Annotated in this window: 42 protein-coding genes (2 of these 42 cut by a window edge); 28 read left to right on the forward strand and 14 right to left on the reverse strand. The window is 34.5% G+C overall.

From position 1 onward, the window contains the following. Positions 1 to 985, reverse strand: the 5' portion of a protein-coding gene (locus QYS47_RS02280) for a PhoX family protein (RefSeq protein ID WP_322347575.1). It extends 566 nt beyond the left edge of the window; 985 of the gene's 1551 nt are visible here — the first part of the coding sequence; the start codon lies at positions 983 to 985; its stop codon lies off the left edge, out of view. Positions 986 to 2072: 1087 nt separating this feature from the next. On the opposite strand from QYS47_RS02280, the gene QYS47_RS02285 reads away from it, so the two are divergent. The 6 genes from QYS47_RS02285 to QYS47_RS02310 all read left to right on the forward strand — a co-directional run bounded on the left by QYS47_RS02285 (position 2073) and on the right by QYS47_RS02310 (position 6130). Further along, positions 2073 to 2741 (forward strand): helix-turn-helix domain-containing protein, encoded by a 669-nt coding sequence (locus QYS47_RS02285; protein WP_308357954.1) that lies wholly within the window; start codon positions 2073 to 2075, stop codon positions 2739 to 2741. A 102-nt stretch (positions 2742 to 2843) separates the two neighbouring features. Further along, positions 2844 to 4505 (forward strand): serine hydrolase domain-containing protein, encoded by a 1662-nt coding sequence (locus tag QYS47_RS02290; RefSeq protein ID WP_322347576.1) that lies wholly within the window; start codon positions 2844 to 2846, stop codon positions 4503 to 4505. 169 nt (positions 4506 to 4674) lie between these two features. Then, complete coding sequence (locus QYS47_RS02295; RefSeq protein WP_322347577.1) at positions 4675 to 4872, forward strand: hypothetical protein; 198 nt, start codon at positions 4675 to 4677, stop codon at positions 4870 to 4872. Positions 4873 to 4908: 36 nt separating this feature from the next. Continuing rightward, on the forward strand, positions 4909 to 5079 hold the full coding sequence (locus QYS47_RS02300; RefSeq protein WP_302103053.1) for a hypothetical protein: 171 nt from the start codon (positions 4909 to 4911) through the stop codon (positions 5077 to 5079). 90 nt (positions 5080 to 5169) lie between these two features. Then, positions 5170 to 5295 (forward strand): hypothetical protein, encoded by a 126-nt coding sequence (locus QYS47_RS02305; protein WP_302128189.1) that lies wholly within the window; start codon positions 5170 to 5172, stop codon positions 5293 to 5295. Positions 5296 to 5461: 166 nt separating this feature from the next. Then, positions 5462 to 6130: a tetratricopeptide repeat protein gene (locus QYS47_RS02310; protein ID WP_322347578.1), complete on the forward strand. Its 669-nt coding sequence runs from the start codon at positions 5462 to 5464 to the stop codon at positions 6128 to 6130. Positions 6131 to 6190: 60 nt separating this feature from the next. On the opposite strand, the gene QYS47_RS02315 is transcribed toward QYS47_RS02310, so the two are convergent. From QYS47_RS02315 to QYS47_RS02325, 3 genes are read right to left on the reverse strand one after another with little or no spacing between them, the layout of a single operon-like run. Next, positions 6191 to 6787, reverse strand: coding sequence for a lipoprotein signal peptidase (locus QYS47_RS02315; RefSeq protein ID WP_308357950.1), 597 nt, complete (start codon positions 6785 to 6787; stop codon positions 6191 to 6193). Positions 6788 to 6789: 2 nt separating this feature from the next. Continuing rightward, the gene (gene ileS, locus QYS47_RS02320; RefSeq protein ID WP_322347579.1) at positions 6790 to 10152 is read right to left on the reverse strand and encodes an isoleucine--tRNA ligase; all 3363 of its coding nucleotides are present in this window, start codon (positions 10150 to 10152) and stop codon (positions 6790 to 6792) included. 2 nt (positions 10153 to 10154) lie between these two features. Then, on the reverse strand, positions 10155 to 12515 hold the full coding sequence (locus QYS47_RS02325) for an efflux RND transporter permease subunit (protein WP_322347580.1): 2361 nt from the start codon (positions 12513 to 12515) through the stop codon (positions 10155 to 10157). 234 nt (positions 12516 to 12749) lie between these two features. On the opposite strand from QYS47_RS02325, the gene QYS47_RS02330 reads away from it, so the two are divergent. Then, on the forward strand, positions 12750 to 13877 hold the full coding sequence (locus tag QYS47_RS02330) for an NAD(P)/FAD-dependent oxidoreductase (protein ID WP_322347581.1): 1128 nt from the start codon (positions 12750 to 12752) through the stop codon (positions 13875 to 13877). A gap of 99 nt (positions 13878 to 13976) precedes the next feature. Further along, positions 13977 to 16106, forward strand: coding sequence for a glycoside hydrolase family 97 protein (locus tag QYS47_RS02335; RefSeq protein WP_322347582.1), 2130 nt, complete (start codon positions 13977 to 13979; stop codon positions 16104 to 16106). Between the two features lie 70 nt (positions 16107 to 16176). Here QYS47_RS02335 and QYS47_RS02340 read toward each other — a convergent pair whose 3' ends face one another. Beyond that, positions 16177 to 17568 (reverse strand): choice-of-anchor Q domain-containing protein, encoded by a 1392-nt coding sequence (locus QYS47_RS02340; protein WP_322347583.1) that lies wholly within the window; start codon positions 17566 to 17568, stop codon positions 16177 to 16179. Further along, positions 17537 to 18607 (reverse strand): peptide chain release factor 1, encoded by a 1071-nt coding sequence (gene prfA / locus QYS47_RS02345; protein ID WP_322347584.1) that lies wholly within the window; start codon positions 18605 to 18607, stop codon positions 17537 to 17539. Before prfA ends, QYS47_RS02340 begins: the two co-directional genes overlap by 32 nt. A gap of 261 nt (positions 18608 to 18868) precedes the next feature. Here prfA and QYS47_RS02350 point away from each other — a divergent pair, with 261 nt between their 5' ends. The 3 genes from QYS47_RS02350 (at position 18869) to QYS47_RS02360 (ending at position 22072) form a co-directional block, all read left to right on the forward strand. Further along, complete coding sequence (locus tag QYS47_RS02350; RefSeq protein ID WP_322347585.1) at positions 18869 to 19387, forward strand: YfiR family protein; 519 nt, start codon at positions 18869 to 18871, stop codon at positions 19385 to 19387. 98 nt (positions 19388 to 19485) lie between these two features. Beyond that, positions 19486 to 21396: a GAF domain-containing protein gene (locus QYS47_RS02355; RefSeq protein ID WP_308357942.1), complete on the forward strand. Its 1911-nt coding sequence runs from the start codon at positions 19486 to 19488 to the stop codon at positions 21394 to 21396. Positions 21397 to 21409: 13 nt separating this feature from the next. Then, entirely contained in the window at positions 21410 to 22072 is a 663-nt protein-coding gene (locus QYS47_RS02360) for a Tll0287-like domain-containing protein (protein WP_322347586.1), read from the forward strand. A gap of 9 nt (positions 22073 to 22081) precedes the next feature. Here the strand turns inward: QYS47_RS02360 and QYS47_RS02365 are convergent, their stop codons facing one another. Together QYS47_RS02365 and QYS47_RS02370 are read right to left on the reverse strand one after the other, a co-directional pair. Continuing rightward, positions 22082 to 22501 carry a response regulator gene (locus QYS47_RS02365; protein ID WP_308357940.1) on the reverse strand — a complete coding sequence of 140 codons (420 nt, stop codon included), beginning with the start codon at positions 22499 to 22501 and terminating at the stop codon, positions 22082 to 22084. Positions 22502 to 22532: 31 nt separating this feature from the next. After that, positions 22533 to 23777, reverse strand: a complete 1245-nt coding sequence (locus QYS47_RS02370; protein WP_308357939.1) for a phospholipase — start codon at positions 23775 to 23777, stop codon at positions 22533 to 22535. Positions 23778 to 23863: 86 nt separating this feature from the next. Between QYS47_RS02370 and QYS47_RS02375 the strand changes: the two genes are divergently transcribed. The 5 genes from QYS47_RS02375 (at position 23864) to QYS47_RS02395 (ending at position 29568) form a co-directional block, all read left to right on the forward strand. Then, entirely contained in the window at positions 23864 to 24817 is a 954-nt protein-coding gene (locus tag QYS47_RS02375; protein WP_308357938.1) for a threonine ammonia-lyase, read from the forward strand. 140 nt (positions 24818 to 24957) lie between these two features. Beyond that, on the forward strand, positions 24958 to 25518 hold the full coding sequence (locus QYS47_RS02380; protein WP_322347587.1) for a hypothetical protein: 561 nt from the start codon (positions 24958 to 24960) through the stop codon (positions 25516 to 25518). Between the two features lie 2 nt (positions 25519 to 25520). Beyond that, on the forward strand, positions 25521 to 25964 hold the full coding sequence (locus tag QYS47_RS02385) for a GreA/GreB family elongation factor (RefSeq protein WP_308357936.1): 444 nt from the start codon (positions 25521 to 25523) through the stop codon (positions 25962 to 25964). A 128-nt stretch (positions 25965 to 26092) separates the two neighbouring features. Then, positions 26093 to 27901: a MutS-related protein gene (locus QYS47_RS02390; RefSeq protein ID WP_322347588.1), complete on the forward strand. Its 1809-nt coding sequence runs from the start codon at positions 26093 to 26095 to the stop codon at positions 27899 to 27901. Positions 27902 to 27987: 86 nt separating this feature from the next. Then, the gene (locus QYS47_RS02395; protein ID WP_322347589.1) at positions 27988 to 29568 is read left to right on the forward strand and encodes an amidohydrolase family protein; all 1581 of its coding nucleotides are present in this window, start codon (positions 27988 to 27990) and stop codon (positions 29566 to 29568) included. Positions 29569 to 29683: 115 nt separating this feature from the next. Here QYS47_RS02395 and QYS47_RS02400 read toward each other — a convergent pair whose 3' ends face one another. From QYS47_RS02400 to QYS47_RS02410, 3 genes are all read right to left on the reverse strand, one after another. After that, on the reverse strand, positions 29684 to 30388 hold the full coding sequence (locus QYS47_RS02400) for a hypothetical protein (RefSeq protein WP_308357933.1): 705 nt from the start codon (positions 30386 to 30388) through the stop codon (positions 29684 to 29686). A 181-nt stretch (positions 30389 to 30569) separates the two neighbouring features. Then, on the reverse strand, positions 30570 to 31988 hold the full coding sequence (locus QYS47_RS02405) for a Glu/Leu/Phe/Val family dehydrogenase (protein WP_322347590.1): 1419 nt from the start codon (positions 31986 to 31988) through the stop codon (positions 30570 to 30572). Between the two features lie 34 nt (positions 31989 to 32022). Then, positions 32023 to 32691, reverse strand: coding sequence for a 3-hydroxyacyl-CoA dehydrogenase family protein (locus QYS47_RS02410; RefSeq protein ID WP_322347591.1), 669 nt, complete (start codon positions 32689 to 32691; stop codon positions 32023 to 32025). A gap of 49 nt (positions 32692 to 32740) precedes the next feature. Between QYS47_RS02410 and QYS47_RS02415 the strand changes: the two genes are divergently transcribed. Next, a complete protein-coding gene (locus QYS47_RS02415; RefSeq protein ID WP_322347592.1) occupies positions 32741 to 33121 on the forward strand; it encodes a RidA family protein in 381 nt (126 codons plus the stop codon). Continuing rightward, a complete protein-coding gene (locus QYS47_RS02420) occupies positions 33121 to 33606 on the forward strand; it encodes a hypothetical protein (RefSeq protein WP_322347593.1) in 486 nt (161 codons plus the stop codon). Before QYS47_RS02415 ends, QYS47_RS02420 begins: the two co-directional genes overlap by 1 nt. A gap of 23 nt (positions 33607 to 33629) precedes the next feature. Here QYS47_RS02420 and QYS47_RS02425 read toward each other — a convergent pair whose 3' ends face one another. The 3 genes from QYS47_RS02425 to QYS47_RS02435 all read right to left on the reverse strand — a co-directional run bounded on the left by QYS47_RS02425 (position 33630) and on the right by QYS47_RS02435 (position 35333). Further along, positions 33630 to 34067 carry a TPM domain-containing protein gene (locus tag QYS47_RS02425; protein ID WP_308357925.1) on the reverse strand — a complete coding sequence of 146 codons (438 nt, stop codon included), beginning with the start codon at positions 34065 to 34067 and terminating at the stop codon, positions 33630 to 33632. Between the two features lie 59 nt (positions 34068 to 34126). After that, positions 34127 to 34633 (reverse strand): FKBP-type peptidyl-prolyl cis-trans isomerase, encoded by a 507-nt coding sequence (locus QYS47_RS02430; protein ID WP_308357924.1) that lies wholly within the window; start codon positions 34631 to 34633, stop codon positions 34127 to 34129. A gap of 103 nt (positions 34634 to 34736) precedes the next feature. Then, a complete protein-coding gene (locus QYS47_RS02435) occupies positions 34737 to 35333 on the reverse strand; it encodes a LemA family protein (protein ID WP_322347594.1) in 597 nt (198 codons plus the stop codon). Between the two features lie 152 nt (positions 35334 to 35485). Here QYS47_RS02435 and QYS47_RS02440 point away from each other — a divergent pair, with 152 nt between their 5' ends. From QYS47_RS02440 to QYS47_RS02485, 10 genes are all read left to right on the forward strand, one after another. Further along, positions 35486 to 36616, forward strand: a complete 1131-nt coding sequence (locus QYS47_RS02440) for a serine hydrolase domain-containing protein (protein ID WP_322347595.1) — start codon at positions 35486 to 35488, stop codon at positions 36614 to 36616. A gap of 6 nt (positions 36617 to 36622) precedes the next feature. Next, positions 36623 to 36820: a hypothetical protein gene (locus tag QYS47_RS02445; RefSeq protein WP_302103092.1), complete on the forward strand. Its 198-nt coding sequence runs from the start codon at positions 36623 to 36625 to the stop codon at positions 36818 to 36820. Between the two features lie 224 nt (positions 36821 to 37044). Then, positions 37045 to 40185, forward strand: coding sequence for a hypothetical protein (locus QYS47_RS02450; protein WP_322347596.1), 3141 nt, complete (start codon positions 37045 to 37047; stop codon positions 40183 to 40185). Further along, positions 40182 to 41642 (forward strand): DUF4062 domain-containing protein, encoded by a 1461-nt coding sequence (locus QYS47_RS02455; RefSeq protein ID WP_322347597.1) that lies wholly within the window; start codon positions 40182 to 40184, stop codon positions 41640 to 41642. The genes QYS47_RS02450 and QYS47_RS02455 overlap by 4 nt, the downstream gene beginning before the upstream one ends. Before the next feature lie 2 nt (positions 41643 to 41644). After that, positions 41645 to 44776, forward strand: a complete 3132-nt coding sequence (locus QYS47_RS02460; protein ID WP_322347598.1) for an nSTAND1 domain-containing NTPase — start codon at positions 41645 to 41647, stop codon at positions 44774 to 44776. Further along, positions 44763 to 45785, forward strand: coding sequence for an outer membrane beta-barrel protein (locus tag QYS47_RS02465; protein ID WP_322347599.1), 1023 nt, complete (start codon positions 44763 to 44765; stop codon positions 45783 to 45785). Before QYS47_RS02460 ends, QYS47_RS02465 begins: the two co-directional genes overlap by 14 nt. Next, complete coding sequence (locus QYS47_RS02470) at positions 45782 to 46948, forward strand: immunoglobulin domain-containing family protein (RefSeq protein ID WP_322347600.1); 1167 nt, start codon at positions 45782 to 45784, stop codon at positions 46946 to 46948. The genes QYS47_RS02465 and QYS47_RS02470 overlap by 4 nt, the downstream gene beginning before the upstream one ends. A gap of 24 nt (positions 46949 to 46972) precedes the next feature. Next, on the forward strand, positions 46973 to 56179 hold the full coding sequence (locus QYS47_RS02475; protein ID WP_322347601.1) for a T9SS type A sorting domain-containing protein: 9207 nt from the start codon (positions 46973 to 46975) through the stop codon (positions 56177 to 56179). Between the two features lie 111 nt (positions 56180 to 56290). Next, a complete protein-coding gene (locus QYS47_RS02480) occupies positions 56291 to 57118 on the forward strand; it encodes an ABC transporter permease (RefSeq protein WP_322347602.1) in 828 nt (275 codons plus the stop codon). Positions 57119 to 57284: 166 nt separating this feature from the next. Then, a protein-coding gene (locus QYS47_RS02485; RefSeq protein WP_322347603.1) for a UpxY family transcription antiterminator crosses the window boundary here: on the forward strand, positions 57285 to 57671 show its 5' portion. Its footprint extends 138 nt past the window's final position; only the first 387 of its 525 coding nucleotides appear in the window; its start codon is at positions 57285 to 57287; its stop codon lies beyond the right edge, outside the window.

A 57671-nucleotide genomic window follows, 5' to 3' on the forward strand; every position in this document is an offset into this window, starting at 1 on the left:
CAGATCCTTTTCCATAATCTACATCCTCTACTCTCATAAATTGAAATGCATTTGCAGCTATAGAAGCATCTTCCATCTCATTTTTCGTCATCTCTTTTCCTCCTTCAATTTTAACAAACTCAACATCATAAGTTTCTCCAAATGCAATTTCTCCTTCATTTACCATTCTGCTGGAGTCTTTCATTTTTAATACATAAATGTCTCCATTCTCTAAATCAGCATCTCCATTCTCTGAAAAATATAAGCTTACTTGTCCTTCAGAATCTGAAGAATCATCATCTCCACCAATAATAACTGTTTTACCTGCGTAGGTATTTTTGGGTAAAGGAACTGCATTTTCCCATGAGAATTCTCCTAATGCATCCAAGCCAAAATCAGCAGTCGGGTTAGGAGTCATATAAGGGTCAATTCCTTTAACATCATAATTAAAGCTTTCTGATGCAGATAAGAATAAGTCCTGACTGCCTCCGTGAATTTCAGATTCCCACATGGTACCAGAACATTGTCTGGCTAAATCAGCTACACCTGAATTCAGCATATAATCACCTTGGATCGGTTTGAAGTTTTTATCAAGGAATACCCTTGCTACCGAATAGTGATCTTCACAGTTCACCATAAAAACATATTCGTCTCCATTTTTTAGTAAACCAGCGCCATCAGCAGATCCGCCTAAACGGAATAAATCACCATTTCTATTCTCCAAGGTATCGGAAGAACTCAATAAGGAATATGCTTTAACAAAGTTAAACTGTGGAGATACGGCCACTAGAGGTTCTAAATTTGAACGATTTGTAAAGAATACTGAGTCTCCTACATTGTTAATAATGATAGTAGTGTCAAATGTATTAGTAACTGTAATGGTTGTGTCACGATAAATAACTTCAGTTACTTCTGTAATTTCATCTCCACAGCTTGTAAATGTTGCTATTGAAACAAGCGTTCCGATTAAATAAAGGGGTAAATCTTTTAGTTTCATTTTTTTCATTTTATGGGTTTAATTATGAAATCAAAAGTACTTGAAGCGGAAAAAAGGAAGAATATTATTGTATTAAGCTTCGCTCAACAATTGGTTAACAATAAATTTTGAGTTAATACAAATTGGTAATCTTAAATTTAAATTTTATTTAATTTGAAATTTAGGCTTAATAAAAGAGGTGGCTTAATAGCTAATTATATTGAATGCTTAGGATTTCTGTAATGTTAAAATAATGTTTATTGCTTATGCTTTTTAAGACTATGCTACTAATGGAATTTTGGAAAAAACCTGTTCGTAAAACAAAGCTATTTTATTTTGCTGTATTAGCTGGAACTTAACTTTCGGGAAAGACTTCAAGCCATTCTTCCTTTAATTGAAGGGCCTAAAGAGAAAGAAGTGGTACAAAACAACATCAAAACAAAAAACTAAATTTAAGCCCAGCCCAGTCTACAAAGCTAAATGCTATCATCAAGAAGTTTAGTATGGATTGAATAAAGCTTAACGTCTTTTAATCAAGGTTTGTCTTATATCAAATTCAAATTTCAAAGTTACTTTATGGAATTTGAAATCCTGAAGCCTTATTTAATTTGTAATTAGGCCAAATGACAAAGTGAAAATTTCTATTTTTACCAATAGATTATTAATGCGCTTTAAGTTTATAGCACTATTGATTAGTATAGAATTTATTTCAAGTTTAGGACAGATTATTGTTTTTATGATGCTTCTCTTTGCGGTTTTTTTGTTTACCGTCAAGAGCAAAAATCAATTAGCTAATCGTATCTTTTCTATATTTCTTCTGATCACAGCCTTTGATTTATCCGGCTTATTCCTTGGTGAATTCATAAGGACACATTTTAACTTTGCGATTCTGAAAACTTCCTCTGTTCTATTACAAATGCCACTTTTCTATTTGTATGTGCTAGCTGTTTGTTATTCAGATTTTAAATTAAACAGCAAACATGCTTTGCATGCTCTAATGTTTTTTTTCTTTGTTTATATCTTTAAGATATCTTCCTTTTCTGAGCAGAGCCTTTTCTATTTTAGAATTGTAGGCGAGCTACAATATTTCGCTTATATCATATTAATTTTCTATTCTTTGAGTAAATACAGAACTATCTACTTGGAAAATTACGCTAAAGCCGATCGTTCCGCTTATAAATGGTTATTCCAAATTACACTTTATTTTTGTTTTGCACATCTTTTTGTTTTACTAAAAACAGGAGCTTTAATGAGTGGAATAGGCGAAAGCTATCTGAAATTGCTATACCTCTTCATCTCTAGTTCAGCTCTAATAATTATTTGTTGGTTTGTGTTAAAAGCTTTATACAACCCACATCTTTTTACGGGCATTAAAAGCGAACTAGAACCTTTAAAAGCAAAATTGGATAATAAGGAACTTGTTGCTGAAAGAGATATGGATACGCTTTCTGCTATTGAAAGTCTTGCTTATTTCATGGAAAGAAAAAAACCATATCTCGATTACGAACTCACCCTGGAAAAACTAGCAAATCAATTGAAAATGGAGGAAAAGGATTTATCCATTTTGATTAACCACCATTTGGGGAAACATTTCTTCGATTTTATAAATGAGTATCGGATTGAAGAAGCTAAGAAGATTCTTAGAAATCCAGAAAATAAAAAGCTTACAATACTCGAAGTTCTCTATCAAGTTGGCTTCAATTCAAAATCGTCTTTTTATACGGCTTTCAAAAAAATCACGGATCAAACTCCGACTGCCTACAGAAAATCCGCTCTTGCGGAATAAAAAGCTATTTAAACAGTGTTTTTAATTAGTCCGACTTTTTTAATCGGACTTTTAAGCAAAAAACGATCGCTAGGTTTGGGTAAAATTAAATATTCAAACATAATGAAACGATCACTTCTTAGCCTTTTATTAGTAAGCTTTTTAGGTCAAGCGCTTTTTGCACAAAATCTATATCAAGAGCATTTTCCTAAGGTAGATTCTATCTTAAATCATCATTATAACAAAAATACACCTGGCATAGCTCTTAGCATAATATCAACTGGAAAAACTATTTACCAGAACGCGATAGGAATGGCTGATATGGAAAATGAGATTGCTATTAGTGATTCCACCTCCTTTCATATTGCCTCTGTTTCTAAACAATTCACCGCCTATTTGGCGCTTTTGCTGGAAGAAGAAGGGAAGCTATCTATGGAAGATGATATCCGAAAATACCTACCAGAATTAGAAGCTCTTCCCTACAAAATTTCCTTATATCAATTGGCAAACCACACTCATGGATTGCCTAATCTTTCTGAGCTCGTCCACCTTAAGGGAATTGGATCTCAAAATATAATGACCCATCAGCAAGTAATTAAGATGCTCTTGAACATTAGAATTGTCAATTTCAAAGCAGGTGAACAATATCAATATAATAATACTGGTTTTGCTTTACTGGCAGAAATAATAGAAAGGGTGGAAGGATTGCCTTTTCAGCAAGTCTTGAAAGAAAGGATTTTCAATCCAGAAGGGATGAATGCTAGTCAGGCCATTGATGATCCAGCTTTGATTGTTAAAAATAGAGCACGTTCCTATATGTTAGTAGAAGACGGTTATCAGAATAATGAGTTAAACTTAATGACCAACGGTTCATCGGGAATTCGAACAACCATTGCTGACTTAAGTAATTGGGCAATAAAGTTCCAGCAGCCAGATCCGAAGGCACAGGCAATATTTCAAAAAATGCAAAAGCCTTCTCAACTTAATTCGGGTCAAAGCATATCTTATGGATTGGGGCTAGAGACTAAAAAGTATAAAGGATTAGAAGTTGTTTTCCATGGTGGTGGAGATGTCGGATATCGTTCCTATATCTTGCATATTCCAGCATATCAGCTTTCGCTTGTCTTGCTTAGCAATACTGATGACTTTGCTCCTCTGCTTGTATATGATATAATTGATCTTTTCTTAAAGGATGTATTAAAAGAACCCACAAAACCAGAAAAGACTCATTACAGCAGCAAAGAATTAAAAACCTTTGAAGGGACTTATCAAATGTTTCCAGGTAATTATTTTAATATAATTGCAAAAAATGACACGCTCTATTTTCAGAACTATGGAACTAAGGATATAGCTCCACTTCCTATCATAGGTGATGATGAGTTTCTATTTCCGTATATACCAACTACGAAATTCTCTTTTTATGAAAATGGTTTCATTTTCAATATAGCAGATTTCAAGTATGACTGTAAGAAAGTACAATTAGAAACTGTAAAGGCTGAGGAGATTGATCTTTCAGAATATATTGGCATTTATAAAAACGAAGAATTTAATGTGTTCTTTGAACTGCTAATTGAAGATAAAGAATTAAAGGCAAGACATATGCGAATGGAAGATATTAGTCTTCACCCAATTGAGGATGATAGTTTCTTTTCTAGAAGGTCTTTTTTCGGGAAGCTGGATTTTGATAGAGATAAAGAAGGGAAGATTATTGCTTTTAGAGTATCGGGGCAGAATTTAATGAATATTGAGTTTTTTAAATTAGGTTGTTTTCAATCTTCAAAATAAATCATGACACGGTTTGATTATTAAAAATGCTTGAATTCATATACACTGTTTTCTATGATTATCGAAGCGAACCTAAATATTTTTATATTTAATATATTAGATCATCAGAAACCAAAACCTTAATCTCTATAACTCAAAAAAATAGAGTTCAGAAATATTAAAAATTTACATGATTTACACTCTAATTCTGTTTATAACTTTATCATTTCAAAAAATTACCCCATCAGCAACAGTAAAAGTAGGTGATTATTATGTCGATAAAACTGAAGCTACTAATTTACATTGGCTAGAATATCAATATTATCTAAAACAAGAACTTGATCCTTTCGAATATTGGAAAATAAATCCCGATAGTTCAAATACCTGATATAAAATAAAAGGCTGTAGATACGAACCTATCACATTGGTTACCCATGAACAAGCAGTTGCCTATTGTCAATGGCGTTTAGAAGTGGTAAGTAAAAAACTTGGAATTATTGTTAATTATCGATTACCAACTGTTAAAGAATGTGAAGAAATTGCACAGGTATTACTGAGAGAAAATGAAATAAAGATTAGTAGAACTTTAAAATAATTAAAGAAAGCTGCTTCTGAAAAATATTATCTACAAAGCAGAGAGAATATCAAAAATCAAGTTTATGATGATTTCTCTAATGTTTCAGAAATGACTGCTAAAGAAGGTATCGCCAAGGGGGGTAATAATGGAGAATTGTTGGAAAATGGAAATTTAAAAGAAAGTATTAAATATTCTTCACCCAGTCCTTATTTAGGTTTTAGATGTATAGCTTAATATGTAGAACCAAAGGATGATTAAACTTTAGCTTGATTTTCAGATTTTAAAAAGATTTTGGAATCAATCCGCGATAAACTTTTGATAAGTCATAGGTTTCGTAACTTTGTACTCTCATAGACGAAACACTATACAGTCTTAATTGAATCAAAAGGTTAATAATATAATGGCGGAGCAAAAGAAAGAGGGAAATACTTACGAAACACTAAAAGCTTTATACTACTCAGGAAAGGTTAAACCTTCATTGCATAAGATTTTAGCAGCATTGGAGGAGGATCCAAATAATGTAGATATGGTCTTGTTAGCGTGTGAAGTATTAGAGAGAGCAAAGGATTTTGATCAATTATCCTCTTACGCAGATACTGTAAAAAAGCTAGCCCCTAAATCTCCTGAAGGCTTCTACTATAAAGGAATTGCACTTCAATTTGTAAAAGGGAAAGAGCAAGAAGCTTTAAAAAACTTTAATGAGGCTTTAGAAATTGACCCTGATAATTTACTGTGTCTTAAAAGTAAAGCGACTACCCACTTACTATTATTTAAGGATTTTGACTTACCGATTAAGTTTGCCGATAAGCATAGAGTAAAAGCTGAAACTTGCTTGTTAAAAGTGATTGACTTGGTTGAGAATAAAGAAGATGCAACCTACCTAGAGCTTTATATATTAGCAGAAGTTAATATGATGGTAGAACAAGCATTGAATGCTAAGATGGCCTACCTGAAAGCTGTTAATGCCTATGAGGAGGCTGAACCTGAAAACCAAAATAAAAATATCTATAAAGATATGGTAAGGGCTCAGAAGAAATGCATTAAGCAATTAGAGAAGTTTACTGAGTAATGATTAATTACTAATTCTTAATTAGTAATTAATCATTGAAGACTAAAAATAAACTACTATTTAGCTTACTGTTTCTTGTTTCACCGCCTTAAAAAATTTCTTTTGGAAGATTAAGATAACGGCTACACCGCAGAATATACTAGCATCAGCTACATTGAAAATCGGCCATAATGAGATGTAATCACCTCCCCAGAGTGGAACCCAATCGGCAACTCTACCCTCCCAGATGTCAACGTAGAACATATCTACTACCTGACCATGAAACCAGGGTGAGATAGCATTGTACGGTGCATTGTCTAACCACACACCATAGAAGATACTATCAATCAAATTACCGATAGCGCCTGCTAGAACTGCCGCTATGCTCCATAATACGCCTGGATGAGTTTTTTCTTTTGCCAATTTATATAAGTAGTAACCAATGAAGAACATGGCTACTAATCTGAAAAGACTTAATCCTAATTTACCGTATTCAGAACCAAATTGCATCCCGAAAGCCATTCCAGGATTTAGTGTATAATACAACTTAAACCAATCGCCAAAAACTTCAATTTGCCCTGCAACGCCCATTTCCATATTGAAATGAACCCAAAGCTTAACTACTTGGTCGAGGGCGATTATAAATAATGTTAATAAAAAATATTTTGCGTATTTCACTTTTATTGGTTTTTCACCACAACAGACAACTCAACTGTTAAATCATCTATTTCTAGTTCTGTGGTTTCGGTTAAATTATCAGCCAAATCTAATGAAACTGCTTGAGTTTCGGAACAAATGTAGTCTTTGTTTTGAGATATAGCAGTGTCCACTAAATCATTACCTTGCTTAACGGCAACGGCAATCTTATCTTGTACCTCCAAGCCTTTTTCTTTTCTTAGGTTTTGAATACGATTCACTAGATCTCTTGCAAAGCCTTCTCTTCTTAGATCATCGTCAATACTGATATCCAAAGCAACTGTGATACCTGCTTCAGAAGCTACAGACCAACCCGGTATGTCCTGAGACGTAATTTCTACATCCTCTAATTTAAGGGTATGCTTTTCACCATCAACTTCAATTTCAAAAGCATCATTCTTCTCAATCTCTGCGATTTCGTCTTGCCCCCATTGATTGATAATTTGGGAAACCGCTTTCATTTTAGGGCCAAAATGCTGACCTAATTTTCTGAAGTTTGGCTTTACATTTTTTACTAACACACCAGAAGCATCATCTATATATTCAATAGATTTCACATTCACCTCTGAGATAATTAAATCCTCAACAGCTTCAATTTGGTGCTTCGTTTTTTCATTTAAAACCGGCACTAATATTTTATGTAAAGGCTGTCTCACCTTAATTTTTTGTGCCTTCCGGATTGAGTGTGTTAAAGAAGATATATGTTGAGCTAAATACATACGCTCTTCCAAATCTTTATCGATTACACTTTCATCTGCTTGAGGGAAGTTCACTAAATGCACTGATTCTTCAGACATTCTTCCGCTTACTTTATTCAAGCTTTGGAATAAGTTGTCCATATAGAATGGAGCAATTGGTGCACTCAAAATAGCGATGCTTTCTAAACACTCATAAAGTGATTGGTAAGCCGCTTTCTTATCCTCATTATATTCACCTTTCCAGAATCGTTTACGGTTCAAACGTACATACCAGTTACTCACATCATCCTGAACGAAGTCCTGTATAAGTCTGGCAGCTCTTGTCGGCTCATAATCATCATAAGCAGCATCTACCGCTTTTTTCAATGAATTAAGTTTTGATAATATCCAACGATCACTTTCTGTACGCTTTTCTAATGGAATGCTTTCACCTTCAAAAGTAAAGCCATCCAAATTCGCATAAAGTGCAAAGAAATTGTAGGTGTTTTGAAGTGTACCAAAGAACTTACGCTGTACTTCTTCTACACCTTGTAAGTTGAATTTTAAGTTGTCCCATGGGTTTGCGTTGCTGATCATATACCAGCGAGTTGCATCTGGGCCATATTTTTTTAAGGTTTCGAATGGATTAATGGCATTGCCTAAACGCTTAGACATTTTGTTACCATCTTTATCCAAAACTAATCCATTTGCAATTACATTTTTGTAAGCTACAGAATCAAATAGCATTCCTGCAATGGCATGAAGTGTAAAGAACCAACCTCTAGTTTGGTCAACACCTTCTGCTATGAAATCTGCAGGATAGTTTTTATCAAATATCTCTTTGTTTTCAAATGGATAATGCCATTGAGCATATGGCATAGCACCTGAATCAAACCAAACATCAATCAAATCTGGTTCACGGAACATTTTTTGACCTGATTCACTCACTAAAACTACATCATCAACATATGGGCGGTGTAAATCGAAGTCTTCAGCAATTTGCTCCTTCATAAAGCCAGCCTCAACAGATTTGGCTACTTCACTTCTTAATTCCTCAAGTGAACCAATACATTTTTCTTCTTTTCTATCTTCAGTTACCCAAATCGGTAAAGGAGTTCCCCAGTATCTTGAGCGGCTTAAATTCCAGTCTACAAGATTTTCCAGCCAATTACCAAAACGACCTTCTCCTGTGGAGGCTGGTTTCCAATTGATGGTTTTATTTAATTCCACCAATCGATCCTTCATGGCTGTAGTTTTAATAAACCAAGAATCTAATGGATAATATAAAATAGGCTTATCAGTTCTCCAGCAATGCGGGTAAGAGTGCTCGTATTTTTCTACCTTAAAAGCTTTGTTATCTTCTTTAAGCTTGATGGCTATTAAAACATCTGTAGGCTTGAAGTCAGGGTCTTTACGAGTTTCATCATCATAATATTCCTCCTTCACAAATCGACCTGCAAAATCTGTTACTTCAGTAACAAATTTACCTTGCTTATCTACTAAAGGCATTTCTTTGCCTTGCTCGTCTTTTACTAATACTGCCGGAACATTATTTTGCTGTGCTACTCTAAAGTCATCAGCACCAAAAACAGAAGCAGTATGAACTATACCCGTACCATCATCAGTCGTAACAAAATCACCTGGGATTACTCGGAAAGCATTTTTTTCTAAGTCTTCGCTCGTTACATAATCCATTAGTTGCTCGTAACGAGTTTCTACTAAATCTTTACCTTTGAAAGTTTGAGAAATTTCAAATGGAATTAACTTATCACCTTCTTTATAATCTTCAAGTTTCAAGTCTTTCGCTTTCGCTTTGAAATGACTATTCACAAGGTCTTTTGCTAATACAACTGAAACAGGCTTATATGTATATTGATTAAAGGTTTTAACCTTTACATATTCTATTTTTTCTCCTACTGCTAAAGCACAGTTTGAAGGTAAAGTCCAAGGAGTAGTAGTCCAAGCAATGAAACGAACATCTTCATTATCATCTTCAAAAAGGAAAGCAGATTTTTCATCTTTCTTTACTTTGAATTGAGCAGTAATTGAAGTGTCTTTTACATCTCTGTAGCAGCCTGGTTGATTTAATTCATGTGAACTTAATCCTGTACCAGCTGCTGGGGAGAATGGCTGAACCGTATAACCTTTATATAATAAATCTTTATCGTAGAATTTCTTTAGCAAGTGCCAAAGTGTTTCCATGTATTTGCGGTCAAATGTGATATATGGATCATCAAGATCAACCCAATAGCCCATTTTACGAGTAAGCTCATCCCACTCGCCTTTGAATTTCATAACCGCTTTACGGCATCTGTCATTATATTCTGCTACAGATATCTTTTTCCCAATATCTTCTTTCGTGATGCCTAATTCCTTTTCTACTTGAAGCTCTACTGGTAAACCATGAGTATCCCAACCTCCTTTTCTTTTGACCTGAAATCCTTTTAGGGTTTTATATCGGCAGAAAATATCTTTTACCGCACGAGCCATTACGTGATGAATACCAGGAGTACCATTTGCAGAGGGCGGTCCTTCATAAAAAGTGAAAGTAGGATTCCCTTCTCGGGTACTCATCGATTTTTGGAAGATATCATTCTCATTCCAAAATTCTAATACTTCATCTGCCAGCTCGGCATAGTTTAGGTTTTTGTATTCTTTGTATTGACCCATTTTTATGATTTTTTCTGCTCCTCAGGCTTAAAAGGAACTTTAGGTTCAGCTTTTTTAATTCTTGATAAATTAATTTCTTCGTCTTCTTCTTCTAAGTAGAAGTCTTCGTCATATTGCTCGATCAATGGATGACTTAATTTATTACGCTTGCCATCATCAAAAGTAAGCAATAGAGAAGGTAATACTAATAAGTTAGTGAACATTGCTACCAATAAGGTAGTGGAGGTTAAAGCTCCCAAAGCAACTGTGCCTCCAAAACTTGAGGTTACAAAAATAATAAAGCCTGCAAAAAGCACAATAGAAGTGTAAATCATACTCTTTCCGGTCTCTTTTAATGTTTTAGTAACTGCTAATGGTACAAAGAAATTATTAGCGAATAATTCTTGTCTATACTTGGCTAAAAAGTGAATAGTATCATCCACTGAAATACCAAAGGCAATGCTAAATACTAATACAGTACTTGGCTTCAGAGGCACCCCTAAATAACCCATTAAACCTCCTGTAATTACTAATGGAATAACATTTGGGATGATAGAAATAATGATCATTCGTATGTTTTGGAATAAAATACCCATCACCAATGCTATAATTAAGAAGGCAATGAGAAGACTTAATCTTAAATTTTCAACTAAATATTCGTTTCCTTTAATGAATATTGGAGTGGTTCCAGTGATGGAGATATCGAAATCCTCTCCTTCAAAAATTTCATTCATTCTAGGTTTAATAGAATTTTCGATTAGAGTATTCATTTTATCAGATCCAATATCAGCAATTTTTAAAGATACCCTCATGGATGATAAATCTTCATTAGTAAAGCTTTCTAAAACGGATACATTTTCTTCATCCTGTTGTAGATAACGCATAATGAAATTATAGTCACGCGAATTAGGCAAAGCATAAAAGGAAGGGTTTCCATTATAATAAGCTTGCCTTGTTGCTTTAACCATACTAACTACCGAAATAGGCTGGCTGATTGCTGGGATGCTATCTAAAAATTCTTCAAACTCATTTACTTTTCTTAAGGTAGTTCTTTGAATTATACCTCGTTTTTTCTTGGTGTCAATTACAATTTCAAGTGGCATGATCCCACTAAAATTATCCTCGAAGAATCGAAGGTCAGTAATAGTTTTGCCGTCTTTAGGTAAGTCATCAACCATATGGCTAATTGAGTTCAACTTAAAGCCTCCAACTATAGCTAAGCTCACAATAACTATAGTGGCAATATAAATAACACTTCTGTTGTAATGAACGGTCTTGTTTAACCAAGTTAAAACAAAATCTGTCATTTTGAAATTCATATGCTTCAGTTGCTTTCTACCGGGTTCTGGTAGGTATGAAAACACTGCAGGAATCAAAATGATACTGACAATAAAAGTAGCAAAGATGTTGACACCTGCTACTATACCGAATTCCTCTAATAGTTTAATTTCTGTAAAAGTAAGTACTAAGAAACCTACCGCAGTTGTGAAATTAGTAATTAAGGTTACTATCCCAATTTTCCGAGTGATCGTACTTATAGCTTTTATTTTATTACCATGCTCTTCAAATTCTTGATGGTATTTATTGAGTAAATAGATACTGTTTGGAATTCCAATGACCACAATAATGGTCGGGATTAAGCTGGTTAATATGGTGACTTTATACCCTAATAAATCTAGTGTTCCTACTGACCAAATTACTACCGAGAAAATTACCAATAACGGGAATAAAACAGCATCCCATGAACGGAAGAAAGCTAATAATATTAAGGCTGTAACAATTACAGATAATATCAATAACTGAATAATCTCCTGCCTAACTTTGGTCATCATAGTAGACCGTACAAAAGGTAAGCCTGCGTAATGAAGCTCAATTCCTGTTTTTTCTTCAAAGGCATCACCTAGTTGAGTGATGTCTGACATTAATCTTAATCTGTCGGGCGAATTAAAGATTTCCTCATCTAAGGTAATGATTACGGCTGTTGCCCCATTTTCAGAATTTAGCAACTGGGAAGAAAAGAATTTCTGATCTTTTATTTCTTGCAACAAACTATCAAGAGTTTCCTGATCTTCGGGTAAATTGGTGATTAAAGGCTGCATTTCGAATTTTCTTTCTTGAGAATTCTTTTGCAGTTTTTGAAGATTAGCAATTGAAAGTAAATTATTTACACCTTTTATATCTTTTACTGCTTCGGCAAAGTATTGAAGTCTGGCAAAATTTTGTGGGGTATATAAAGCACTGTCTTTAATACCTATTGCCAATATATTATCATCCACTCCGAATTCTTTTTCAAAATTCTGCAGCGTTTTATAATCTTCATCTGTTTCGGGTACCAATTTTGCTAAGTCATAATCTAACTCAACATTACGGGCACGGTATCCCATAAAGGCAGTTATTAAAGCCAAAATTATGATTAATGGCAGCCTGTATTTTATTACGTTATGCGCTAGTTTTGTCCACATATTTTTAAGCAAGCCACAAAGGTAATGATTTTTCTAGTCGAGACACTTCTAAAACCATGCTTTTCGGCTTCAATGTAGTATTTTTATGAATTTTACTTGTTGTTTGTAAAACTACTTGACGAAGAGAGTGTTTAATAGTTCTATAAAATCAAAATTTTGGATAAAAAGAAGAATCAAGTAATTGTTGTAGGAGGTGGCCTTGCGGGTTTGATATCTTCTATATGTCTGCAAAGAACAGGAATTCAAGCATGTCTTATTGAAAAGAAGCAATATCCTTTTCATAGAGTGTGTGGAGAATATATTTCTAAAGAAGTAGCACCTTTCTTAAAACGATTAAATCTATATCCTGAGCATTTAAATCCTTCAGAATTAACACATTTCAATTTATCAGATATAAAAGGTAATGTGGCAAAAGTTGATTTACCATTGGGTGGATTTGGAGTTAGTAGATATGCTTTTGATGAATTTCTATATGAAAAGGCATTAGAATGTGGGGTAGAAATATTTACAAATACTGAAGTTACTGATATTCAATTCAAGAATGATGTATTTACGGTTCATCTGAAAACTGGTAATAGTTTACAGGCTGAGTTTGTGATTAATGCCTATGGTAAGAGATCAAAATTAGACAAAGAATTTAATCGAAACTTTATTAAAAAGCGCTCACCTTTTATGGGTGTTAAATATCATGCGAAGGTAGATTTTCCTAAAGATGTAATCGGTTTGTATAACTTTAAAGGGGGATATTGTGGTGTAAGTCATGTAGAAGGTAATACTGTGAACATTTGCTATTTAACCAAAAGAGAAAATCTTAAAAAGCACAAATCCATAGCGGATATGGAAAAAGAATTTCTTTTCGAAAACCCGATTTTAAAAGAAATTTTTGAGGGTTCAGTCTTTTTGTTTGATAAGCCAGAGGTAATCAATGAAATTTCTTTCGAACAAAAATCAACAATCGAAAACCATATGCTGATGACCGGAGATACTGCAGGATTAATCACTCCACTATGCGGCAACGGGATGGCCATGGCAATTCATAGCGGATATTTGGCAAGTTGTTCTATCATCAAATTTTATAATAGTAGTGAAAACAGAAGGAAAAAGATTGAAACTGATTATAGAAAAAATTGGGAAAAGAATTTTTCAAATCGGCTGTGGGTGGGTCGTAAAACTCAGAATCTTTTTGGTAATCAATTCAGATCTTCTTTGGCTATCAAGTTTGTAAAAGCATTTCCTCTTTTAGCTAAAAAGCTGATCCAACAAACTCATGGAGAAGTTTTTTGACATGTTTCCATTCTGCTTAGTGTAAAAAATACACTTAATGCTTTTAGACAGCATTTCATTTGTTAGTTTTGTAATACTAATTGGAAACAAAACGACAAAATGAAAAAATTAATTATTCTACTTTTCTTGATTTTGCCTGCAATATCTTGGGCTCAAGAATTGAAATCACCCAATGAAAATTTCAATTTGAAATTTAGTATTGAGGATGGTAAGCCTACTTACCAACTCGAGTTAGACGGACTGCAAATTGTTAAACCAAGTTCCTTAGGATTAGAATTAGTAGATGATGAAGATCTTATTTCAGGATTTGAAATTGTAGAAACTAAAAACTCAAGCTATGATAATACTTGGGAGCCAGTTTGGGGGGAATCATCAAAAATCCGAAATCATTATAACGAGTTATTAGTCTCTTTAAAACAATCAGAAACTAATCGATTGATGAATATCAGATTTAGGTTATTCAATGATGGTTTAGGCTTCAGATATGAATTTCCCCAGCAAGATAACTTCACCTACTTTGTGGTTAAAGAAGAAAAAACCCAGTTTGCCATGACGGGTGATCATAAAGCTTGGTGGATTGCAGGTGACTATGATACGCAAGAATACGACTATACTACCTCAAAATTATCTGAAATTAGAAGGTTAATGGAAAAAGCAGTTACTCCAAATGTTTCACAATATGCTTTTTCAGAAACGGGTGTTCAAACTGCTCTCATGATGAAATCTGATGATGGTATTTACATTAATCTACACGAGGCAGCATTGGTGGGGTATTCCGCTATGCATTTAGAATTAGATGATGAAAATATGGTTTTCACTTCTCATTTGACACCAGATGCGATCGGTAACAAAGCGTATATGCAAGCCCCAACTCATACGCCTTGGAGAACTGTGATTGCCTCAAAAAATGCTGGTGATATACTACTTTCTAATATCACTTTAAATTTAAACGAACCTCTTGCTTATGAAGATGTAAGCTGGATTAAGCCAGTAAAATACGTTGGAGTTTGGTGGGAAATGATCACAGGAAAAAGTTCGTGGGCATATGCGGATTTGCCAGGTGTAAAATTAGGCGAAACAGACTATTCGAAAGCTCAACCTAACGGTAGACACGGAGCTACAACTGAGCATGTAAAAGAATACATTGATTTTGCCGCAGAACATGGTTTCGACCAGATTTTAGTGGAAGGATGGAATCAAGGTTGGGAAGATTGGTTTGATAAATCGAAAGATTACGTATTTGACTTCTTAACCCCATATCCTGATTTTGATGTAGTAGAATTAAGAGATTACGCTAAGTCTAAAGGCGTGAGAATCATGATGCATCATGAAACTTCTGGAGCTATCAGAAATTATGAACGCCATATGGATAAAGCCTATCAATTTATGATAGACAATAATTACAATGCGGTTAAAAGCGGATATGTAGGTGATATTATCCCTAGAGGAGAGCATCATTATGGACAATGGGCAGTAAATCATTATTTATATGCGGTAAAAAAAGCAGGAGAATATGGTGTGATGGTGAATGCGCATGAAGCGGTTCGTCCAACCGGTTTAAGAAGAACATATCCTAATTTATTAGCAAATGAATCTGCAAGAGGTACAGAATATGAAGCATTTGGAGGGAATAATGTAGATCACACCACTATTTTGCCTTTTACACGCCAAATTGGAGGACCAATGGATTATACTCCAGGTATTTTTGAAACGGATATTAGCAAGTTGAATCCCAATAATGGTTCAAGAGTCAGAACTACCATCGCGCGCCAATTGGCACTATATGTTACCATGTATAGTCCACTTCAAATGGCTGCAGATTTACCAGAACATTATAATCAACATCTTGATGCTTTTCAGTTTATAAAAGATGTTCCGGTTGATTGGTCAGAATCTCTAGTATTGGAAGCAGAGCCAGGAGATTTTATCACCTATGCACGTAAGGATAAAAACAGTAGCAATTGGTTTGTGGGAAGAACAAATGATGAAGAAAGCAGAACTTCAAATATTAAATTTGATTTCTTGGAGAAAGGAAAAAGCTATATAGCCACTGTTTATAAAGATGCTGAAAATGCGCATTGGGAGAAGAACCCTAAAGCGTATGAAATTGAAAAATATAGTGTGAATAATAAATCTGATATTTCAATTGATTGTGCTCCAGGTGGAGGTTATGCCATTAGCATCATGGAAGTAGATAAATCAGATTTAAAGGGATTAGAAAAATTATAAGAGTGTAGATTTAAGTTGAGTAAAGGCCTTTTCGTAATTGAAAAGGCTTTTTTATTTCACATTTTGAATATTATTCTTCAATAAATTCATAAGCTCCTATGTCAGGAGCATCATCCCTTTTTGTGCCGATTACATCTTGATTAATTTCAGTATCTAATGCAGCGCCAATTGCTGGAGAAATTGGAGTAAGACGAAAATCGTCATTATTAGGCTCAACAAATTCCGGGTCTTGATTTTGAATAGAATTATTATCTAATCCTTCAATGCCTGAACGCACCAAGTTATGAGAAAAGGACAATTTTAAGTTGCCTGGGTTTTGCTCAAAAAACTGAATTTCATCTGCTATTCTGCCATAGATAATAGTATTCAAAAGTTGTACTTCCAAAGGAGCTAAAATCTGGTTTTCATTATTATCCACAGCTAAATCAGAAAATAAAGCAGCAGGATCTTCCCTTGCAGTATTGAAGTAGTTTGCAATGGTGCAATGCGTATAATATGCGCTGCCTCCCCCAGTATGCGATACAGTGCTTGATGCGGTATTATAAAAAACGGAATTAGTAGCTGCAAAATCGCTATTAAGTGAGATTACAGATGAAATGGCCATATTACCAACAAAACAATTCTCCATATAAACATCCGCTTCATTATCAGGATTGAATACATTTAAGTTCAATCCAAAAAGTGCGTTTTTAATGCTAGTGTATTTGAAATAATTATTAGTGCTATTTCCTAAAAACACAATGCCTCCCCATTGTCCTGCGGAACTTGCAAAAGGTTCATCTAATCTGTCATTAGTGAATAATACACTGGAATCAGCTGTTCCTTCAACTTGAATGGTTCCATCAATAACTAGAAAGGTTTCAGTTGCACTGTAAATTTTAGTGCCTGCTTCAATATTTAAAATGCAGGCAGAATCAAGTAGGATAGTGCCCGATAAAACATAGGGCTTTTCATTAGTCCATCGGCTATTACAAGTTAAGGTGCTGTCACTTAAATAATTTGCATTCTGACCCCAGGCCTCAAATACTACAGATTGACTATTTTCTTGATTGACTACTTCCAGATAATCTCTTATCACAAATGGATTATTCTCATCACTTTGATCAATATTTGCGGACACTAATAGTAATAAGCTATCTTTTGGTAATAATAGTTGATCTGAAAAAGTTGAACCGGTTCTACCATTCAATGTCAATTGAAAATCGTCTGTTTGATTTCTTAATCCAATTGAAGAAATATTAATAGCCTTATTTGAAGGATTAATTATTTTTAGACGCTTGGTAATACTCAAACGTTCAGCAAATAAAGTATCAAATTGAAGTGTATCAGTAGAAAAAGTTAAGTTTATTGCCTCAGATGTTGGTTCTGGTTCATAGGAACAGAAAGAAAAAGTGAGGATACAAAAACTACAAATCGCTATGAAAACGGCCTTATTGATCCGTTTCGTCCATTTTGCTGGCATTTTCGGCAATTTGTAAATTTTCGACAAGGTCTTCAATTTCACCATTCATAATATTAGGTAAGTTGTGAACTGTATAGTTAATTCTATGGTCAGTTACCCTTCCTTGAGGATAATTGTAAGTTCTTATTTTATCAGAACGGTCTCCACTTCTTACTATACTTCTTCTTTGGGCTCCTACTTCTTCATTTTGTTTAGCAAGCTCAATTTCATACAAACGAGAACGCAATACCTTTAGTGCTTTTTCAAAGTTTTTAATCTGTGACTTTTGATCCTGACAAGTAACGACCAATCCAGTGGGTTCATGGGTTAATCGTACTGCTGAATAAGTAGTGTTTACAGATTGACCTCCAGGTCCTGATGAACAGTAAGTATCCTTACGAACATCATTCATATCGATTTCTACTTCTACATCATCTATTTCAGGAAGAACGGCAACTGTTGCGGCAGAGGTATGAACTCTTCCTTGCGTTTCGGTTTGAGGCACTCTTTGTACCCTATGAACTCCAGATTCGTATTTTAAAGTACCGTAAGCATTTTTACCGGTCACGGTACTGATGATTTCTTTATAGCCCCCAGCGGTCCCAAAAGTTAAATCTAACACAGTTAAATTCAATCCGTTTTTGTCGCAGAATCTCTGATACATTTTAAATAAATCCCCTGCAAAAATAGCAGCTTCATCCCCACCAGTTCCTGCTCTAATTTCCAATACGGCATTCTTTTCATCATTAGGGTCTTTCGGAATCAACATTTTCTTTAGCTCATCCTCCAATCGCTCTTGCTCTGGCTTTAACTCATCCAGCTCCATTTTAGCCATATCCCTAAATTCAGCCTCTTTTTCGTTTTCCAGAATGTTTTTGGCTTGCTGAATGTCATCTAGAACTTTTGTGTAAGCATCATATGCTTGTACTACTTTTTCTAATTCTGCATATTCTTTACTGAGCTCAGTAAATTTTTTCATATCCGACATCGCATCAGGCTGTACCATTAATTGGCCTACTTCCTGAAAGCGCTCCTTCATACGTTCAAGTCTGTCTAACATTCAGCTATTGGTTTTAGTATCACAAAACTACTAAATATATATCAATAGATTAAAATCAAAAAACTATCATATTTTTGCATAGTTATAAGAAGTAGAGAACACTTAAAAAGGATTTGTAGGTCCTTTCGTGAATTATACTTCCGTTTTAGTCGAAAAATCACTATTTTTTCATTTTAAAATGAAATATGAGTAAGTTTAATTGACCTTAAAAGTATAACTTGCATCTATACCTTTTAACCATATAGAATAATTTTATTTCGAATGCGACATTTAAAAATCGTTATCATATTTTTCCTTTTCCTTTTCATTGCAAAGGATAGTATTGCGCAGGAAAAGAATTATAGATTTCACAAGGTATTTTTCTACAGCTTTACAAAGTATATTGATTGGCCAGAGTCAAAAAAAACTGGGGATTTTGTAATTGCTGTTTACGGGCAATCTGATATTATTCCGCTTTTAGAGGAAATGGCTGAGATCAAAAAAGTAGGGGATAGAAATATTCGAGTTGTAAAAATTGATGATATCAAAAGCACAGATTTTTACCATATTCTATTTGTCCCTTCTGAAAAAAATGGAAGTTTCCCTAAGATAAAAAGTGCTATGAATAATCAACCGTGTTTGTTAGTTACTGAATATGAAAACATGGCTCGAAATGGATCTATGATTAATTTTAAAGATGTAAACGGGAAATTAAGGTTCGAAGTGAACAATACTACTCTAAAGTCAGCGGGCTTAAAAATGTCACAGGAATTAACTCGATTTGGAGAAGAAATAAATTAAATATTACATAAAAATCATAAATGGAAATAATGGATAAAATTTATAATTCAATTATTTTCATTAAGTTTAAAAAGAAATAATTTTTTAAAGGCCATAAAATGAGAAACTTTCGATTTACGATTGGTAATAAAATTTTAGGAGGGTTTATAACCCTGATCTTGATTTTCATCATTTATGCTGGAATTACAATTTTCACAGTAAGTCAAAATAGTAGTTTAACGCAAACCAATTCGAATGTAATTAAACCCTCTTTAACGAGCATTAAAGATTTTAACCTTTTAATTATTAGGTCTAAAATGCTTGTAACCAACTGGGTATATCTTCAAAGTAACGAAACCGATAAAGAAAGTTTAAGAACACTTCATGAGGAAGAATATCCTGCCATGAAGGAAAAAATCAGTGATTTAAAGGAAAATTGGGACAGCGAAGTTCAAAGGCTCGAAATGGATACGGTATTCACTGAGTTTGAAGGTCTACTCGATGTTCAGAAAGAGATCATGGGAAGTTTAATTACTTTCGAAGATTATGAGGACCCCATTGTTAAATTCATGGCTTCAGAATCAATAGAGAGAGAAGTAATTCCTAGAACAGATTCTGTTATTTCTCACTTGAACACAATACTTGTTCAGAAACAAGAAGAATCGGAAGAATATGAAGCTGAAGTACTAGACTCATCAAATAGTTTAAGAAACACCTCAATTATTTTAGGTGTAATTTTCGTGATTTTAGGTTTAATTGGAGCATTCTGGTTAGCATCTTCAATCACAAAACCAGTAAATTATATCAAAGATATTATTGTGAAATTAGGTAAAGGAATTTTACCTGAAGATAATGAACGGAAATTTGGAAATGATGAAATTGGTGAAATGGCTATTGCTGTTGGCCAATTAGTAGATGGATTGAAAGATACTTCATACTTTGCTGAAAATATTGGTAATGGTAAATACGATTCTGATTATGAGCCATTGAGTGAGGAAGATGTATTAGGAAATGCCCTAATCAATATGAGAGGCAACCTAAGAAAAGTAGCAGAAGAAGATAAGAAAAGAAATTGGTCAACTGAAGGTTTGGCTATGTTTGGAGATATTTTAAGAAAGAACAATGATAATATTTCATTGCTTTCTGATGATATTATCTCAAACCTTGTAAAATATACGAAGTCTAACCAAGGAGGTATTTTCGTAATCAATAGCGAAGAGGATGATGAGCCATTTCTAGAACTAACTGCTTGTTATGCTTGGGATAAAAAGAAATATCTGGAACAAAAGATATATGAAGGAGAAGGCTTAACAGGTCAGGCTTGGTTAGAAGGGGAGACTATTTATATGACTGAAGTACCTCAGGATTATGTGATGATTACTTCAGGTTTAGGAGAAGCTAATCCAAACAGTATCTTAATCGTTCCATTGAAAGTGAATGATGAGATTTATGGTATAATTGAATTAGCATCTTTCAATGAGTTCCAAGATTATGAAAGGGAATTCGTAGAGAAAATTGCTGAAAATATTGCATCCACTATTTCATCTGTTAAGATCAATGAAAGAACTTCCAAATTATTAGAAGAGTCAAGAGAAATGACTGAACAGATGCGTTCTCAGGAAGAAGAGATGCGTCAGAATATGGAAGAGCTTCAAGCAACTCAGGAAGAAATGGAAAGATCTCAACGTGAGAGAGAAGATAAAGAAAAAATCATCAATTACACGAATATGATGATTGAACTTGACGGTTCTTTCTACATAAACAGCATTAATAATGTTACGAATGATAAGTTGGGTTATACTTCTTCTGAAGTTGGAGGTTCTGAGCTGTCCATGTTAGTGGAATCTAAAGATGCTTTAAAATCAATGAAGTCATCACTAGAAGCTAACAAAACTTGGTCGGGCACTATCAAGATGAAGAATAAAGCAGGAGATGTGGTAGACACTCAATTCTCTTGTGGTCCATTAAGTGGTCAGAGTTCAGGAGGAAGCAGTTATCTAATGATAGGATCAGTAATCAATAAAGATTAATGATTTAAAATCTATGAGGTATTCAATTGCCAAAGCATTAAGCTTATTAATTATATTATCTATTTGGGCCTGTGGTTTTTCAACTGAAAAGCGCAGGCCCAAACGCATTCAAGATACTCTTGAAGAAAGAGTGGTTAAAAAAGTTTCGGAAGCTGAAATCATCAATAAAACTACCCAACTTGGAGATTCTATAACTCAAGTAGTAGGGGCTGTTTTCATGTCTAAAATCTCAAAGGAGTATGCAAGTGGAGGATATGAAGCTGCTGCAAAATATTGTAGCATGAATGCGTATCCTTTAACAGACAGTTTAGCCGATCAATACAAGGTTTTCCTTAAGAGAGTAAGTAATAAAAATAGAAACCCTATAAATACTCCATCAGATATTGAAAAGAATATTTTAGAGGCTTTTGAATATTCCTCTGAACGTGGTGATGAAATTGGAGCTAATGTGCAGTTCATTAGGCCTGGTGATACCATTCTTTATAATAAACCTATTAAAATCCCATCAAAATTATGCTTGAATTGTCATGGTACAAAGAACCAAATTTCTAAAGAGGTTCAAGCAATTCTTAAAAAAGAATATCCTAATGATAAGGCTATAAACTATGAAGTGGGCGACCTTAGAGGAATGTGGAGTTTAAAGTTTTTGAAGAAAGAGATAGTTCAAAAGCTTTAAGTTGAAAGTTTATTCAGTATAAAATGCTTTGAACTTTTCTTCAGATTTAAGCTCTAATAATCTTTGCTCAGATAATGGTTTTTCTACATAGTCAATCACCATATCATATTGTTCACTTTTAATTTTATCGGCAGTATTAATCGATGAGGTTAATACAATAACAGCTATATTTTTATCCATTCCATTTTCAATAATAGCATCCATTACTTCCCAACCGCTTAAAATAGGCATATTGATGTCTAGCAATATGCAGTATTGCTTTTTAACATTATAATAGGTTTTCAGATAGTCAACGACATCATTTCCATTATAGAAACTTTTAGGTGCTGGATGAAACTGAGTTTCCTTTACATGTACATCATGTAAAAAAACAGTCATGTCATCATCATCCACAATTAACACTTCAAAATCCTCATTTTTTAATGACATAATGCTTATTACCTTCTCTTTTGATTATTTATTAAATACCCGATAAAAAATATCTAGAAAGTACATCAGAAAAGAATCTTCCGCCTCCAGCACCATGTATATCTTCAACAGCTACATCACTGCCGAATTCGTAAGTTTCAAATAATACTTCTTCACTGCCATTTGCAGTTAAGTTTTCATAAGCATCAACAGAATTGAAATAAGGGACCAAGCCATCATTTCTACTGTGATACAACTTTATAGGAGCATTGGCTTTCCAATCATGTACATTATTGTCAGCTAATGCTTGGCTAAATCCACTATTAGGGTCATTGATTTCATCTATAAATTCAGTGGTAAATATTTCTTGAGGGTTAGTGTTTGATAAGGCAAAATAACCACCATTTTCAACTTCTGTTGCATAAGGTTCATTTAAATAATAATCCAAGCCTCTTTGTAAATATACTCTATCGTAAGTATCCATTACCCATAAATATAGACTGATTGAGAAACCTAATTCCCCTTCAAAATTGAAAATGTAATTCCCAACAGCTGATTTATGATAGGCACCAGCACCCATCGCACTTCTTATAATATTAAATTCACCTGGTTGTGTTTCTTCAATGTATTTATGCAGCGCCATAGTCGAATTTCCTCCTTGAGAATACCCTAATAAATGTAATTCCTCAGTTCCGTTATCATCAGCTCTCATTTTTACCTCTAAAAACTCAGCATATTCTCTTGCTGCAATTAACATATCATAGCTAGTAGTAGCTGTTGTTTGAGCATGCTCATATGGGTGAAACATATCTCCTGTGCTTCCATAACCGATATAATCAGGGGCTGAGATCATATAACCATTTGCAGCAAAAAGAGCAGCGGATAAATGAATTTCTGCATTATTTTCTGGTAAATAAGAGGGAGCTCTATTTTCTTGATCAATTTGGGGATTTGCATCTTTTGCTAATGTGCTATGCTGAAAACTGGTAAGTTTAGCAGATCCTTGAACAATAGGAATCAAGATTAATCCGGAAGCTTCTACTTCTGTTCCATCATAATTTTCCGTCATGTAGGTTATTTTATGAGCCGTGATATCGAAATTGATAAACCCACCTACTAAATTATTTCCACCAAATCGAGCACTAATATCCTCAGTTGAGATTGAATCCAGAAATTCATAGCTGACTACATGTTGAAAATTAAATTCATTCTCTAAATCATCATCATTATTGCAGGCAAAAACTAAAACTGAGAGAATAACTAGGCTAAATAATCGAAGAAACTTATTAGATTGCATATTGTGATTTTATTACTACTTACTATTTATGATAATAATCATAAAAACTGATTAGCAATATATTAAATTCTAACTAAGATAGCCTTATGCTGCTTCAAGAAATACCAAAAAAAGAAGACATTATTTCAGCTGAGAAAAGAATTCACGACTATGTTCATAGAACTCCGGTTTTTACTTCTACTACATTGAATGAAATTTTAGGAGTTAATGTGTATTTCAAATGTGAGAATTTGCAGAAAGTAGGTGCTTTCAAAATGAGAGGTGCATCAAATGCAATATTATCACTAACAAAAGCACAATTGAAAAAGGGCGTGGCTACACATTCATCGGGTAATCATGCTCAGGCGGTAGCTTTAGCTGCCAAGCTATCAAAAATACCAGCTTATATTGTGATGCCTCAAAATGCTCCTGAAGTTAAGGTAGAAGCGGTAAGAAGATATGGAGCAGAGGTGATTTATTGTGATTCAACTCTCAATGCTCGGGAAGAAACTTTAAAAGATGTTGTAGCTAAAACGGGAGCTACATTTATTCATCCCTATGATAATTATGATGTGATTGCAGGCCAAGCAACCTGTGCTAAGGAAATGATAGAAGATACGGATCATTTAAAAGCTATATATGCTCCAATTGGGGGTGGAGGACTTATGGCTGGAACTTTACTTTCATCTCAGTATTTTGGTCATAAAATTCCAGTGATTGGCGCAGAACCCGAAGGTGCTGATGATGCTTACAGATCATGGAAAGCTGGCAAAATAATTCCTATGGAATTTCCTGATACCATAGCAGATGGTTTAAGAACTTCTTTGGGGGAAAGAAATTTCCCTATCATTCAAGAGCATATTGAAGATATTATTACCGTTAGCGATCAAGAGATAATTGAAGCGATGAGGTTAATTTTCAACTATTTAAAATTGGTGGTTGAACCTTCAGGAGCTGTTCCTTTTGCCTCTATGATAAAATCGAAAGAAAGGTATAAAGGGCATAAAGTTGGGGTCATATTATGTGGTGGAAATGTTGATTTGAAAAGATTGCCTTTTTAAAAATTTTTTAGCCTTTTGGAGATTATAATCATTTTATGAAAGTTGTTCATCGCTATTATATACTGCCCAGGAGAGATCAAAAAAGAAAGTTATGGTCTTTTGTTTTTAACTTGCTTATACTGGTAGCAATAATAGTATTTATGGCATGGAGCACCGGTGTTTGGTTTTTATTAATCCTTATTCAGCCTGTATTATCAGTATTTGCTTCCTTTATTGATGTGCCTACTGCTCGAAAAAACGGTAGCTTAGTTTACTATTCCCCTTTGTTGCTATCATCAGCCCTTAAGCATAATAAAATTCAGCTTCATGGCGGTACGCTTTTCGATTATTATTATACCTTAAGTATGCACAAAAGTGAATCAAGAAATAAGAAGGCGATCCTTTATAGTTACATTGAAGGTATGATTAATATGCTGGATTCATTTAGTAAAGATCAGGATGATGTTAAAATTGAAGCAAATGCTTATTTTATTAATCCGCACACTGCCGAAAGGTTAGGATTTAAAAAGGTAAAAACTAAAAATGCTCAAAAAATTATAATGCTTTTGAATTACGTGCCCATCACCATAAGCTATACAATTGCAATGGGAAAACTGAGTTTCCCAAATATCTTTTCATTAAAAAGTTATGAAAGTACCATGGGAGAATTGCGTAAAAACAGGTCAAAATTATTTACAATGTTTGAAAGAATTAACAAATAAATATGAAGTCAGCAATAATTGAAAAATGCAGAGAAAACTTAAGGAATTATAGAGAAAATCTTCAAAAGGATATTGATGAATTGAAGAATTCAATGACTGCTGATACGAAAAGTTCCGCAGGAGATAAATATGAAACGGGAAGGGAAATGATGAAGCAGGAGCAAGATAAGTTACAGGCTCAGTTGGAAGTAATTAACAGAAACTTGGCGGTCCTACAAAACATTAATACTCATGAAGAATATAATTCTGTTCAGTTTGGAGCCTTAGTCACAACTTCAGAAGGAAAGTATTTGATTTCAGTTTCATACGGAAAGCTACATATTGAGGAAAAAGAAGTGGTTTTAATTTCTGCTATCAGCCCCTTAGCGCAATTAATGATTGATAAAAAAGTTGGAGATAAATTTGATTGGAACGGAAATAAAATCATGATTGAAGAAATTCACTAATACTCTTTGCGCATCGGCTGGAATTTTTCCACTCATGTAGATGCTTTTTATAATTTTAAAGAAACTCCTAGTTTTAGCTTTTTAAATTATCTTCAAGCTTTACCTTTACACCTCCAAAAGGAAGAAGCATGAGCATAGCACAAAAGATTGATTTTTATAAAGGTAAGATTGAAAGTTTCCGATCTGATGTAGAAAAGTACAGAAAGCAAACTAACCAATTTGGTACTATAAGAGTGCTATATTTTTTGGCCTCAATTATTCTAGCGGTTTATTTTATTAACGAAAGAGACGGAGCATCAACTGCAATTGTATTACTTCCTTTTCCATTGATATTTGGCTGGTTAGTGAATAAGCATAAGTCTAAAAAAAGAAGTTTAGAATTATGTCGAAATAGAATCAACTTTCTTAAGGAAGAAATTGACCGATTAAACCTGAAATTAGATGCGCTTCCTGATGGAGAACAATTCAATGAGCATTTACATGAATATATTGCTGATATGGATGTCTTTGGTAGGCATTCTCTTTTCTCTTTATTGAATAGAAGCGTTTTGAGTTTTGGCCAAAATGCTTTAGCAAATTGGTTTAAGAAACCAGCCAGCAAAAGTGAGATCATTCAAAGACAAGAGGCGGTTGCTGAGATAAAAGATGATTTTGACTGGCGATTAGAATGGTGGGCAGAAAGTAGAATAAAAGAAGGTAAGGAAGATGAATATGAATTAAAAGCGGTCTTTAAATATTTTAGTCATACCGAAACAGAATCAGTTAAACCAGCTTTTAGGATATTACCCTATATAGCGATTACCCAACTTTTGGTTTTAATCATTTTGGCAATTACCGGAATTATAGCAGGTTCATTTGTAGGGCTTGGGTTTCTGATCAATATTTTAGTATTGGCACCAGTTCAAAAGAACATTATGAGACTGCAATCCGAAACTAAGCCTATTGCTGAACATCTGGAACAGCATAAAAACCTATTCAAAATGGCGGAGGAAAAGCAAGTATCTTCTGCCCTATTACAGGAATTTCAACAGTATTTTCAAAACCCTAAAGCATCCACAAAAATAAAGAGACTGTCTAAAATTTTTAATTGGTTACATGCTCGAAATGGGATGATGTATTGGATTATTAATCCTTTTGTATTAATTGATTATTGGGTTTTAAATAGTTTGATGAAATGGAAAAACAACTATGGAAAATCTATAGAAAATTGGTTTGATGCTATTGGGAAATGGGAAGCCATCATGAGTATGGCAGAATTTTCTTTTGCTCATGAGCAATATAAAAACGCTGAAATATTAGATGCAAAATGTGATTTAATAGCAAAAGACCTTGGACATCCTTTATTAAAACATGATGAGAGGGTTTGCAATGATTTTGAAATGACCGGTCCTGGTGCAGTCACCTTGATTACGGGGGCTAATATGAGTGGTAAAAGTACATTTGAGCGATCTTTAGGGGTGAATATGATCTTAGCACAAATGGGTGCGGTTTGTTGTGCAGAAAGTATTGCTCTGAGTCCATTGCAGTTATTTACAAGCATGCGTACACAGGATAATTTGGAAGAAAACACCTCTTCATTTTATGCTGAATTAAAACGACTAAAGCAACTGGTTGATATGACCAAAAGACCTCAAGAGCGGCCAATTTTCTATTTATTAGACGAGATATTAAAAGGCACCAATTCAGAAGACCGAAATATAGGGGCTGAGAGTTTGATTCGTCAGTTGATGAAAACCAACAGTATGGGATTAATATCAACTCATGATTTATCCTTAGCTAAATTAGAAAACGAACTGAACAACTTCCAAAACTATAGTTTCAATAGTGATGTAAGCGGAGAAGAAATTCTGTTTGATTATAAGTTACATAATGGTCCTTGCCATACTTTTAATGCAGTGCCTTTAATGCGAAAAATGGGGATAGATATCATTGAGTAAGCTGAAAATTTCTCCACTCTTCAAATACAACTCTATCATTCAAACAATCTTTCTTATATTGAATTTATTAGCAAAAGCATTCAAATATGAGAAAGACATTACTAATACTAATTGCAGTATTTATTCAAACTGCACTTTGGGCTCAAATTGAAAAGGCTCCCGAAAGAACAGAAGGTGAAGGTCCTTGGCCTCAACTCATCATCCGTGGCGTTACACTGATCAATGGAAACGGAGCCCCTCCATTGGGTCCGGTTGACATAGTAGTGGAACAAAACAAAATTGTAAAAATTGAAACGGTAGGATATCCCGGAGTTGAAATCAAAGATGAGAATAGACCCAAATTAAAAGAAGGCGGTAAAGAATTAGATGCTTCAGGCATGTATTTAATGCCAGGCTTTATTGATATGCATGGTCATATTGGAGGTGAATCACAGGGGACATCTGCTGAATATGTTTTCAAATTATGGATGGGACATGGAATTACCACTATTCGCGATCCTTCTGCCGGAAATGGTTTAGACTGGGTGTTAGAGCATAAAAGAAAAAGTGCTGCCAATAAAATAACAGCACCAAGAATTCTAGCCTATACTGCTTTCGGGCAAGGTAGTGATGAGCCGATCAGTACTCCCGCCATGGCTCGAGAATGGGTACAACAAAATGCTAAAAATGGTGCGGATGGCATCAAGTTTTTTGGTGCGGCACCTGAAATTATGCAAGCCGCTATAGAGGAAAATAAGAAGCTAGGTTTACGTTCTGCCATGCATCATGCACAATTAGATGTTGCCAGATGGAATGTTTTAAATTCCGCAAGAGCAGGTTTGACTTCCATGGAACATTGGTATGGTTTACCTGAAGCCATGTTTACTGATAAAACAGTTCAACATTATCCTTTAGATTACAATTATAATAATGAGCAACACCGATTTGCAGAGGCAGGTAAGCTGTGGGAGCAAGCGGCTCCTCCTTATTCTGATAAGTGGAATTCTGTAATGAATGAGTTGATCGATTTAGATTTTACCATTGATCCAACTTTCAATATTTATGAGGCTAGCCGTGATTTAATGCGCACCAGCCGAGCGGAATGGCATGATGATTACACCCTGCCATCACTATGGGAATTCTATCAACCTAGTATGGTGTCACATGGTTCGTATTGGCATTACTGGGGCACTGAAGAAGAAACTGCCTGGAGAAATAATTATAAACTCTGGATGACTTTTGTGAATGAATATAAAAACAGAGGTGGTAGAGTAACGACAGGCTCTGATTCAGGGTTTATATTTCAGTTGTATGGCTTTGCATATATTCGAGAAATGGAATTGTTAAGAGAAGCAGGCTTCCATCCATTAGAAATTATGATGTCATCAACTTTAAATGGGGCGGAAGCTTTAGGCATGGCTGATAAAATTGGTACTGTAGAAGTTGGTAAGTTGGCAGATTTCGTAATTGTAGAAGAAAATCCATTAGAGAATTTAAAAGTATTGTACGGTACTGGTGCTATTAAATTAACAGAGTATAATGAAGTAGTCAGAGTGGGTGGTGTAAAATATACCATTAAAGATGGTATCATTTATGATGCTCAGAAATTATTGGAAGATGTAAAACAAATGGTGGCTGAGGAAAAAGAGAAGACTGGTTATGAGATTAAACAACCGGGGATGAAGTGATTTAATAATTGTTAATTCGTAATTACGAATTATGCTATTTCAATTAGTGGTTCATTATGAAAAAAGCTCTGCCAGATATTATTAAATTCTGGCAGAGCTTTATTTTTATTTTAAATTATTGGCAATCTGAGAAAGCTACTACATGTTTACTTAAGTCTTTCCATGCTCTGTCAGTTGAATTCATTAATTCATCACAACCTTCCCACATTACCTCATATTCTTCATCGTAATCCTTTTTCTTTAGCTTATAAGCTGCTTCGCCATCATTCGTTTTCACAAAATATGATTTTTCTAATCCACCAGCTAAGGTTACGCCACCAACGCCAACAGACATTGTTTGCTTAGCCATAGGATCATGATAAACTTTAACTTCTTTAGAAAAAGTAGGGTTTAATAGCTGCATTAAAAGCTCCATTTTCTTTTTCTTTTTATAATACACCATTGCATTTTCAAAGTATACATAACCGTCATCTAATAAATCTTGATCGATTTGTTCATTATTCCATTTTTGAGCATCAGACATTGCATCCATTGCTTGACTTACTTTGTCTAATCCGCTTTGAGGCAAGTACATTTCTTTAATATCTTCTGGCTTAAGCTTTACTTTTTTACCATCCTCTTTTTCAATTTTAATCTGATCAATCAAACCTTTCTTTCTGTCTAAATCTTTAATAGTTCCAGTTATTTCAGTTCCATCTTTTAGGGTGATATAAGATGTTTTTTTGTGTGAATAAGTAAATGATGGACTTAATAATTTTTGTGCAAATGCAGATCCAACAAATAGCATAGTAAGAGCTAGTAATAATAATTTTTTGTTCATAATTATAAGTTTAGTTTATACAAATGTAACCATTGAAAACTTGTATGCAACCATTAGTATAAATATTTAAAAGAGGAAATATTAATTATCCTAAGGAAAAACACTCATGTCTGTGGTGCTCTGAAATAAAAAAGGCCTGTCAGTAATATTGACAAGCCTTGGATAAGTTTTGTAAAAAAAATCAAGGGAAAATACCCATATCCGTATAGCTGATAGCAATTCTTTCAATTGCTAAAATGAAAGCCGCAGTTCTTAAGCTTTTGATTTTCTTATTTTTTCGCATTTCATTTAAATCATGATAAGCAGTTACCATAGTTTCTTCTAAACCAGAAATTACTAAATCCCTTTCACTTGCTCCTTTCACAATGGCATCTCTTTGTTCTTGTTTAAATGCATCACCCGTTGCGTTTTCAATGCTATCCAATAGGAATTTATATTTCTCCATATCATAGCGCTTCTCTAACTTACCAAATGATACTCTTGATAAATTTTTAAGCCATTCAAAATATGAAACGGTAACACCACCTGCATTTAGGTACATGTCTGGAATTACGAAAACATCTTTTTCAAGTAGTATTTTCTCAGCCTCTTTGGTAATAGGACCATTAGCAGCCTCTCCTATAATTTTAGCTTTAATTTTTCCAGCATTTTCACTGGTAATTTGGTTTTCTAAAGCAGCAGGAACTAGAATGTCACATTCCTTTTCCAGTAATGATATTGACTCTTTAACAAACTCTCCTTTTTGGTAACCTTCAAAACCTTTGTTCTCAATTTGATATTCTTTTAAAGCTTCAATATCAATTCCATTTTCATCCCAAATTCCACCATTCCATTCTGCAACACCTATAATTTTAGCTCCAGCTTCTGAAAGGTACTTAGCGGAATAAAAACCTACGTTACCTAATCCTTGTATGATGATTTTTTTGTCTTGCAAACCTGTGGTCAATCCTAAAGATTCCATATCTTCTTTCACACTAACAGCCTCTCTAATGCCAATATAAACACCCATACCAGTTGCTTCAGTTCTTCCCTCAATACCATGTTGAGAAAGAGGTTTTCCTGTTACACATGCTTTTGCATTAATGGCTTCAGGATTAAAAGCTTCGTAGGTATCGACTATCCAGGCCATTTCTCTGGCGCCTGTACCATAATCGGGGGCAGGTACGTCAATCGCAGGCCCTATAAATTTCTTTTTAATTAATTCAGAGGTGTACCTCCTAGTAATCTTTTCAAGTTGACGAGTGTTGTAGGCCAATGGGTCAATATTTACACCACCTTTAGCACCGCCAAATGGAATGTTTACCATAGCACATTTAAAAGTCATTAAGGATGCTAATCCCATTACTTCTTGTTCATTAACCATCTCACTAAACCTAATACCTCCTTTAACGGGGAGTTTGTGGTGAGAATGCTGTACTCTGTAGCCTTTTACAACTTGATAAGATCCATCATCCATACGAACTGGGAAATGGAATTTATAAATACTGTTGCATTGCTTGATTTGCTCTAATAAACCTGGGTGAAGCTCCATATGCTGAGCTGCATCATCAACGAAACTGCATACATCTTCGAATAAACTATACTCTTGATTTTGTGCCATAGTAAGCTAGAAAGTTTTTATTTAATTAAATCAATTACACTAAAGCTAAATATTCTTTTTTCAATCGAGGGCAGATTTTATATCTTTCTTCTTTAGTATCTTCATATACGGACTCTAATAATTCATAGACGTTTTTTATTCCAATTTTTTCAGCCCATTCAAAAGGTCCATTAGGATAATTGGTTCCTAATTTCATTCCTAAATCAATATCTTCTTTTTCAGCAGTCCCTTCTTGTAAAGTATAGAATGCCTCATTTATAATCATGCAGATTACCCTTGGAGTAACCATCCCTACTCTATCCTCAACGATTTCAAAATCCGTTTCTAATTTACCACACATCAAGCTCAATTTTTCTTTATCGAGCGCATTTTCAATAGTGCATTCTAATATTTCTCGACCTGCAAATGTAGGAAGTCCATTAAATCCAAAAACTGTATTTTGTGTTTGACTTTGGAAAATTTTTAAGTTGCCAAAGCTACTCATAGCCATATTTGTGAATATGGTTAGATCAGGTCTTTGCTCATAGAATTGAAGTGCTTCTGGTTCCTCAGCGATGAAAAAGTCAAAAACTACATCCGCCTTAAAAAAAGCTTCTTCAGTGATTTCAGTAAGGTCATTGAAAGTTGTGATTTGGTGTTTTTCACCAAATTTAGATATGATTTCTTCTTGGTTTATGGGTGACCCAACAACAAGTATATTCATAATTTGTTAGTTTTGAACCAAAGTTAATGAACTAATTATAAAAAGCGAGATGAGTAAACAAATCATTCAAACAAAAGAGGCTCCTGCTCCCATTGGGCCTTATAATCAAGCAATTTTAGCAGGAAACACATTGTATGTTTCAGGTCAAATAGCTTTGGATGCACAATCTGGAGAATTGATCAATGAAAATATTACAGAAGAGACACATCAAGTTATGAAAAACCTTGAAGCTATATTATCTGAAGCAGGATTAGGCTTTTCAGATGTGGTGAAGTGCAGTATTTTTGTAAAAGATATGGGTAATTTTGCTACTATAAACGAAGCTTACGGAATGTATTTTAAGCAAGACCCACCGGCAAGGGAAACAGTGGAAGTAGCGCGTTTACCTAAAGATGTAAATGTTGAAATCAGTTGTATTGCCGTTAAATAATGCAATTATGGCCAGCTAAATCGGAAATGTTTCTGAGCCCCTTAGGGCAAAATGAAGTGATGAGAAGGATGAAGCTGGCCGTAAAACCTGTAAAATATCAATCCTTTAAAAACCGATCATTAGGTGATGAGGAAGAGGAGGTATTTTTATTTAATGGTAATGTAAGCGAGAATGCTTTTGCTATTTCTCAAATTGTAAGTCGACCGAATAATTTTTTACCTTTAATCAAAGGAAAGGTTGAAGGTGGTCAATCAGGAAGTTTAATTCATCTTGAGTTTAAGCTTTTCCCAAGCGTAAAATATTTTTTAGGCTTTTGGGTAATCCTAATGTTAATGTTCTCAATAGTTTCTTATTCACAGGGGGAAAATGCATTGACCATTATTTTCCCATTGGTGATTTTAGTGGCTAGTTATGCATTGATATTATCAAGATTTAATGATGCTTATCAAAAAAGCAGAAGAGAGTTGATGCGATTGATTAGTTAACGAATGGGTAATATTTCATGGTCTTAATTCTTCCCAAATGAAATTTCATCTGGCAATTCGTTTTCATCATCTTTTTGATAAGGAAAGTGGGATGCGAGTTGTTCTCCTGCCATTTTGATTCCTTCGCTTAGTCCAGCTGTGAGATCTCCTTTTTTAAAGTGGGCTAGCATATGTTCCTTTATGTCATCCCAAAAGTTTTCAGGAACTTTATTGTTAATACCTGCATCACCTAAAATAGCAAACTTATGATCCTTCACAGCCATATAAAAAAGAACTCCATTTCGTTCTTTCGTTTTATGCATTTTAAGGGTTTTAAAAATGTAAGCCGCATGATCCATCACATCTTCCTTGCAATGATTTTCTAAGTGAATTTGAATCTCTCCTGAAGTATTCAACTCCGCCTCTTTTATAGCGCTAACAATTTTTTTCTTTTCTTCTTCTGTAAATGCATCTTTTGCCATGACATAAATTTAATAAATCTTCCAAAGAATACGGCCTTATTCTTTAAATGTTATTGTGCTTATTGAAAGCGAATGCCATCTGGTTCAATATGATGTTGTCTTTCAATTTCTTCAAAAGAGGCTTTTCTTACTGATATGATATTGCCTTTAAAAAACAAATCTTGTCCGGCTAATGGGTGATTGAAGTCTACCTTTACGTCTGATTTATTCTTATCAATTATTCTTCCACTTTGTGATTCTTCACTATTCTCATACCGTATGTAAGCGCCTACTTCCAAGGTTTCTTCAGTATAGCCTTCTTTCTCTTTAAAATCAGCTTTTGGGATTGTTTTGATTAAACTTTCATCCTTTTTACCATAAGCAAAATCAGCGGGTAATCTGAAGGCAAAGGTCTCATTTTGGGTTTTTCCTTTTAACTGCTCTTCAAAATAGGGTAGCATTTTTCCACTTCCAAAGAGAAATCTTAACGGATAAGATTGCCCTGAAAAGTCAACTAATTCACCTTCTTCATCTTTTTTTCTAACGTGATATGATAAAGTAACTACTGTGTTTTCTTGAATTTCCATATTATATCAACACCTGCATTAGCTTGTTGTTTGCAAAGATTTACAAATAAAAAAGGCTTCAAAATTTGATTTGAAGCCCTTTACTATCACTTGCTATTTTCAATTAATCGAAACTCACTTCAGGTGCATTTTCTGCTCCTTGGTCAGCTTCGAAATATCCTTTCTTCTCAAAACCATACATACCTGCTAGCATGGTTTGAGGAAATTTTCTGATATAGGTATTGTAGTCTCTGGTTACCTCGTTGAATCTTCTTCTTTCTACAGCAATTCTATTTTCTGTTCCTTCTAATTGATCTTGTAATTTTGAGAAGTTTTGATTGGCCTTTAAATCTGGATATCGTTCAACTACTACCATTAAACGAGATAAAGCAGAACTTAAGCCTTGTTGTGCTTGCTGGAATTGCTGGATTTTTTCAGGACTCAAGTCATCTGCGTTAATATTAACACCAGTTGCTTTTGACCTCGCTTCAATTACACCTTGAAGTGTCTCTTGTTCAAAATCAGCATATCCCTTTACCGTATTTACTAAGTTCGGTATTAAGTCAGCTCTTCTTTGATAAACATTTTCAACCTGCGACCATGCTGAAGTTACTTGCTCTTCTTTTGTAACCATATTGTTATAAGAACCAGCAAATACTCGGTATATGATAATGGCAACTAAAACAATGATGCCAATCGTAATTAAAAGACCTCTTTTCATATTAATATAATTAGGTTTAGTTTAAATTTTTGATGTCACTTTCAATACGAAGGTAGCAGAGAAATGTTAATTTAGAAATTCAATTTGTTTTAATGATATTATTACTTTTTGAAAATGTATTTTTGCTTGGTTTATAAAATTGTCTTGAATTTATGTTAAGAAAAACACTAGGTGTATCATTTATTATCATCGTTTTATTGGGTATTACTTTTCTTTTCCTGCCTGATTATTCTCAAAATGCTTTTTTGCATTTAACAGCTAATATTGACGATTATGAAATATTTGAGAATAGAACCGTAGCCGCTAGCAATCCACAAGCTTGGGCCATTTCAGCTCAGTATAACCAATATGAAATGGGTCAGACTTATCAAGAAATTCTGGAATCCTATGAAACCACAGCTTTCCTAATTGTAAAAGATACTGCAATATTTTATGAAAAATACTTTTTAGGATATGATGAAGAAGCCATTTCTAACTCTTTTTCAGCAGCAAAAAGTATAGTGAGTTTACTTATTGGCATAGCAATAGATGAGGGCAAAATTAAGAGTGTTTTTGAACCCGTTTCTGAATATTTAGAATCCTTCAAAGAAGGGGATAAATCAGAAGTTACCATTAAAGATGTTCTCACTATGAGCTCAGGTATTGACTGGAATGAAGCTTATATGAGCCCATTTTCAAAAACTACTGAAGCCTACTATGGTCACGATTTAAAGAAGCTGGTTGATGAATTGAAGATGGATGGAGAACCAGCTCAGGAGTTTGCTTACAAAAGCATAAATACTCAAATCTTGGCAGAAATACTCGAGGCAGCCACCGGTCAATCAGTAAGTGATTACGCTACGAATCGTTTATGGCGAAAAATTGGAGCAGAACATGATGCACTTTGGAGTTTAGATAGAGCAGGTGGAATGGAGAAGGCATTTTGTTGCTTTAATAGCACAGCCAGAGATTTTGCCAGAATTGGCCAATTGGTTCTGAATAATGGAGAATGGAACGGGGAACAAGTAGTACCTGAAGATTATATAAAAGTTGCCACTCAGCCAGCAAAATTATTCGGCTCGGAAAAAGAGTTAACATACTATGGTTACCAGTGGTGGATTTTGAATTATGAAGGAAAGCAAATTCCATATGCAAGAGGAATTTTAGGACAATATGTATTTGTTTTGAAAGATAAAAATGCTGTAGTAGTAAGGTTAGGTAAAAGCAGAAGCAAGCTTTATACTAGTAATCACCCTGATGATGTGTATGAATATGTTGAAGCTGCCTACGAATTATTGAAATAAAATAGAATGGAGTTAACTAAGATTTTAAGAATAGTATATTGGGTTTTGGTAATCATCATGATTATGGTGTTTTATTACAGCCTTAGGTATGCAGGTGACCAAGCCATGGAGTATACTTTAGTAGCCTTAGCCTTCTGGACCGCAGCTTTTGTATTGAACCGATACATTCGAAAACTGAATTCTAAAAAGGATGACGAACAATGATGTTGGTATAGTGTGCTTTTTGTTAATCTTATATTCTTTTCTAGTAAAAGGTGCAATTTATTACTTCTCAATTACAAGAGCTTAAATAGATGTTTAATCACATATTGTTTACTATCCTTTAAATATAGCCACTCATCGAAATAAAGTCTAAATATTTATTGAAAAAATATTACAATGTAGATAAATAGCATAAATTACACCGATATTATGTAGATACTGTTTTTTTGAAAAAGTTAGTCCTAAATGTTTTAAATGCCGAAGAGCCAGAATCCAAAAGAGTATTTTTACTATTACTCATGGGTTTTTTCATGGGCTTCTTTGTTTCTGGCTTATCGGTTGGGGCTGAAGCACTTTTTCTGAATAATTTCAGTGAAGAAACGGACTTACCTTTAGCAATTGTAGTTTCAGGAGCTATTGGTGTAATAGCGACTTATCTTTTTAATTACTTTCAGTCAAAAATTAGCTTCGTACGTTTAGCAGGCTATACCCTACTAGTAATATTCCTGTTATTAATTTCTGTAGAGGTAGCGTATGCATACTTACCAGATGTATCCCCATTATATTTTATCACTTTTACTTTTGTATTGCCCTTTACGTATCTTATTCTATTAATTTTCTGGGGTGCATTCGGAAGACTATTTGATCTTAGGCAGTCCAAAAGAATTATCGGAGGAATTGATACTGGTCAGCTAACTGCTTCAATTTTAGCTCTATTAATTGTAATCCCATTCTTATTGAATCAGCCTGATTTTGCAGAGAAGGATCTAATTACCTTAAGTGTTTTTAGTCTTGGTGGGATGTATTTGTCTTTTCTATGGCTAATGAATAGCTCAAAAAAGCATATTAGAAGAGGGGAAAGAAGTGAGTTTGTGTCTTATAAAAATGTATTGAGTAACAAATACATGTTGCTAATGGTAGGTTTCGTATTGGTAAGTGTAATAGCCATTACTTTTATTGATTACTCCTTCTTTAGTGTTGCATCAGCGCAATTTGAAGAAAGTAATTTGGCAACCTTTTTAGCGTATTTTAATGGTACAATCATCATTTTCAGCTTTTTATTCCAAACTTTTGCTACGGATAAAATCATTTCACTATATGGATTAAAAGTTTCCCTGCTTATCAATCCAATCCTAATTATGATTATGGTAGGTGCAGCATGTTTGATAGGTGCCGGATTTGGCTTTACTCCTGATGATCCCACATTTATATTCTTCTTTGTAACCATAGCCGTAAGTAAGCTTTTTGTTACTTCTTTGAAGGATGCATTAGATGAACCTACTTTTAAATTGTATTTCCTTCCACTTGATGTTGAAAGTAGATTCGATATTCAGGTAAAAATACAAGGAGTTGTTAATGCTTTTGCCGGGATGATTGCCGGTGCTATCATTATAGTGTTAAATAATGTAGAGGTATTCAATTTATTAACCATATCAGTAGCTGTATTACCACTTTTAATAATTTGGTATTTTGTAACTCAAAGAATGCACGGTGGCTACAGATCCACTTTGCAAAAAACTTTGGTAAAAAATAAGGAAAAAAATAAAGTTGATGAGAATGAAAACTCCATTAGCCGATTATTGCATAAGCAGGTTAATAGTGATGAAGAACATAGAAGGCTTTATGGGTTAAAATTGATGGAAAAGCTCGAGCCAGAAGAGTTCAATGCTTTCAAGCAAAATTTCAAAGGTGACATTTCGCCTAAAATGAGAGAATACTTAGGGGACGATCAACATGCCTTTAATGAAAATTCAGATTTAACCCTTAAAAAACTAGCTGAAAAAGCATTAAAGGAAAACCAATCTAGAGATGTGGCTCCGGTGAGCTTTGATCAACTGAGTAATTGGGCGCGGTCATTAGATCCTGCCAAAAGGCTTTACACAGCTAGAATTTTCAGGCAACATGCGGATGCTAAAAATATATTCCTACTACTCGATTTATTGAAGGATGCCAACATAGAAGTCCGAATGGAAGCGATTGAAACCGCCAGGATTCTGAAAAGACATGAAACCTGGAATATTTTGATTGATTTGCTTGGTACTGAGAAGTTTGGTCATGCAGCAGCAGCTTCCCTCATTTCGGCAGGAAAAGAAGTGTTACATCATTTAGAATCAGCTTTTCACAAGTCAGGCCAATCTGATAAAATTAAAATGGCTGTTGTGAGAATTATGGGTAAAATTGGTGGAGATGAAGCCGAAGCTTTATTGTTGAAAAAAATTGATTACCCAGACAAAAGAGTGGTTTATGAAATGCTTAATGGGTTTGGGTATGAGGATTTTAATGCGGAAGGAAATCAAGCCCAAATTATCATAACCCTAATAGAAGAAGAAATTGGGAAGGCCATTTGGAATATGGCGGCTTTGCAAGAATTACCTAAGGAAGAAAAATTTGAAATATTAAGACAAGCTTTTAAAGAGGAAATTGGGCATAATTATGAACAGGTTTTTTTATTGCTCTCTTTAATCTATGATACTGAATCAGTATCGCTGGTAAAAGAAAATATCCTATCAGATACTTCAGAAGGAATTGCCTATGGAATTGAGCTTCTGGATATGTTCATTGATTCAGAATTAAAGTCAAAACTCTTTCCTTTGGTTGATGATATTAGCACTAGTGAAAAAATTAAATTGCTTGATAACTTTTTTCCTCGTGAAAAATTTGAACCACTCCAATTATTAAAAAACATCTTAAATAGAGACTATAATCAGATTTCTCGCTGGATAAAAGCTTGTGCTCTATATTCTCTAGCCTATCACGAAGGTTATGAACCCAGTTACGCAGTAATTGCTCACATCTTTAACAAAGACAGACTATTACAGGAAGTTGCTGTTTGGTTGCTGTATCATCGAAATAGAGAGCAATATGAAAAGGTAATTTCAAGATTAAATCAAGAAGATCAAGACCAACTGATCAAAATCATTTCAAGTAATCAATTGGATGATGGTTTAAATGATGGGTATTTCTTATTAGTAGAAATCGTGATGTTTCTAAAACAAATTGAAATATTCCATAAAATAAATGGTGATCAATTATGTGAACTGGCTGATAATACTCAAGTAATCAGACTAAAGACAGGGGATAAAATTGATTTAAAAAATCTCGAGAATAATGCCATTTATGTAGTAGCGTCTGGTAGTCTACATCTACAGACTGAATTTGAAGCAGATGTGAAACTAGTAGAAAAGGATGTGTATGGAGAGTTATTTATCCCTGAAAAACATCTCAAAGCCGAAAGCCTAATCGCAGATGAAAATGCAGTAGTATTTCAACTAAATATCAATAATTTCTACACATTAATGTCTAGAAGTCAAGAATTTACAAATCAGTTATTTACTGCCATTACCCAACATTATCAATCAAAAATATGAATGACAAGCTAGAAGTAAGTATTATATATTCTGAAAGAGATAATGAGCCAATTCTGGACGATAAGGGCTGGGTAAGCTATTTTGAAAAGTTTCTATTCATGATGCTAAAGCAGACTATGAATAGAGAGATTAAAATCAATTTAATTTCTGATGAAACTCCTCAATTTAAGTTCGGTAAGAATAGTTTATTTATTCCAATTTTATCTCCAGATTTTATACTATCCGGTGCTTGCCTTGATAGAATAGAAGAGTTATTTCAACCATCCAAAGCTGAAAAAGCAAACGAAACTACATTTCCCGTTTTCAAATCTCCATTAGCCTATGTGGATATGCCAGAAAAGCTTAAAGCGCTTAGGTCGTACATCTTTTATTTAAATACTGAAAATGAGGAACAAGAACTTATGGAGTTCTTCTCAAAGGAAGCAGAAAAGGGCTATTGGATGAAGATGGTGGATTTATGTTTCGATATATATGAAACCATCCTTAAAATGAACCATAAAGAAAGTGAAAAAGAAAAGCATGGAAGAAGAGCTATATACCTAGCTGAAACTGGGCAGGATTTGGCAGGAGCCAGAAATATCATTAAAAGAGAATTGACTCGCCATGGATATGAAGTTTTTCCTAAGAGTTTATTACCTCATACTTCAGCAGCAATTAAAAAATCAATAAAAGCTGATTTAGAGAAATGTCATTTTTCCATTCATATGATTGGAGCCTCATATGGAACTATTCCTAACGGCTCTGAAAATTCAATTATGGATATTCAGAATAGTATGGCGGCTGATTTTGCGAAAAGTCATTCTTCTGATTTTAATCGCCTAATCTGGATTAGCCCTGCTTTAAAATATGCTAGTGAAAAGCAGCGCTCCTTTATACACAATATTAAGCGTGATGATAAAGTATCCTTTGGGGCAGAAGTACTACAAACCTCTTTGGAGGATTTCAAAAATACCCTTTGGGAAGAATTATTAGATAAAGGACTTAATAAGAAATTAAGGAGTCAGAAAGAATATAATGAGCAGAAAAAACCTATCATTTACCTTATTTATGATGAGATTGATTCCATTTCTGCCACTAAGTTAAAGCAAGATATTCAGCAGTTTGATGTGGAGTTGATCACTTTAGAAGCTCAGGGGGGCTTGATGGATTTAAGAAATAAGCATATTGACGCACTCAAGAAAATGGATGCAGCAATAGTGTATCAAAGCGAAGTCAATAATCAGTGGGTTTATATGAAATTACTTGATTTGCTTAAGGCTCCTGGATTTGGAAGATCAAAGCCGGTATTAGGGAAGCTTTTGATATCTGAAAAGTCAAAAGGTACTGAGGATGAGTTTATTAGTAGATATGAAGTAGAGGTAGATACAACTAAAGATTCAAAAAATTTAAGTAAATTTATTAGTGATGTAAAAGTGGCTTTTGATGAAAGCCATGCTAATGTGGCAAGAGAAAGCTAAAAATGCAAGACGAAAAAGTAAGCATATCGAATAATAAAAGCACACAATACGGGAAAAAGAATAATCCTTTCCCTGGCTTGCGTCCTTTTAAAATTGAGGAAAGTCATCTGTTTTTTGGAAGAGAAGGCCAAAGTGATGAAGTATTACTAAAACTTTCGAAACACAGATTTGTAGGAGTAATTGGTCCTTCAGGAAGTGGTAAATCTTCTTTTATTTATTGTGGTGTTTTACCTATCCTTTATGGAGGCTTTTTAACTGGTCGTTCTACAAATTGGGAAGTTGTAGTTACTCGCCCAGGAGCAGCTCCTATTGATAATCTAGCACAATCTATTTTTAAATCAGATTCCAAGGGCAAAAAAATATCTGAAGAGGATGCTAAAATTAAACAAACCATAATTTCATCACTTCTTAAGAGTTCATCGGTTGGTTTGGTAGAAACCATTATGCAAATCAAAGGAGATGAAGAAAAGAACTATTTAATACTAGTTGACCAATTTGAGGAGCTATTTCGCTTCAAGGATTCCTCAAATATGCAATCCGTTAATGAAACTTTAGCTTTCATAAACCTATTAATGGAAGCCGTGAATCATGCGGATGTGCCTATTTACGTGGCCATCACTATGCGTTCAGACTTCATTGGTGAGTGTTCACAGTTTCCTGAGTTAACTCGTCAAATTAACGATAGCCAGTATCTAATTCCTCAAATGACAAGGGAGCAAAAAAGAAGAGCAATTACTGGTCCTGTTGCAGTAGGAAATGCTGAGATTGCTCCAAGATTAACGCAGCAATTACTAAATGATTTAGGAGATAATCCAGATCAACTCCCCATTTTGCAGCATGCTTTAATGCGTACCTGGGATTATTGGAGCCATTTTAGAGATTATGATCATGAGCCACTAGACATCAAGCATTATGAAGCAATTGGTACTATGTCGGAAGCCTTATCCATGCATGCCAATGAGGCTTATGAAGAATTGAATGAGGAGCAACAAAGAAATTGCGAATTTTTATTTAAAGCAATCACTGAAAAAAGAGGGGGTGGAAGTTATGGAGTAAGAAGACCCACTCAGCTTCATGAAATTGCAGCAATTGCAAATTCTTCCGAAGAGAAAATCATTCAAGTTATTGAGAAATTTAGAGACCCTAGTCGCTCTTTACTAACTCCACAATTTGGAATTCCATTGCATAGTAATTCCATCATTGATATTTCTCATGAGAGTATTATGAGAATTTGGAGCCGCTTGAAAAACTGGGTGAATGATGAAGCCGATGCTGTGGCTATGTATAAAAGGCTAGCTCAAGCTGCTGATATGTTTCAACAGGGAAAAACCAGTTTGTGGCGACCGCCTGATTTGCAATTAGCCTTAAACTGGAAAGAAAAACATAACCCAACATTAGTTTGGGGGCAACGGTATCACCCTGCTTATGAAAGAACGATTTCTTTTTTAGAGCATTCAGCAGAGGAATATGAAATAGAGCAAAGAGCGAAGGAACTACAACAAAAAAGAAGATTAAGGACTGCTCGATTAACAGCTCTCATTATGGCTGGAGCTACTGTGATATCAGTATTGTTCTTGATTTATGCTTTCTATCAGCAAACTGTTGCTGAACGTAATGAAAGGCTCGCTATGGAGCAAAAGGATATTGCAGAACAACAGAAAGAGTTAGCAGAAGAACAAAGATTAATAGCAATTCAGAAAGAGGAAGAAGCCACAGAAGCTAAAAATGATGCGGAAGAAAGTGCAGATCTAGCCGAGCAACGAAGAATTCAAGCAACACAATCCGCAGCCTTAGCAGAAGAGAGAAGAATAGCAGCCGTTAAAGCTGAAGGAGAAGCGAGTCAGGCTGCAATAGCAGCCAGAGAAGCTGAAAGGCAAGCTAATTTAGAAAAAGAAAGAGCAGAGCAGGAAAAAGCCAGAGCTGATCAATTGAGATATTTAGCGATTGCTAATGCTATTGCTGTAAAAGCGCCTCAGTTGAATGATCCACAACTGAAAGGCTTATTAGCTCAACAAGCCTACAGCTTTAGTAAGCGCTACAGTAATTATAATTATGACCCTGAAATTTATGATGGCTTGTATTATGCATTGAAAGAATTCAATCATCCGCTTACCCATAAAATTAAAGGGCATAATAAATCAGCGAAAGTAGTAATTGGAGGTAAAAATGATAATGAGTTTTATTCTGCAGGGGCCCAAGGAAGTATATTAAAATGGACTGAAACTTCTAGTCAATGGGTAGCCGATACTATTGCCCCAATTAGAAATAGAAGGGTGGTAAAATCCATGATTTTTGATGAGGAAAATAACATCATGTTTGCAGCAGGGCAATTCATTACTGAAAGTGGGGAATCCATTATTGAAAGTTATGATTTAACTCAAAACAGACCAGATCCTAAAATTATTAAAGGAGTAAGTGGTGCTTTTGTTAAAATGTATTTGGCAGATGATCATATTTGGGTTTTGGATGAAGGAGGTACTTCAATTAAGAAACTGGTAAATGGAAAAAGCCAAAAGATTTATCAATCCGATATAAAAATTAATGACTTTACAGTAGAAGAGAATAAGGATAATATCTGGTTAGCCACAGAAAATGGTGACTTAGTCAAAATTAATAAAGCCGGTGAAGATGCCACGATTATGTTTACCAATTCAGCAGAATTAAGCACTATTACCTCTAAATTTAATTTTATCGTGATTGGTGATATAAATGGAACTGTAAACCTATTCACTGACTATAATTTTTCTGCTCTAAACGCATTAACAGGACATATGGGAGGAATAGACGAACTGAAAGTAAGCGATAATGGAAGCGCATTATTATCGGCTGCTAAAGATAAAACTGTAAGAGTTTGGAATCTTTCTGAAATTACTCAACCCCCTATAGTATTATCTGATCATGATGACTGGGTTTGGTCAACTGATTTTAGTGCAAATAACAAATGGATTTTCTCAGCATCAGAAGATGGGCTTATAAAAGTATGGCCTTATTCAACAGAAATTATGGGAGATAAACTTTGCAATGAGTTAAACAGAAATATGTCACAAACGGAATGGGCTACTTATATAGGCAGTGATTTAGATTATGAAAAAACGTGTGAAAACCTTGAAAAATTAACGGATGCCAGTCAATAAAATAATCATATTAAGCTTCTGTATATTGGCATTTTCCTTTTTAGGTAATGCGCAGACTTCCTGCGTTCAAAATTTAAGAGATGCTCGAAATGCATATGATGAAGGAAGGCTAAAAACTCTTTCGAACCTATTATCAAATTGTGTTGAAGATGGATTTACAAAGGAGGAAAAAGTTGAGGCGCTCAGGTTAATAACATTATCTCACTTATTTAATGAAGATCAAGCTGAAGCAGAAAAATCCTATTTAAAACTTCTTAAGATTAATCCTGAGTTTACACCAAATGAGGAATCTGACCCTATCGAATTGATAATTCTTGCGGAAAATTTTGATGCTGAACCAAAGTTTTTTTTCGGCTTTAAAGGGGGCGCTTCCTACAATATCATGCAGATTCAGTATGAAAGTAATCATAATTTATTACTTCCAGGTACTTACGATTTTCCACTAGGAATATCAGGCGGCTTATTTTTTCAATATCCAATTACCAAAGAAATTTCAGCGAATTTAGAAGCTATTTACAATTTCAGAAATACAATTCTTAACAGGCCAATAGAAAGTGCTGAAGGTAATAATTTTCAAATTATTGAAGAAACACAGCAATGGTTAGAAATGCCAATTCTAGTTAATTATAAACTTCCTTGGGTCAAAAAATTCTTATTGGAAGCCACAGCTGGGCCATCTTTTCATTATTTATTGATGTCAGGTGTTAATCTTAATGGCTTAGGGGAAGAGTTGAATAATTATGACATGTTATCCTTCAGAAATCAATTTAATATGAGCGGAATTTTAGGGTTGAGAGCCAATTTTAAAGAATTGGGTGTGAATTTTATCACCACTGAACTGCTATTTCAATATAGAATTTTAGATGAAGTAAATAAGTCTGCGATGACAGAGCAACAAAGATTAGAATTGAATAGCGTTGCTTATTCCAATTTTGATTATAAAGGCCACGCGATTTGGTTAAGATTAGGCATTCGTTTTCCATATTTTAAACCAGAACTTAAAAAATGAGAAAGCTTTTAATTTACATACTAATTCTCAACATTGGATTATTGCAGCTAGCTTGTAATACCGAGGAAGGACTTGAACCAGTAACTCCTAAAAATTATTTTAAGATTTTAGAAGGAAGAGGTACAGATAACCCAATCGCAATTAGGTCATTATCGGATGGAAATTTACTAATTGTGTCTAACACCACTTCTTTTGAGCAAGGAGAGCAAATTAGAAAAATTCGCGTACTGAAAATTGATTTAAACGGTAATGTTTTAAATGAAAGATATTTACCTGAAAATAATGAAAATTGGTCTGCTAAAGATGTTCTAAAATTAACAAATGATGAAATAGTAATTGCTTCAACCTCTATCAATAGTATAGCTGAAGATAGTAGTTTAGTTTTTTATAAAATTAACAGTAATCTTGATTCGCTAAGTGCTACTACCCACCATAATTCTGCTACCTATAATTTGTACGGGGTGGCCGAAGATCAAAATGAATTATTATTCATTGCTCAAGAATTTAAAGATCAAACATCCTATCCCATTATCGGAAGAATTGATTTAAGTAGTTCCAATATTATCGATATTAAATCGGCAGAAAAATATGATGTTCCACCCGCTACAAAAGTCTATAGAAATGCAGTTGGAGAATATATATGGGCTTATAATAGAACCAGGTCTTATCTGGCAAAAGTACAACCCAATCTGTTGCAGGTTAATGATCAGGAAATTCACATCGGAAATAATTTATCTTCTTCTGTTAAGGCTGAAAAATTATTGATGATAAATATGAATCCAATTGTGTTTGGAGAACTAACACAAAACGGCAATAATCAACTATTCTATTACAGCCAAGAAAGCGGAAGTTCTTTTGTTTTTGGTGAATCAGGTGATGTTTTTCTGAATAATGTACAGAAAACGGAATCTGGATATTTGGTAACAGGCTTTCAATCATTACAGATTGATGGCTCCGAAAATAGACAAACCAACTTCTATTTTTCCCGAAGAAATGCTAATGGAGGTGAAATATTCTCTAAGGCCTTTGGCACTAATGAAAATGAGGAATTAATGGATGCCCTTATGATAAATGATGGTATTTATACTATAGGTAAAACCATTTTCGGAGGTGAAAACACATTAATTTTAATTAAAACAGATGCCTTTGGGCGATTACAATAAATACATGCTTAAAGGCATATTTTTATGAAAAAATCTTTATTCTTTATACTCTTTTTAATTGGCTCTATAGCATCAGCATTATCACAAAACCTTACTGATGTTAATGGAGATGCCGCTACAATTATTACCGATAATACTGCTACTGTATCTGGAGAATTGGTTTCTGATGGTGCAGTTGATGTAAAATATCAATTTCGGTATGGAACTAGTGCAGCTACTTACCCAAATTCAACTCCTTTTCAAGTAATTAATGTAAATACAAATGAAATTGTGAATAGTGGGTTGACGGGTTTAGATCCTGCTGAACAATATTTTTATGTCTTATATGGAGAAGAAGATGCAAATGCTTCTGTAAATTTCACCTCTTCAGAGCAATCTTTTTTTACACTTGCTACCTTACCAACCACCTCTGTATCTAATTTTGTTTTAGATAGTAAATCAAGTAGTAATGCTACCTTTACTTACACGCCACACTCCTTTTCTATAAATGGGGGATATGTTTTGTATAAATCAACTGGAGCAGGCGCAATTGATTTAACAAGTTTAGAAAATGCAACGGATCCTGATGGTCAGGTAGCGGCTCTCTCTGGAAATGATGTTTGGGAGCCCGATGAAACCGTAGGGTCAATAAATTTCCCTTCACTTTCAGCAGCTACCCAATATACAATGACTTTGGTAAGTTACAATTCTGATGGTTCTAATGCACAAACCTTAAACTATAGAAAATCAGACCCTCCTAGCGTAACCTTTTTCACACTTTCTAATCCTCCTGCTAACAAAGCTGATGGAGGAAGCTTTTCAGTTTCAAACATAACAACTAATTCAGCTGATATCAATTGGAATGATGTTACCAATGCTGATAAATACCTTATTTTATATACTCAGAATTCTGCTGATTTAGATATAAATGATGTGATAGATGGCAATGCACCAGCTGATTTAACATTTCCTGCTGGAGTAAGCTACACTACTTCTGCTACTAGTAATGTTTCTCTTTCTTCACTTGATGCAAATAGCAACTATAGTTTTTATATTATTCCATATGCTGAAGGAGCTGATCCTTCAACGATAAATTATATCACACAAACAGGTCCTGATTTGGATAGTTTTACCACACTTTGTGCACCACCCGCTGCACAATCTACTTTTAATACTATTGATCCAGCAGATATTAACCCCTTAAACATTACAGTAAGTTGGAATACAGTTTCAGGTGCAGACCGATATTTAGTAGTTGTAAAAGAAGGGGCAGCTGTTTCATTTGAACCTGTAATAGGGGACTCCTATTCTGCAGATGCTAATTTTTCTGGAGGGTCTGATTTACCGAATGGATCAGGAACTAATAAAGCCGTTTATAATGGGATTGGAAATAGTATAACAGTTACAGGATTAGATTTATCAACCACCTATCACTTTGCAGTATTTGCTTATAATTCAGATGGTAATTGTTATGTAACTCCTGCCTCACCCGGAACTATCTCAGCATCAACAACAGGAGCTGCTGCTAATGGTACGATTTCTTTTAATTCTGCTTCCGTAAGCATCAATTCGGTAACTAATGATAATTCAGGGGCTAGAGTTGCTATTCTCGATTTCAATATTATCGATAATGGTACTGATGGAATACCAACAGAATTAAATAGATTAGCATTTTCTATTGCGGCTGATGATGATTTTGAATTGGAAGGAATTGGCTGGGATGATATAATTGCAGATGCAAGATTGGTCAATATTACTTCTGGTGGGAATGAAAGTGCAGTCAATATATTAGCAGACAGTATTATCATTGAGTACTCAGGGAATGAGAGTGATCAAGCAGGAGAAAAAGGATATATTGCCGATAATACTACCTCAAATTTTCAGCTTCAAATACGGTTAAAGGATAATATTTCGTCTGTAATTGATAATAAAAATATAGTCGTTGAACTTTATCCTTCTAAAATGACAGTTCAATCAAATTCAAGTTTATTTGATGCCTCTTCTTCATCCATTTCATCAGGTACCACAAATAACAAAGTTGAAGTTATTGCATCCGAGTTTAATTTTACTCAAGAGCCTTCTCCTACCACAATAAATGCAACTGAAAATTTTACCACGGCTCCACAAGTAGAGGTAACTGATGAAAATGGAAATTTAGATTTGGATTATGTAAATGGGTACTCACTGGGTACCGGTGGAATTTCTGTTCAAAACCCTCCTGCTAATTTCAATAATGGAGTTTTAGATTTTCCGGCAAATTTTAATTATCAAGGTAGTGGAGACGGTACCCTTTCGATAGAAGATGCTGGCAATTCAATTTCAATTGCCACAAGTAATACGATAACCGTAAATCCAAAAATCACCCTTAGTGAAATCGGAGCAGTATATAATGATGGCGATTTAGTGAATGGTGCTACGGATGAAATATTAGTTGGCTTTGACATTACAGCTCTCAGCAGTGCAGAGATTAATGATATTGTTTTAGGGTCTGATCAGGAATTAATAGGCAAATTGAGTAATATAAGATTGTATGCATCAACTGATGATACATTTGATGGTGCAGATGTAAATATATCAACTGGATCCGTAAATGATAATGGTGTAAATACTGAAATTTCTTTTGCTTCTTTAACCGAGAGTATTGATAATAATTCCTCCTATTATTTTATTGTAGCAGCGGTTAGTGCAACGGTGCCAGCCTCTACACCTGATATTACTTTTAGTTTAATAAGTTCTAATTTTAACTTTCAAGAAAGTTCATATTTATTTCCGGCAATCACTATTGATAAAACTTATAGTTTTCAAGATTTAACGCCACCAGAAATAGTTTCTATTAATGCTTCTCCAGCAAGTATATCGGATGATAATACAGGGGTTGAAGCTTTTCAAATTAGTATTGAGTTTGATGAAGAAATGATAACCGATGGAACGGCAGACCCAGTTATTACTTTCCCAACAATAGGTGAAGATCCAACAACTAGTATTACATTTTCAGCAACTAGTAGTGGCTGGGATGTAGCAGGATTGGTATACACTTCTTATTACAATGTTGTAGATGTTGGACAAACCATTAAAGATATTGATGTAAATATTGCATCTGCAAAGGATATCTCGGATAACAGTATGATAGCGGTTGATGAAAATGATTTATTCTCTATAGATACTGAAAATCCAACAGCTTCATTGTCTTTAAATCAATCTTTGGTGAATTTGCCTAATAATACAATAGAATTGACGGCAGATTTTGGAGAGTTGATGGATACAGGAACTGAACCAACGGTTACTATTTCAGCGCCTACTAACTTCAGTCTTGAAAGTGGGAGCTGGGTTAATTCGCAACGATATGTTTACTCTTTTACTCATGATGGTACTGAAGAAATTATAAATAATGCTTCTATTACTATTTCGGGGGCATTAGATGAGGCTGGAAATAGCATGAGCAGTACTGATTCTGATCCATTTAATATCAATACTATTCCGCCAAAAATTGAAGCCATAAGTTCAAGCAATACAACAGGATCATACAAAGAGGGAGATGGGCCGATCGAAATTACTATTGATTTTGATGAAATTGTAACTTTAGGAGGCACTCAGAGCCCACAGCTAATTTTAAATTCAAGTGGTTCAGCAATTGCCACTTATAGTAGCCATACTGATGATTTAATTGTATTCAGTTATACCATTACTGCAGGTGATAATGCTGATCCTTTAGAAGTGTTAAGCCTTGATCTAAATGGTTCAACTATTGTAAGTAGCAGTTCTTTAAATCCAGCGGAATTAGGTTTACAAGGAAATGCCCTTTCTGATGATAAACAATTAAAAATTGATACTCAATCACCTTTTATAACCGCTATAACTTCCAGTACAGTTGATGGGATTTACGGTCCTGGTGAAATTGTGAATATTAAAGTGATATTTAATGAAAATATCCAGCAAACGGGTGTTCCTCCAACTTTAAATTTAAATACTGGTGTTTCTGCCATTTTTGATGATATAACAAATGGGAATGAATTAAATTTCACCTATACCATCGGTGGAATCAGTCAGGGTGAAAATACTAACGATTTAGCGGTTTCCTCTATCTCCTTATCCCAAAATGAGATATTAGATTTAGTAGGAAATCCTTCCGATTTAACATTAAACGGGGCGAATAATACCTTAGCTGCAAATAAAGCTATTATAATTGATACGGAACCACCGAGCTTAGATCCGAATCCATTTTCTCCAGCAAATGGAAGTTTAAATGTGTCTCAAACAGAAACCTTTGCGATTACTTTAAATGAACAAGTTACAGGTGCTGGAACAGCTAATATAAGACTTATTGATGTTGCAAGTGGGTCTACTTTGGCCACTCTCGATGGATCTACCGCCTTTGCAAACTCAAGTGCAACTACCCTAAATTTTAATTCTTTGGCAGCCTCTCTTCAAGATTCAACGGAATATTATTTTGAATTTGATGCTGGAGCCATTACGGATATAGCAGGTAATCCATTGGCTGCTTTTAATGGGGTTTCAAATTGGTCATTTACGACTTTTGGTCCAGCGAGAATTGATGATTTTTCTATTGCTGCATGTGTGGGCGAGGTATTTACAATTTCAGGGCAATACTTTACAGGTGTAAGTCAAATTCTTACGGATGTAGAAAGTGGTTCTCCTTTTGAAATTACTACTTTTTCAATTGATGATGATAATACTATTTCATTTACAGTGCCAGCAGGAACAGTACCAGGAAAAATCACTTTAAATAAAATTAACGGCCAAGATGGTAATACGGATGATGCTTCCACTACCTCTACAACGGCAATTAAAGTTGGACCAAGTAGCGGACAGATTGTATTGGTAAGTGTGGGAACGGATGTTGTTTGTGATGTACCAGGAACAGAGGCAGCACCTATAGAAACGGCTATTCAATTTGATATTGTCGGAGGTTCTGGAACCTATACAGTTCAGTATTCAGATGGAGTAAACATCTTTACTGAAAATAATTATTTGTCTGGAGAAACTGTTCAAGTTAACCCACCTGTTTCAGGTGCAAATACCTATTCAATCATATCCATTATCGATGAGGATCCTGATTTGAATACCTGTAGTGCTGCAGATAATGGAGTTGATTTAGTGATAACAGAATATGAGCAATCAAATGTGGAAGCAGGAGGTATTTTCGACTCAGATTTAGGTGTCAGTACGGTTGCAGTTTGTTTAGCCCAAGATGACCAAGTTGATTTATCAGATGGAGCTTTAATGGGTGTGTTACCAAGCATAGTAGGAGATATTACATCTGGGGAATGGACTATTGTGGATGGACCAAGTTCTGGTGGAGGAGGTTTCTCAAGTAATTTTAGTGATAAAACGACTACAAGCTTAACTCCTACCTACTATCCTAGTCTGGCTGATGCGGCATATGGAAGTATCACCTTAAGATTAACTTCTGACGATCCAACCGCTCCGAATCCATGTTCTCAAGATTTTGATGAGATTACGATTGTATTCGTTAATACGATATCTGTAAATGTTGGGCCTGATTTAAACGCTTGTATTCAAAATGATGGAAGTGGACCTTATGTGATTGAACCTCTTAGTGCTACTTTAGGTGGAGGAGCAACTTCTTTAGAATGGTCAAGAAATGATCAATACGGTGAAAACGGTGTACATGATGGGTCATGGGGTTTTGCGGCTTCTGCTAATGCCACAACATTTACTTTAACTTCTACTTTAGAGAATCCTTTTTATAAAGCAAGTCCTCAAGAAATTGCAAATGGATTAGCAACCGTTGGTGCTATTCCAACAAGTGGCGGATGTGGAGGTACTCCACCACCAGAAGAATTGAATATTAATATCAATGATTTACCAGCCCCAACTATATCCTTAGCTCCTGCTAATGTATGTAGCGGTGAATTTGGCGTAAGATTTAGAATGTCTCCTAGCAGCACCTCAAGTACATTTGAATGGACACTGTCTAATGAAGGTTCAGATACACCAGGGCAAAATGATAAAAACAGTATTGATGGTCCTAGAACTGGAAATATAATTTTTGTTGATTTTAAGGAAGTAACCACTGAGACAGTTGAAACTATTACTGTAAAAGAAATTAATCCAATTACTACATGTGAAAGTGTTGTTCAAACCATAAATGTTACCATAAAACCAGCGCCAGTTGCTAATATTACCTACACAGGAAATACAACCGTTTCACAAGGTGATCCAAGGTTTTTATTAACTGGAGAAGGAGGACAAATAGGAAATATTCAGTCAGGTGGTGTTTTCTCTGGTCCTGGTGTCGTGCAAGATTCTGATGGGAATTATTATTTGGATCCTAGTATTTTAAATGTTACCGATATATTTGATCCTGCAGATGATCACATTATAACTTTTACCTATACAGATGAATTCGGTTGTTCCGCATCCGAAACCATAAGGTTTAATGTTTATGCTGAAAACTCAAGTTTCCAGAATTTACTAGCTCAATATTGTGTTTCTGATGAAGAAGATATCATCTTCGTTCAGCCCAGTATACTTGGGGATGATTTTGAAGTCATTTCGATTCAGGGTCCTGGCATAACAGAATTAGGTTTACAAACTGAAATTATAGATGGTACCCCAACACAAGTTTTTAAAGCAGTGTTTAATCCATTCATTGCATATGAAGAGAATCAAGCTGCTGCAGATCCTTCCGCAGTAGTAATATCCTTTTCTACTCGCGAAAAGTTAAATCCTGCAAATGTGATTTTGGAAGCGGGTTCTCAAACAGTTAGGGCTAATCCATTGCCAACATTAGAATACCAAGGACCTGAATATGACATGTGCACCTATGATGAACCAGCTGATTTAGAGGCCTTAGGTTCTAATAATCAAAATACCTATTCATTTGTTTTGAAAGACACCTTAAATCAAGCCTCATTTCCATATAGTTTGATAATTGGAGATGTAAATGTGGGATTACAGTTTGACCCTGCTCCACTAGATGATTATTTGGATAGTATTGGAGAAGAATCTATAGAGGTTTGGATGGAATACAGTTATACCAATTTGAATTCATGTTCAGCTACAGAAACATTCAGTTTTATAGTGTATAAACAGCCGGAACAACCCTTGTTATCAAGTACTGATTTATGCAATATAAATGGTAACATTGAAGAAGCTTCTGTTACTAATTATGATGGTACAAATCCAATCCAGGAATTGGAATGGTTTACCAATGTGGATTTAACGGGAGAACCTATAGGCAACGGTTTAACTTTCACTCCACCTTCCGAATTATTTGCGAATAGCAATGAAGTAAAATTTTATGTTGTACGTAAAAATGTAAATAGTTCAGGAGAAGATGATGAATTGTGTAGCAGTAACGCTACAGAAATCACCTATAGATTATTAGGCGTTCCAACCTTAGAGTGGAATAAATCAAGTTATGGTAGTGCTCCTATAATTTTTACAGCTAATCATAATGAAAACAATGTTGCCAGTTATGATTGGTTCATAAATAGAATTACTGATAACGGACTTGAATTAGTATATTCCGAGAATCAAACTAATATAGATCTGAAACAATTAACTGTTGATTTTTCCCAATACGGAGCAGGTCAGTATCAAGTGGATTTCGTTATTAATACCTTATTCAACTGTAATACATCTGTAAGCCATCAAATTGTAGTGGTACCTGAATTAAGTAGCTCTTCTAATTTTTCTTTTGATTTTAATTCCTCTAATAATGAATGGGTAAGCTCCATTGATACTAATAATTCTTGGGAGTGGAATCAACCTGGTGATTCTTCAAGCATAATTTCAGAAAGTAAATTATGGATCACAAATGCTAATGGATCTTACAATCCAGGAGAACAATCTTATGTATATTCTCCAGTAATGGATATTAGCCAAATCGAAAAACCTGCTGTTAATTTTGATTTATGGATAGATGTAATTGATAATGTGGATGGACTGATTTTAGAATATTCTACGGATAATTTGAGAATTGAAGACCCCAATAAACAATGGAGCCTTTTAGGTAATTTTGATGATGGTATATCATCTGGATTGAATTGGTATGAAAGCTCTGCAATTAGATCCAGACCAGGAACTGATAATATTACCGCTTCTGGTCTTGTCAATAATAACGTTTTTGGTCAAGGTTGGTCAGATGAAACAATTCAAGATGAATTGGTAAAAAGAATTCAGGCAAAACATGCTTTGGATGTATTATCACAAAGTGAAAGATCAAATGTGATGTTCCGTTTTCAATTTAAATCCAACAATACTGGCTTTCTACCTGATGGAGTGGCTTTCGATAATTTCGCAATTGGTAGTTTAAATAGAAATGTGCTGGTTGAATATTTTGGCAATGAAGAAGTCAATTCAGATGCGACCGAAATGGATTCACTAAATTCAAGGTTTGCTCGGTCCACAAGTTTTACTTGGATTAACTACAGATTGAATGAATCTGATCCTTTATTTGTGCAAAATGCAAGTGCTATGCTATCTCGTATCTATCAATATGATGCATATGAAGCTGATAATGCTTTTTCAATAGATGGAGTGCTCAATAATGAATTTTCGTTTAGTTCTGATGCTGCTCAAAACCAATTAAATAACAGCTTATTAGTTTCAAGCGCAGTAAATCTTTCAATGGAAATATCAAAAGCAGCGGATGATCAATTGAATGTAAAAGTTAATTATAATTCGAATAGTGTTTTTAGTGAAAACGCCAGACTTTTCGTTACTGTTCTTTATAAAGAGGTTTCAGGAGGTGCATTGGAGACCAATTCTGCTAAAACCTATTACAACGTTTTAAGGGAGATATTACCCCAAGTGGAGGGAGTGGATGTATCGGGTAATGAAAGTGGACAATTGGAAACTTCCTTTTTAGCAACTAGTGCAAATGATGCTGAACCATTAATGGTGGTGTCCTTTATTCAGGATATTGAAACGGGAGAGGTTTTCCAAAGTGATTTTGTGACTGATGTACCTCTACTATCTTATTCCAATGTAACTTTTAATACAGCTCTGGAAGAAATGAATGTAAATTTATACCCTAATCCAGCCAGAGATTTCGTGAACCTTCAGTTCAATTCAACTTTAAATGAAGAGCTAAGCATAAGGGTTTATGATATGCGGGGAAGTGAATTAGAAGCCATTAAATTACCAGCAGGAACCACTCAACATGAATTATCTACTCAGTCTTTTAAAACAGGGATGTATCATATTATCATCTCTAACGACAAAGGAGCATTCAAAAGGTTGAAATTTTCGGTGATGGATTGATTTTAGAAGATGAGTTTCCATTTTTTATTCGATTAGCCTGAACTACTTTAGTTATATTTGTATTTATTTTTAAAATCTGAGTATAAAGTTCAGAAAAGAATACATTTAATAATGGAAAGACTAGTAGTTGATGCTTCTAAGCCCAAATGGCACATTAATTTCAAAGAATTGTGGGCCTACCGTGATTTATTCTACATTTTGGCTTATCGTGACCTCAGAGTACGTTACGCACAGACTTTTCTAGGCTTATTATGGGCATTTATTCAGCCACTAGCCACCCTTACTATCTTCACTGTAGTTTTTGGAAAAGTGGCAGCAGTTGAAACCAACGGCATACCCTATCCACTTTTTGCAGTATGTGGAATGGCAACCTGGTCTTACTTTTCATTTGTCTTAAACCAATCGGGGAATTCTATTATAGGAGCGCAAGAAATGGTCAAAAAGATTTATTTCCCTCGTTTAGTTATTCCTTTATCAAAAGCCTTAGTAGGCTTTGTAGATTTTGCTATTGCTTTATTATTCGTAGTGATTCTGATGTTTTACTATGGTTATATCCCTTCTGCAAATATTATTTATGCTCCTATTTTTATAATCTTAACCATTATTTCGGCCCTGGCAGTGGGGGTGTGGTTAAGCGCTTTAACCATTCGTTATCGTGACTTTCAACATGTAGTTCCTTTTTTAGTACAGTTTGGATTGTACGCTACTCCCGTGGGTTATCAGGCTAAAGATGTAATTAAAAGATTACCTGAGTGGGGCTCTTTCCTTTATTATGCTAACCCAATGGCGGGTATAGTAGAAGGTTTTCGATGGAGTTTGTTAGGAGGAGCGCCTCCAAGTATTTATGCTTATTTCTCGTTTTCTATCGTGATTCTTTTATTTGTTAGCGGACTTCTATATTTCAAAAGAGTAGAGAAAGTGATGGCGGATATAGTATGATAGAGGCTAGATTCCAGAACCTAGAGTCTAGATTGCGAAATGCTCAATATATTTGACTTCTATCCACAGGCTTCCAACTCCCAACTTCCCTTCTTTATCGAAATCATATGATTTACTTCCATTAAACTATAGGATGAATTATTTTTGTATAATAAAATAGTAGATTATGAATAATTGGTTCGCCATATACACAAAATCCAGAAATGAGAAGAAAGTGGCAGAAAGGCTGACCGAACAAAATATAGAGGTGTATTGCCCTACACAAACGGTATTAAGACAATGGTCGGATCGTAAGAAAAAAGTAAGGGTTCCAGTTTTTGTTTCTTATGTATTTGTGCGCTATAAAACAGAGGAGGAACGATTAAAAATCTTGCAAACTCCTGGAGTAGTGAGCTTCGTACGTTACTTGAAGGAAGATGCTAAAATTAGAGAGGAGGAAATTTTAGCTATTCAGAAATTGTTAGGTGAGTTTGAAGAAGTGACAGTGGAGCCTATTGAAAAAGGAGATAAAGTACAAATACAGTACGGAAGTATGAAGGGACAGGAAGGAAGA

The sequence above is a fragment of the Marivirga arenosa genome (assembly GCF_030503875.2).
GTDB classification, from domain to species: domain Bacteria; phylum Bacteroidota; class Bacteroidia; order Cytophagales; family Cyclobacteriaceae; genus Marivirga; species Marivirga arenosa.

Coding starts and splice junctions, on each gene's coding strand:
- QYS47_RS02410 (WP_322347591.1), bottom strand. CDS start 32,691: ATGAATATACTTGTTGTTGGGTCACCCATAAACCAAGAAGAAATCATA.
- QYS47_RS02435 (WP_322347594.1), bottom strand. CDS start 35,333: ATGAAAAGAGGTCTTTTAATTACGATTGGCATCATTGTTTTAGTTGCC.
- QYS47_RS02455 (WP_322347597.1), top strand. CDS start 40,182: ATGAATGACAAGCTAGAAGTAAGTATTATATATTCTGAAAGAGATAAT.
- QYS47_RS02350 (WP_322347585.1), top strand. CDS start 18,869: ATGCGACATTTAAAAATCGTTATCATATTTTTCCTTTTCCTTTTCATT.
- QYS47_RS02375 (WP_308357938.1), top strand. CDS start 23,864: ATGCTGCTTCAAGAAATACCAAAAAAAGAAGACATTATTTCAGCTGAG.
- QYS47_RS02475 (WP_322347601.1), top strand. CDS start 46,973: ATGAAAAAATCTTTATTCTTTATACTCTTTTTAATTGGCTCTATAGCA.
- QYS47_RS02405 (WP_322347590.1), bottom strand. CDS start 31,988: ATGGCACAAAATCAAGAGTATAGTTTATTCGAAGATGTATGCAGTTTC.
- QYS47_RS02295 (WP_322347577.1), top strand. CDS start 4,675: ATGATTTACACTCTAATTCTGTTTATAACTTTATCATTTCAAAAAATT.
- QYS47_RS02465 (WP_322347599.1), top strand. CDS start 44,763: ATGCCAGTCAATAAAATAATCATATTAAGCTTCTGTATATTGGCATTT.
- QYS47_RS02335 (WP_322347582.1), top strand. CDS start 13,977: ATGAAAAAATTAATTATTCTACTTTTCTTGATTTTGCCTGCAATATCT.
- QYS47_RS02370 (WP_308357939.1), bottom strand. CDS start 23,777: ATGCAATCTAATAAGTTTCTTCGATTATTTAGCCTAGTTATTCTCTCA.
- QYS47_RS02425 (WP_308357925.1), bottom strand. CDS start 34,067: ATGGCAAAAGATGCATTTACAGAAGAAGAAAAGAAAAAAATTGTTAGC.
- QYS47_RS02385 (WP_308357936.1), top strand. CDS start 25,521: ATGAAGTCAGCAATAATTGAAAAATGCAGAGAAAACTTAAGGAATTAT.
- QYS47_RS02355 (WP_308357942.1), top strand. CDS start 19,486: ATGAGAAACTTTCGATTTACGATTGGTAATAAAATTTTAGGAGGGTTT.
- QYS47_RS02415 (WP_322347592.1), top strand. CDS start 32,741: ATGAGTAAACAAATCATTCAAACAAAAGAGGCTCCTGCTCCCATTGGG.
- prfA (WP_322347584.1), bottom strand. CDS start 18,607: ATGTTAGACAGACTTGAACGTATGAAGGAGCGCTTTCAGGAAGTAGGC.
- QYS47_RS02365 (WP_308357940.1), bottom strand. CDS start 22,501: ATGTCATTAAAAAATGAGGATTTTGAAGTGTTAATTGTGGATGATGAT.
- QYS47_RS02310 (WP_322347578.1), top strand. CDS start 5,462: ATGGCGGAGCAAAAGAAAGAGGGAAATACTTACGAAACACTAAAAGCT.
- QYS47_RS02290 (WP_322347576.1), top strand. CDS start 2,844: ATGAAACGATCACTTCTTAGCCTTTTATTAGTAAGCTTTTTAGGTCAA.
- QYS47_RS02400 (WP_308357933.1), bottom strand. CDS start 30,388: ATGAACAAAAAATTATTATTACTAGCTCTTACTATGCTATTTGTTGGA.
- QYS47_RS02395 (WP_322347589.1), top strand. CDS start 27,988: ATGAGAAAGACATTACTAATACTAATTGCAGTATTTATTCAAACTGCA.
- QYS47_RS02480 (WP_322347602.1), top strand. CDS start 56,291: ATGGAAAGACTAGTAGTTGATGCTTCTAAGCCCAAATGGCACATTAAT.
- QYS47_RS02380 (WP_322347587.1), top strand. CDS start 24,958: ATGGCATGGAGCACCGGTGTTTGGTTTTTATTAATCCTTATTCAGCCT.
- QYS47_RS02325 (WP_322347580.1), bottom strand. CDS start 12,515: ATGGGATACCGTGCCCGTAATGTTGAGTTAGATTATGACTTAGCAAAA.
- QYS47_RS02460 (WP_322347598.1), top strand. CDS start 41,645: ATGCAAGACGAAAAAGTAAGCATATCGAATAATAAAAGCACACAATAC.
- QYS47_RS02305 (WP_302128189.1), top strand. CDS start 5,170: ATGACTGCTAAAGAAGGTATCGCCAAGGGGGGTAATAATGGAGAATTG.
- QYS47_RS02430 (WP_308357924.1), bottom strand. CDS start 34,633: ATGGAAATTCAAGAAAACACAGTAGTTACTTTATCATATCACGTTAGA.
- ileS (WP_322347579.1), bottom strand. CDS start 10,152: ATGGGTCAATACAAAGAATACAAAAACCTAAACTATGCCGAGCTGGCA.
- QYS47_RS02445 (WP_302103092.1), top strand. CDS start 36,623: ATGGAGTTAACTAAGATTTTAAGAATAGTATATTGGGTTTTGGTAATC.
- QYS47_RS02340 (WP_322347583.1), bottom strand. CDS start 17,568: ATGCCAGCAAAATGGACGAAACGGATCAATAAGGCCGTTTTCATAGCG.
- QYS47_RS02390 (WP_322347588.1), top strand. CDS start 26,093: ATGAGCATAGCACAAAAGATTGATTTTTATAAAGGTAAGATTGAAAGT.
- QYS47_RS02420 (WP_322347593.1), top strand. CDS start 33,121: ATGCAATTATGGCCAGCTAAATCGGAAATGTTTCTGAGCCCCTTAGGG.
- QYS47_RS02360 (WP_322347586.1), top strand. CDS start 21,410: ATGAGGTATTCAATTGCCAAAGCATTAAGCTTATTAATTATATTATCT.
- QYS47_RS02440 (WP_322347595.1), top strand. CDS start 35,486: ATGTTAAGAAAAACACTAGGTGTATCATTTATTATCATCGTTTTATTG.
- QYS47_RS02470 (WP_322347600.1), top strand. CDS start 45,782: ATGAGAAAGCTTTTAATTTACATACTAATTCTCAACATTGGATTATTG.